Genomic DNA, 46,215 nt, shown 5'->3' on the forward strand with positions numbered 1-46,215 from the left:
TCGTCATGATGAAGCATTGGCGCATTTAGCTTAATTAAATTATAGGAAGTGTCATCAAACGAATGATGGCACTTTTAATGCATGTGATTAGAAGAAAGGGATTTATTTATGAGTGAATTACAAAAAGGCATAGAATTCATGCAAAATCACCAATTTGAAGAAGCGGCCCAAGCGTTTAACGATTATATTGAAGCTAACCCTGAGGACCCAGTCGGTTTCATTAATTTCGCTAACTTACTTGTTCATTTGCAAGAATTTGAATCAGCAGAGCGTTTTTATCGTAAAGCATTGGAGTTAGAAAAAGAGATTCCAGCAGCCCATTACGGATTAGGCAGCTTATTTTATGAACAAGAACAATATGCTGAGGCAACAGAACAATTTCAGGAAGCGATGAAGCAAGGGTTAGCGGATGAGGATGTTTATTTTATGCTTGGCATGTCCTTGTTAAATCAAGAACAACCTAAGCTTGCTCTTCCTTATTTGCAACGAGCGAGTGAATTGAATCATGAAGATGTCGACATTCAATTTCAATATGGCTTAACTTTAGCGTATGCGAATATGATTGACGATGCTGAAAAGCAAATGGATCATGTCTTGTCATTAACAAATGATCATAGTGACGCCCATTATAACAAAGCTGTTTGTCTATTATATCGCGAGAAGCCTGAAGAAGCGTTAAAACAATTTGATCAGGCGTTGGCCATTCAACCTGAGCATGTGCTAGCAAGCAATGGTAAAAAGCAAGTTGAAGAGTTATTAAAACAGGACGATTCTTAAGGGAGATACTTGATATGGCTGAACAATACTTTGTCAAAGGACAGCTGAATCAAATGATTTTCCAAAATCAACAGACGCAATTTTCAATTGCGTCTATTTCTGTTGCGGATACGGATTTAGAATTGGATGAGCAAGAATTAGTGGTTAAAGGTCATTTCCCTGCATTGACGCATGGAAATGACTATATTTTTTACGGTCAGATGCAAACACATCCTAAATTTGGTGAGCAATTAAGTGTTTTTACATACGAAAAAGAATTGCCGAAAACTGAAGACAGTTTAGTTAAGTACTTATCAAGCGATTTATTTTATGGAATTGGTCAGAAAACAGCAAAGAAAATAGTCGATACATTAGGCATGAATGCAGTCGATGACATATTACGTGATGAATCAAAACTCGACGAAGTCATTGGATTAAAAAGTGAAACTAAGAAGCAGTTTATTGCTGATCTAAGATTACATCAAGGCTTTGAACAGGTCACCGTAGAGTTAGCTAAATACGGTGTTGGTTTGCAATTAGCTCGGAAATTGTATGAAGCTTATGCAGAAAGAACAATTCAACAACTTCAAGGTAATCCTTACGACTTCGTTTTTCACGTAGATGGTTTCGGTTTTCAGCGCGCTGATGAAATTGCAAAATCCCTAGGCATTATAGATGAACACCCGACACGAGTACAAGCTGGTATTCTTCATGTTTTGGATGAAGAAGCGTCAAATGGACATGTCTATACGGAATTGGCTCCTTTAATTGATCGTCTTAACCAGTTGTTATTCCAAGGTCAGGTAATAGAAGATGCAGAATCATTATTAGATCATCTTAATCATTTAGTCGAAGAAAGCTTAGTTGTATTAGAAAATCAACGGTTGTATTTACCTCAATTGTATTTTGCTGAAGAAGGTGTTGCTTCACAGTTAACTCGATTACTGGAAACGGAAGAAGAGGCTTCTTATGATGAAAGTGAATTGTTAGCAACAATCGGTGAAATTGAAGAGCAGGAAGGCATTGCTTACGGCGAAGAACAATATGAAGCAGTCAAAAAAGCTTTAGATCATAAAGTCATGTTATTAACAGGTGGCCCTGGTACAGGTAAAACAACCGTTGTTAAAGGAATCCTCCATTGCTACGAAACTTTATTTCAGAAAAACAAACCGAAACGACAAAGTGATTTTATTCTGGCTGCACCAACGGGACGAGCTGCTAAGCGTTTAACAGAATCAACAGGACTTAAAGCGAAGACGATACACAGTTTACTTGGCTGGTCTGGTGAAGAAGAATTTGAATTCAACGGTTCAAATCAGTTGAGTGGCAAGATGATTATTGTTGATGAATTTTCGATGGTGGATATTTGGTTAGCCAATCGATTGCTTAAAGCTGTGCCGACAGACATGAAAGTGATTTTTGTTGGTGATGAAGATCAATTACCTTCAGTTGGCCCAGGACAAGTCTTAGCTGATTTGCTTACATCCAAAGCAGTTCCTGTTTGTCGATTACAAGAGATCTATCGTCAAAAAAATGACTCTTATATTGTTAAATTAGCTCATGATATTAAACATGACCAATTACCTGAACAAGCAGTAGGGAAAAAGGCAGATTTCAATTTCATTGATACATCAAGTGACCATGCAATTGATACGATTGAACAAATTGTAACAAAGGCATTGGATAAAGGTTATACGATGCGCGATATTCAAGTGTTGGCCCCTATGTACCGGACGAAAGTGGGGATTCATGAATTAAATCAGTCCTTGCAACATATTTTTAATCCTAAAATGGAGAAGAAGCGGGAAATCGAGCATTTTCAATCGATCTTTCGCACGGGTGATAAAGTCATTCAGTTAGTTAATCAGCCTGAAAAAGATGTCTTTAATGGGGATATAGGAGAAATTATTGCCGTTAAATATGCGAAAGAAGCAGAGTCCAAAAAAGACGAACTAATTATTGATTTTGAAGGATTAGAAGTATCTTATACGCGACAAGATTTTAATCAAATCATGTTGGCCTATGCCATCTCAATTCATAAATCACAAGGCAGTGAATTTCCGATTGTTATTTTACCCATCGTTCGGCCGTTTAAACGAATGCTTGTTAAAAACTTAATTTATACGGCTGTGACACGTGGTAAATCATCACTAATTATTTGTGGACACTACGATATCTTCTTAGAAGGTCTGCAAAAAGGTGATGCCTTTAAACGTCAGACGACATTAGTTGAAAGAATTCATGCTTTTCACGGTAAGACGACTGAGCCTGTTTCTACAGCTGCTACAAATTTAGATCATATGGAAGTTGATGAAAAGGAAGATTTTTCGCCTTATGATTTTATGTAATTGTTAAACACTAAAAATGTTCGTACCCTTCGGTATAGAACAGCGTCTAACTCATAAGGTTGGTGATGACAGTGGGTCGTGTCATGTCGACTGGTGTTCTCGGTGCTGCAGTCGTTTATGCTATGCGTAACAATCGATTTTTTCGTCGAAATAAATCGATGAAGCAGCTTCGAAAATCGGGTCGAAAGCTAATGAAACGCTTTCGTTAAAAAAATGTCTAGTCACCACCGCTGTGGTGGCTAGACTACATAAGTTATAAGTTGACATGAGTATTCGGTTTCACTATAATTACGACAGGTAATCATAAATTAGACGTAAATCAATGAAGGAACGAATAGGTGACAGGCCACTTACAGAGAAGTGTTTCATAAGCTGGAAGAAACGCTAAGTGAAGGGTCACTGAAGCTATTCTGGAGAGCGGTTAACCCCCGACGTTTGCACAGCGTTATTGTGTCACTAAAGTGGATAGGCACTAAGTAGCCTATAATTAGGGTGGTACCGCGGAAAAACCGTCCCTACATGTTACATGTAGGGACGGTTTTTTCTATCATTGATTAGACTGTACATAAACTGAAGGAGGAGTAAGCGTGCAACGACTACAATCACATGAAGTGAGACAAATGTTTTTAGATTTTTTCAAAGAAAAAGGTCATGGCGTTGAACCCAGTCGTTCTCTTGTTCCACAAGAAGACCCGACATTATTATGGATTAATAGTGGAGTTGCGACATTAAAAAAATATTTTGACGGTCGGATCATTCCAGAGAATCCACGAATCGTAAATGCGCAAAAATCAATTCGTACTAATGATATTGAAAACGTAGGATTCACTGCGCGTCACCACACATTTTTTGAAATGCTTGGCAATTTTTCAATTGGTGATTATTTTAAAGAAAAAGCTATTGAATGGGCATGGGAGTTTTTGACGAGTGATCAATGGATTGGTTTTGATCCTGAGCGCTTATCAGTAACTGTTCATCCAGAAGACGAAGAAGCTTACGAGATTTGGAAGACTAAAGTGGGAATCCCTGTTGAACGGATTATTCGTATTGAAGAGAATTTCTGGGATATTGGAGAAGGCCCTAGTGGACCGAATACTGAAATCTTCTATGATCGAGGCGAAGATTATGGTCATAACCCAGAAGACCCTGAGCTTTATCCAGGTGGTGAAAACGAGCGTTATTTAGAAATTTGGAACTTAGTGTTTTCGCAGTTTAATCATAATCCAGATCATACTTATACACCGCTTCCGAAGAAAAATATTGATACTGGAATGGGATTAGAACGTATTGTATCTGTGATTCAAGATACGAGAACTAACTTTGAAACAGATCTATTTAAACCGATAATTGAGAGAACGGAAAAATTATCAGGCATGACCTATGGCACGCATAATCGCCAAGATGTAGCTTTTAAAGTTATTGCCGATCATGTTCGTACCGTTGCTTTTGCGATTGGTGATGGTGCCTTACCTTCGAATGAGGGGCGCGGCTATGTACTAAGACGTTTATTAAGACGTGCGATTCGTTTTTCTAAAGATCTAAACTTGAATGAGCCTTTTATGTATCATTTAGTTAATCAGGTGGCGGACATTATGTATGACTTCTATCCTGAAGTTTATAATAAAAAGGATTTTGTCCAAGAAGTCATGAAAAAGGAAGAAGAACGTTTCCATGAAACATTGCAAGATGGACTGGCGATCTTAGAAAAAGTGATGCAAACAGAAAAAGCGAAGCAAAGCACGATTTTCCCAGGAGAAGAAGTATTCACTTTGTATGATACGTATGGCTTCCCGAAAGAATTAACAGAAGAGTATGTTCAAGCTGAAGGTTTTACAATTGATGAAGCAGGATTCGAGAAAGAAATGACGAAACAACGTGAGCGTGCGCGCCAAGCACGTCAAAAAGTTGATTCTATGCAAGTCCAAGATGAAGTCTTACAACAAATTCATGTCCCAAGTCATTTTATTGGCTATGACAATTTGTCGACGACAACGACGTTAACAGCGATGGTAAAAGATCAAGCTGAAGCAACAGAATTACAAGCTGGTGATCTAGCGACGGTCGTTCTAACTGAAACGCCGTTTTATGCAGAAAGCGGTGGACAAATCGCAGATAAAGGCCGTATTCAATCTGAAACAGGCTCTGCAAAAGTAAAAGACGTTCAGAAAGGGCCGAACGGTCAGAATTTACATCAAATTGAAGTCGTAGAAGGTTCTTTAACCCTAGATCAAGCTGTGAAGGCAGAGGTTAATGCATATGAACGCAAACAAATTGTTAAAAACCATACGGCTACACATCTCTTGCATCAAGCTTTAAAAGATGTTTTAGGTGATCATGTGAATCAGGCAGGTTCACTTGTTGCTCCTGATCGTTTACGATTTGATTTTTCCCATTTCAATGCCTTAACAGATGACGAGCTTCAACGGATCGAGCAAATCGTTAATGAAAAGGTGTGGGAATCAATTCAAGTTCAAATTTCACACCATACATTAGAAGAAGCGAAGTCAATGGGTGCGATGGCTCTGTTTGACGCAAAATATGGTGAAGAGGTTCGAGTAGTTTTTGTGGATGATTACAGCATCGAACTTTGCGGGGGTTGCCATGTTAATAATACCGCTGAAATTGGATTATTCAAGATTACTCAAGAAACAGGAATTGGTGCAGGAACTCGTCGAATCGAAGCATGTACTGCTAAAGGTGCGTATGAGTATTACGAAGAACGTGAACAATTATTAAATGACGCTGCATCAAAATTAAAGACGAAATCAGAGCAAGTTCCACAACGAATCGATGGTCTTTATCAAGAATTAAAAGATTTACAACGTGAAAATGAATCATTAACTCAGAAACTAGCTAACGTGGAGTCAGCTAATATTTTAGAGCAAATCGAATATATTGATGATGTGCCTCTACTTGCCCAAAAAGTAGATGTTAGTGACATGAATGCGCTTCGAAATATGGTGGATGATTTGAAACAGCAGCTTAATTCTGGCATCATTTTGTTAGCAATGGAAAATGAGGGCAAAGTTCAATTAGCATCAGGCGTTTCCCAAGATTTAATTGACCGTGATTTCCATGCCGGTCACTTAATTAAAGAAGCAGCAACCCAGTGTGGTGGCGGCGGTGGAGGTCGCCCAGATATGGCACAAGCTGGCGGTAAACAGCCTGAAAAAATTGAACAAGCACTCGCTGCTGCTAAAGATTATGTCAAAACGGTTTTATCTTCATAGCATTTCGGTATATAATGAAGATAAAGTCATACGAGGGGGATTGTACATGTCAAACGATCATACTATGAAGTACCAGTTTTCTGATGACTCTCAAGCTAATCAGGTGAATGAAACACTGCACCAAGTTTATGAGTCATTAGAGGAGAAAGGTTATAATCCGATCAATCAGATTGTAGGCTACTTATTATCAGGTGATCCGGCTTATATCCCTCGTCATAATGACGCACGTAATTTAATGTCTCAATTAGAACGTGATGAGATCATTGAAGAAGTGGTCAAGAATTACTTGAAAACAACGAAAGACTCTTGAGGACATGTTATGAAAATTTTAGGTTTGGATGTCGGTGAGAAAACAATCGGTATTGCTGTTTCTGATGCTTTACATTTAACAGCCCAGGGTATTAAAACATTACACTGGACAGAAACGGATTATTCATCTGTTAAGGATCAAATGTCGCAAATTATTCAGGAACACGAGATTAGCAGAATCGTTGTTGGATTACCGAAAAATATGAACGGATCAATTGGTGAACGTGGTGAAGCGAGTGAAGAATTTGCTTCATATTTAGAAGATACCTTTGATTTACCAGTTGTTTTATGGGATGAGCGGTTAACCACAATGGCTGCTGAACGAGTGCTTTTGGACGCTGATATGAGCCGACAAAAACGTAAACAAGTAATTGATAAAATGGCAGCTGTCATGATATTACAAAGTTATCTTGACGCTAACCGCTAATAAAAGGAGTGGACACAATGCAGGAAAAAGAACGTATTATCATACCTGATGAATCAGGTGAAGAACATTTATTTGATGTGTTATTCACATTTGACGTGGATCATACTGAAAAATCGTATTTAGTCGCTGTACCTGCTGAACAAGAAGAAGAAGAGGAAGTCGAAGTATTTGCTTTTCGTTATGAAGAAGCTGAAGGTGATTCAGACGATCTAACCCTATTCCAAATTGAAACAGAAGAAGAGTGGAATATGGTCGAAGAGATGCTTGCCACCTTTACTGAATCAGATGAAGAAAGCGAATAATGATGACCAAGACCATGTGACTTCACATGGTCTGTTTTTTGACTTAAGATAAAATTTTCGACAAATTTAAAACAAAGATAGAAAAATGACGCATTTTATTTTATACTTTATTTGGTATAAAGAAAGTTAGGGGGAAGTTATTTGTCATCTTCCAAAAATCCAGAAGACATTAAAGCTGAACGAATAAAGGAAGCAAGCATGGCCAGAAGGATCATTGTAATTGCGATTTTAGCACTTATTGTTATATTCCTAGTTGGCGGTTACTTTCTTTACAATTATATAGAAGAGGGGTTGAGCCCAGTTGACCCTGACAATGACGAACTGATCGAGGTCAGTGTGCCACTCGGTTCAAGTGTTGAAGACATTGCTAATATATTAGAAGAAAATAATATCATAAGCAATGCAACCATCTTTGATTACTACGTCACGTTCAAAAACGAGACAGGCTTCCAAGCTGGTGACTATCAAATGTCAAAAAGTCTTAGCATGAACGAAATAGTAGAAACATTAAAGACAGGTACGATTATGGTAGAACCACAATTTACTGTTACCATACCTGAAGGAACAACACTTGAAGAGATAGCCGAAATCTATGGTGAAGAAACGTCAATTGATGCTGAAGAGTTTATGAATAAAATGACGGATGAAGAGTTCATTCAAACGCTTATGGAAGAATATCCTGATTTATTATCAGATGATATTTTAAATGAAGACGTTCGTTACCCATTAGAAGGTTATCTGAATGCTTTAACCTATTCCTTCTATGAAGAAGATCCGACAATTGATCAAGTGGTACGAATGATGTTAGATGAAACAAGAACACAAGTGTTTAATTATATTGATCAAATTGAAAGTCGCGATCTAACAATTCATGAAGCGTTAACTATGGCTTCAATTATTGAAAATGAAGCACCTAAAGCAGATACTCGATTTATGGTATCAGGCGTCTTTTATAACCGTTTGAGACCTGAAGAAGGCAGAGAAGAAATGCCACTACAAACTGATCCAACCGTTTTATATGCAAAAGGTGAACATCAAGAGCGAGTACTTAACGAAGACTTAGAAATTGAGCACCCGTATAACACGTATCAAAACCGTGGTTTACCACCAGGGCCAATTTCTAATTATCGAGAAAATGCATTAGAAGCCGCAGTTGATCCTGAGTATCATAATTATAGGTATTTCTTACATGGCGATGATGGAGATATACATTATGCCGAAACATTAGAAGAGCATCAAGCTAATATTGATGAACACCGTCCATCGAATGATTAGTTTGAAGAAGGAGTGCGATTAAACATCGCATTCCTCTCTTTTTGTCGATTTCTTTACGTAAAAGAATATGCAATAGGTGTCTAATTATAGTGCTATGTTAAAATTTAGTGTCGATTTCCAATGATTTAGCAGTTAGTTGTTGGATTGTGTGAAGCGAAGGTGGCGACTCCTGGTCGACTAAGAGCGGTCACGTCCTGCGCCTGCGAGTACTCGGCGCAGAATAGTCGAAGAAGCTTAGGAAATCAGCTTTTGTGACCAACGTCGACATTAGGCCGTCCGGGCCGTCACGGGAAAAGCACGTGTCTCGAGCCCCCCAGAGGCCCACAGGATGTGGGTCACTTCGGCGTTTGTGATTGACGTCCGGCACTTAGCCGAAGTTCATTTAGCGGCCGAGGAGGCTCGAGCCGTGCCCCTGCATAGAAAACACTGTGAAAAACGAACGTAGTGAGATTGAACAGATGTTGCACCTGTGCCCTATGGGTAAAAGCGTCCACCGGTAGCGAAACACAATATCAACAACGGACTTTTAGGAAGCCATGTAATAAATTAGACAACATTTGAAGTACTGACGGAGGTCATTATGGGAAAAACGAAACAATATATTCAATCGTTGAATCAACACAATGACTCATTATTATTAGAGATGGAAAAGTATGCAGAAGAACATCGAGTTCCAATTATGGAGCTAGATGGAATCGCTTTTTTGAAACAACTAATACGTATTTACCAGCCTCAACAATTGTTAGAAATTGGAACAGCTATCGGGTATTCAGCCATACAAATGGCTAATGCTAGTTCTAATGTTCATATCACAACGATTGAACGCGATTCAACACGGTATCAAGATGCGGCTCACTATGTGAAACAAGCAGGTTTAACCGAACAAATATCAATCGTTTTTGATGATGCATTGGAATGGCTTGAGCAAATTCCGTATGAACAAGAATATGATTTTATCTTTGTTGATGCAGCTAAAGGACAGTATCAAGCTTTCGTAGAAAAAATAAATTCTCATCTAAAATCAGGTGGAATCCTAGTGGTTGACAATGTTCTGTTTAAGGGGTATGTTGCTAAAGAGGTAAATGATGACTCTCGTTGGCAATCCATTGGAGAAAAAATTAATCATTTTAATCAATGGCTTGTGAATCACATTGATTATGATACTACAATAGTGGAAACAGGTGATGGAGTAGCAATTGCCGTTAAAAAATAAATTTATTGAGCTTCAGAAGAAGGGAGTTTACGGGTTTTGAATGACAAACCAATCATCATAGGGGTTGCAGGGGGAACAGGATCGGGAAAAACGACTGTTACGCGTTCTATTTGTGACCAATTTGAAAATACATCTATTCTTATGCTAGAACAAGATTCATATTATAAAGATCAATCACATATACCATTTGAAGAACGATTGAATACAAATTATGACCATCCATTAGCTTTTGATAATGATTTGTTAATTGATCATTTGGATCGTCTCTCTAGGCGAGAAACTGTGCAAAAACCAGTGTACAATTATGAATTGCATACACGATCAGATGAATCGATTACAGTAGAACCTCAAGAAGTGATTATTTTAGAAGGAATTTTGATCTTAGAGGACGAACAATTACGTAATATGATGGATATTAAAGTGTTTGTTGATACAGATGCAGATATACGGATTATTCGTCGTATGATGCGCGACATTAAAGAACGTGGCCGTACCCTAGAATCAGTGATGGATCAGTACATGAACGTCGTTCGACCAATGCATTTGCAATTCGTCGAACCAGCTAAGCGCTATGCTGATATTATTATTCCAGAAGGTGGCGAAAACCACGTGGCAATCGATTTATTATCAACAAAAATTAAAAGTATTATTGACAAAAAACAAATTTAACCATTATGATTATCGCTAATGCAGATATATGAATTAAGAAGGAGTGTCCAAGCATGGCTGAAGAACAAAGCTATTATATGACAGAAGATGGTAAGCGCAAATTAGAAGAAGAATTAGAAGAGTTAAAGACCGTAAGACGACCAGAAGTCGTTGAACGCATAAAAATTGCCCGTGACTTTGGTGACTTATCAGAGAACTCAGAGTATGATTCAGCTAAAGATGAACAAGCATTTGTCGAGGCTCGTATCTCACAAATTGAAAACATGATTCGCTACGCAGTTATTATTGAAAATGATGACGATAATAACGAAATTGTACAATTAGGGAAAACGGTTGTATTTGAAGAAATCCCAGATGGCGACGTTGAAGAATATCAAATTGTTGGTAGTGCAGAAGCGGATCCGTTTGAAGGGCGCATTTCAAATGACTCACCAATGGCACAGAGTTTGCTAGGTAAGAAAATTGGCGATCAAGTCATGGTCCAAACACCAGGTGGCGAATTCGAAGTCAAAATTAAAGAAGTGAAGTAATATATAGGTCCTACACGAATCGGTGTAGGACTGTTTAAGATAATGGGTTAGGAGGAACTGTTAATGGATCATAGTCGCTCAGAACGTTTTGAAAAAAGACGAAAAAATACAAGACTAATGAATGTATTAATTTGGACGGTCATACTACTTATTATTGTGTTGATTGGTTTCTGGTTTTTTGGTGGGGATGATTCAGAAGAACAGCAAGATAATCAAACGGCTGATCAGTCTACAGAGTCAAATGAAGACGATGAATCTAACAATGAAAACACAGATGGTGCCAATGAGTCAGGTGAGAATAATGAGTCTGAGTCCAATAATGAAGAAGAACAAGGTGGGCAAGAAGGCGATGAGAATTCTGATGATTCTTCAGAAGAAAACTCAGAATCAAATAACGAAGAAGAGACAGAATCTGATTCACCTGAGGAGCCAACGGATGAAACCGTCACTGAATCTGATAAAGAAAATGTAACGCGTGTTATTGAGCAGGATTGGGAACCAATTGGTACTGAACAGGAAGAGCCTCATAACTCAGAGTTTTCTGAAGGCACACAAGACCGTGCTGAGATGGAAGATGCGATTGAGTATGCAACTGGCCTAAGTGAAGACAATATTATTTTCTGGCGATTAGAAAGTGGTGGCATGGCTAATCATGTTATTGGTACCGTAACAGATAGTAATCAAGAAGAGGTGTATCGTGTCTATCTAGATTGGATTGAGGGTGAAGGTTGGCAACCTCAAAAGATCGAAGAATTAGAAGTAAACGATGAGGCATCCTGATTATAGCGAAAACAGTGACGAAACAAATGAGGATACCGAGTAAGAATAGGAGAATAAATATGCGATATGGCTTAATCGGTGCAATGGACGAAGAAGTGTCTTGGTTAAAATCGCAGATGACAGTTGAACGAGAAGAAACAATTGCTCATTGTCATTTTATAATTGGACATCTACACGGTCATGAAGTAGTGCTGTTAAGATCAGGCATTGGGAAAGTGAATGCAGCTATTTCGACGACGATTTTACATGAAAGATTTCAACCTGATTATGTGATTAATACAGGCTCAAGTGGGGGTGTTGACCAGGCTTTGCGAGTTGGCGATCTAGTTATAGGAATAGAAACTTTGCATCATGATGCTGATGCAACAGCATTCGGTTATACGTATGGTCAAATTCCACAAATGCCTGCAAGGTTTTACTCAGATGAACAGTTAGTCAAACAAGCCCAAAGTGCGAAAAGTATTCTTCCTGAAGACATTACAGTTGTAGAAGGATTAATTGGAACAGGTGATTCGTTTATGTCTGATTACGAACGCGTGTTACAAGTGGCTGAGCGTTTTTCGGATGTGAAAGCGCTAGAAATGGAAGCTGTTTCAATTGCACAGGTCTGTCACCAATATCAAACACCTTATTTAATTATTCGGTCATTATCAGATATTGCAGGCCAATCTTCAGATATTTCATTTGAAGCATACTTGGATAAGGCAGCTAAACATAGCGCCTTACTTATAGCCGAAATCCTAAAACTGAATCAGAAATAATTATGACAGCTACCTATGTTGATTAGGTAGCTGTTTTTGGTTGAGTTAGGATGAACTTTTACTCTTTTTGTGGTCACGATAAAACGCGTGGAACATTTTCATAAGTGCTCTTTTTTCAATTCGTGATACATAACTACGTGAAATTTGTAATAAGTCAGCGATTTCTCTTTGCGTATATTCTTTTTGCTTATTTAATCCATACCTTTTTACAATAACTTCACGTTCACGGTCATCTAATAAATGTAAGTAATTGAAAATATGTTCAATATCTATTGCTGTTTGAATTGTTTCTGTTAAGTCAGGATGATCAGCTTTTAATACATCGATCAAGCTGATTTCATTACCTTCTTTGTCATGGCCAATGGGGTCCTGTAATGACACATCCTTATGTGTTTTTTTAGCTGATCTTAAAAACATTAAAATTTCATTGTCGATACATCTTGCCACATAGGTTGCTAATTTAGTCCCTTTATTAAGGGAATAACTTTCAACTCCTTTAATAAGACCAACTGTTCCAATTGAGATAAGATCTTCTTGTTCCTCTTTGTTTTGTTCGTATTTTTTAGCAATATGTGCAACGAGTCGTAAGTTATGTTCAATTAATTTGTTCCTCGCTTCTTCATCTCCTTCTTGCCATCGTTCTAAATAGTAATGTTCCTCTTTAGAGGATAAAGGTTGGGGAAAAGCATTTCCTTTAACGTAAGCAAAAAACAAATAAGGGTTGTGTAAAAAGGTGAATAGAAGCTTCATGAGGCTTAACACATGTATCAACTCCCTAAGTAAGGGTTATGAGTCTATACATGTAATATATGCCTATATAAAGCGAATGTGCCTGTACATAAAAAATCGCCCTATTAAATCATAGGACGATTGCTGATTAAGACGATTGATCCTTTTCTAATTGATCATGACGAGTTTCTTCTGTGAGTTCCACACCCGAGTTATAAGCTGCACGCGAAATCATATGGGCACTAATAGGTGCTGTTATTAAGACGAAGAAGATACCTAAGATAAGCTTGCCACTTATAATACCAATATCAAATACTAAGAAAATAAAGGCTCCTAACAAGACGCCAGCAACACCCAGCGTTGCAGCTTTAGTTGCGGCATGTAAACGATTGAATACATCTGGGAATCTCACGATGCCTAGTGAACCAGAAAAGGTAAAAAATGTACCGATCAATATAAGTAAACTAACGATGATCTCGATCAATGATAACACCCTTTTCGAGAAATTTTGCGATGGCTATGGTACCAATGAAAAGTAGAATACCACTTAATAAAATAACGTCATTTAATTTGTCTGTAGCTAAATTAATCGCTTGTAATCCGATTAAGGCCATCATATTGACACCAATAGCATCTAAAGCTACAGCACGGTCAGGATTTGTCGGACCTTTAATGGTTCGATAAACAAGTAAGGCAATGGATAAAGTGACACCAACGAAGCTAATCCATAATGCTATATCTAGAAATTGATTACCAAATTCTTTTAACATTAACGTGTCACCTCCATAATTGCCTTTTCAAACGTAACTTTAATATCATTGATTGATTCTTCGATATCAGGTAAATCCATCGCATGGACGTAAATACTACTTTGATCTTCTGCAACAGCAACACTCAATGTTCCAGGTGTCAGTGAAATCAAAGATGATAACAAAGTAATTTCCCAGCTACTTTTAAGTTCGACTGGTAGTTTGAAAATGCCTGGTTCGACATTCAATTTTGGCTTATAAGCTAAAGCAACAATATTAACACTCGACATAATCAGTTCTTTAATGAAGATAAACACAAACAATTTGAAAATCCGATATAACCGCACAATGTAGAAGATATCAGGAAGAAAACGTCTGAGTAAAAATAACAAACCAATCCCTATAATGAAACCGACAATGAATGTCGAGGCTGTGTAACCTTCTCTTAAGAACATCCACATTAGCGCGATTAACAAGTTTAAAATAATTTGTATCGACATAGGTCACTACTCCTTTAAAACAGAACTGATATAATCAGTACGTTCATATAACATATTCGAAATAGACTCGATTTGAGGATAGACAAATTCAGCACCTATTCCTAAGAAGATTGCGAGTCCGACTAGAACTACACCAGGAATGGTTAGTTGTCGAATACGTTTTCGTTCGTTAGATAATCCATCCATAAGCTCACCCCAAAAGCCATAAACGAAAATGCGCATCATCGATAGCAAGATGAGTAAGCTTGATAATAGGGCAACGATCACCAGGAGGAATTCCTCTTGTCGTAAACCACCTTCCAGTAATAAGATCTTACCGATGAAACCACTAAAAGGTGGCACTCCTGCTAGTATGAGAGAAGCAATAAAGAAGACCCAACCGAGCAACGGATATTTTTGGATGACACCACTCATTTGCCGCAAATCTTTTGTGCCTGCAGCAATAACAAGTGCTCCAATTAAAAAGAATAAAGCTCCTTTTATAACCATATCGTGCATTAGATAATACACAGAACCAGCGATTGCTTCAGGTGTATATAAACCGATTCCCATTAACATAAAACCAACGGCCGGTATAATGTTATAAGTAACGATTAACTTAACATTATGAGTTGATAAAGCTCCAATCACACCGAATATCATCGTGAACATGGCTAACCAGATAAAGATGCTGTGTGTAATAGCCGTCTCATGAACGAAGATGAGCGTGTAAACGCGAATAATGGAGTAAATCCCTACTTTAGTTAATAAAGCACCAAAAAGTGCTGAAACGACTGGATTTGGCACTACATATGAATTAGGTAACCAATAATAAAGTGGGAAAACGGCCGCTTTAACAGCAAAAACAAAGAATAAAATCATTCCTACAGCTGTTAAAACCCCTTGTTGTTCAACCGTTTCGACTCGTTCTGCTAAATGCGCTAAGTTAACCGTTCCAGTAATAGCATAAATGTACGCTACCGAAACAATAAATAACATGGATGAGAATAGATTAAATAACACATATTTAAATGATTCTCTTAGCTGGGCTTTGCCATTTCCAAGCACGATTAAACCATAGGAAGCCATCAGTAGAACTTCGAAAAAGACAAATAAGTTAAACAAGTCTCCAGTCATGAACGCACCAGAAACACCGGCGATCAGTAAGAAATATAAAGCGTAGAAGTAAAATCGCTCTTGTTTCTCTTCTAAAATCCTAGGTGCGTAGAAGATGGCAGCTGTTCCAATAATGTTTGTTGTTAGAACCAACAAGATGGCTAACGGGTCCCCAACTATGGATATTCCGTAGGGTGCTGCCCACCCACCAGCTTGGCCAACGATTGATCCATTTTGAAATATGTAGAAGGCTAAACCTCCAACAAATATTAAAAACACAACTGAAGTTATTTGTGAGAACAGACGTGTTATTTTTATTTTTTTAGTTAGTAGAGCCGCAATTACACTTGCTAATAACGGTAGGACAATGGGTAAAAAGATTAAATTAATCATAATCACTACCTCTCATTTCTTCCATATTGTCAGTCTTATTTAAGGTGTATGTTCGGTAAGCTAAGACAAGTAGGAAACTTGTCACACCAAAACTAATAACGATCGCTGTTAGTATTAATGCTTGAGGCAATGGATCAGTGTAGCTCGAAACATCATCTACTAGTAGTGGTGGTGCGCCTCGTTTAACTTGAGACATTGTTAATAAAAACAAATGAGCTCCATGTGATATTAGCACTGTGCCAACAATGATACGTAAAAGTTGCTTTTGTAATAAGTTATAGATTCCTGTGCTGAACAATATAGATGCCAGCACAGTTAAGATAATTTCCATCTTAATTCGCCCCCTTATTTCGGCGAAGTTTGATCATACCAATAATCGCCAATGCAGCCCCGAATAGTACGGCAACTTCAAATAAAGTATCAATTCCACGAAAGTCAACGAGAATGACGTTAACCATATTATCTCCGCCACCAAGTTTATACGTGTTATCAATGAAATATTGGGCAATTGTATCGAACGAGCGACTATTGTATGCACTAATACCAACCACCATCATTAATAAACCGAACGCAACCGAAATGATAACGTTGGTTGACTTCGTAAACCAAGACGATGTGTCTTTTTTAAGATTTGGTAAATGGTAAAAGCAAAGCATAAATAATGTTACAGTTACCGTTTCAACAATCAATTGAGTTAATGCTAAATCTGGAGCACGATATAGGACGAATAAAATAGCTAAACCATACCCAACAACTCCTACAATAAGTATGATTGCTATCCGATTACGTGCAAAGATCGTAGCAATTGCAGCTACAGCAATTAACAAGGTGACAATGACTTCTGTTGTTGTGATACTAGCTGTTTCAGCCATGTCGAAATTGATTCCATTCGTTTTGACTAAAACACCTGCCACAATCACGGTAATCGCTGTTAATAATAAAACCATATATTGACGTAGAGACCCAGTCATATATGTGTTCGTAATCCGTTGTGAAGCTGTTTCAGATTTTTCAACCATCCAATCGTATACACGATTCATACTCAAGCGACCAGGTAATACTTGGTAAATTCTTGACCATTTAGATTTCGTAAGATACATAATGGCACCAATGACGACAACGGCAATGGACATATAAAATGCTGGTATTAAACCGTGCCAGAAGTATATTTCTTTATTAGCCTCCCCGCCATAAACCGCATCAGCGGCATGCGTGATTAGAGACTCATTGAAGATCGTTGGGAATAAACCAATGATTAGGACGCCTAAAACTAATATAAATGGTGGAACTAGCATCATTTTAGGTGCTTCATGCGGATGTTTTGGTAACTCTTCAACTTGTGACTTTCCAGTAAAGGTGTTAAAGAATAAGTACATTGAATAAATAAATGTAAAAATACTCCCAACTACAGCTAATACTGGTATGATAGTTACTAATGTTTCAGCGAAAGCTCCAGATGCTGTGTTATCTAAAGATGCTTGGAAAAACATTTCTTTACTATAGAATCCGTTTAAAAACGGAAGTGGGACACCCGCCATAGAAAACGTCCCGAAGATCGCTAAAGTGGCTGATATAGGCATAAATGTAAATAAGCCACCTAGCTTGCGTATATCACGGCTACCTGTTTCATGATCGACAATACCAGCGATCATAAAGAGACTACCTTTAAAAGTAGCGTGGTTTAAGATGTGGAAAACAGCTGCAAAAAGCCCAACTTTAGTACCGAAACCGAGCATAGCCATAATCATACCAAGTTGACTGATTGTTGAATATGCCAGGATACCTTTTAGGTCCGTCTGACGAACAGCCATATAAGAGCCCCAAGTTAATGTCACAAGCCCGAATAGACTTAATGCAATAAATACATAAGGCTCACCAGCTAGTATGGGTGAAAACCGAGCCATTAGGTAAATACCGGCTTTTACCATAGTAGCTGAATGTAAGTAGGCACTGACTGGTGTAGGTGCTTCCATAGCATCTGGTAACCATATATGAAATGGAAATTGAGCAGATTTTGTGAATGCACCGAGTAATAAAAAGATTAAAATGAACGGGAAGTATTCGCTATTTACAATGACATCAGATTGTTCAACCATTCCTTGAATACTTGTCGTACCCGTTACAATGGATAATAAGATGATACCAGCTAGTAAGCTGAAACCACCAAACACGGTGATTAACATAGATTTTAATGCACCATAACGTGAACGTTCACGATGGTGCCAATAACCAATTAGTAAAAAGGATGAAATGGATGTGAATTCCCAGAAGGCATACAATCCAAATACGTTGTCAGAAAGAACAACCCCTAACATAGCTGTCATGAAGATATAAAGGTATGTATAAAAATGACCAAGTTGTTCTTTGTGATCCAAATAGTAAATGGAATACAAAACAACTAACGTTCCAATTCCACTAATTAATAAAGCAAAAAGCAAACTAAGTCCGTCAAGATGAAAGCTTAATGCAATATCGAGAGAAGGAATCCAATCAACCGAAACCATTTGTGGTTGAAAGTCAGCTCCGACATATTGTAAGAAATAAAGAAAGACAGCAAATGGAATAGGCAAGATTAGCCAACCTGTATGTACTTTATGTTTCCATTTACTCAATAACGGTATTATAAATGCTAATAATAGCGGAGCAAATATAGCAAAAATCATGTTCTGTTCATCCTTTCAATCAAACTAACCCAACAATAAATACAGTAACCATTATAACGATATTATAAGCTTTTTGAAAAGAAAAACTATATGTTGCAAGCCAATAAAAAAACTAGACACTCGGTAAAATGTCTAGTCTTAAATATAGGTAGAAACTCAAATTATGACGATTCTTTTAACGCCGTAAATAATTTGCGTTTTTTAAGTTCTCTCTCAAACAATTGAATAAAATCTTCATTGAGTTGAAGTGCTTTGGCTTTCTGATAGGATTCGATTAATAATTGGTTAGATAAATATTCCATAAGTTTTCAGCCGTTAATGGCTGTCACCCCCTGGGAATTACTATTGTATGAGTAATCCTATCATTGCTTTGTCATTTGGACAACTTGAATAAAATGTGTGTAACTTGTTGATAACCTGTTAGTATATTCGCTTAAACACCTTTAGAATATTGTCAAATCAAGGTGCATCTTGTGAATTATTTTATCCACAAACGTGAAAAATGATAGGAATTGTCGAACGAAAGTGTTCATATAACAAAGATGATCTCTGAATTAGGATCCAAAAACGCTATAGAATCAGAGAAGAATTATAACAAGAATATCTTTGAAAGATGTCGCTTGATTGTATATGATGTAAATTAGTGAGAAAATGTTATGAGGTGACTGTATTGTTAAAGAGGTTTCTACCAAATGATTATGTGGAATCGATCCACAATGTTACACCAGAAATGTTAAAACAGCACAATATAAAAGGTGTTATTACTGATTTAGATAATACATTAGTTGCATGGGATGAACCTGATGCGACCCAAGCAGTTATTGACTGGATTCAAAGCTTACAAAGTCATGATATTCAAGTGGTTATTATTTCAAACAATAGTGAAGATCGTGTATCAACTTTTAGTACTCCACTTAATGTGTCGTTTATTTCAAAAGCAAGAAAACCAATGCAAAAAGCATTTAATAAAGCCAGGATAGATATGGGGTTAAATCGTAATGACGTCGCTGTAGTCGGCGATCAAGTATTAACGGATGTGTTTGGTGGTAATCGCTCTAATTTTTATACGATTTTGGTTGTGCCGATTGTAAAAACTGACGGGTTTTTTACGCGATTTAATCGTATTGTCGAACGTCGTTTATTAAAATACTTTAGACGAAAAGGTTATTTACACTGGGAGGATTAATATGGAAACAATATACTGCCAAGGCTGTGGTGCTAAGATCCAAACGGAAGATGAAAATAAAGTAGGTTATGCGCCAGTTTCAGCTTTAGAACGAGAAGATGTTATTTGTAAACGATGCTTTCGCTTGAAACATTATAATGAAGTACAAGATGTTGACTTGACGGATGATGATTTCCTTAACTTATTACATGAAATCGGGGACCAAGACGGATTAGTTGTTAATATTGTTGATTTGTTTGATGTACATGGCAGCTTTGTCAATGGTCTAAATCGTTTTGTCGGCCAAAACGAGATTATATTAGTAGGGAATAAAGTGGATTTATTACCTAGCTCGATTAATTTAAATAAAGTAAAACATTGGATGAAACGCGTAGCAAAAGAATTCGGATTAAAAGTAAAAGATGTTTACCTAGTCAGTTCTAAGACAGGTACGAATATGGAAGAATGCGCTTTTGAACTAGAACGATTAAGACAAGGTAGAGATATCTTTGTTGTAGGCTGTACGAATGTCGGTAAATCGACTTTTATTAACTATTTAATTAACCGTTCGATTGAACAAGAACAAGTTATTACCACATCTTATTTCCCTGGAACTACCCTTGGGTTTATTGATATACCATTAGATGATCAGTCATCACTTATTGATACACCAGGAATCATCAATCGTCATCAGATGGCTCACTATTTATCGAAAAAAGATTTAAAAGTTATTACACCTGATAAAGAGGTTAAACCGAAAGTCTTTCAATTAGAGTCAGATCAAACACTGTTTTTTGGTGCTTTAGCACGTTTGGATATTGATAAAGTAGATGAACGTAAAGGCTTTGTTTGTTATGTCTCTAATGATATTCATATCCATCGTACGAAGACAGATAAAGCTGACTTATTATATGATCAACATGCTGGGGAGCTATTATCACCTCCATCAGATGAGACGTTAGATGAGATGCCTCCTTTAGAACCACAGACGTTGCAGTTAAATGGAAATCACAAACAAGATATTGTGTTTTCTGGACTTGGCTGGGTTACAGTGCCGAAGGGGCAAACATCTGTAACTGCCTACGCCCCTAAGGGTGTAAGAATCATTGTACGCGATGCGATTATATAAGTAATCGGCTATATTTATTTCCGTTGTTGATATTGTGATCCGCTAACGGTGGACGCTTTCCGCGGGCACGGCTCGAGCCTCCTCGGCCGAAAAGCATGGCCTGCGGGGTCTCGAGACACGTGCTATTCCCGCAGGAGTCGCCACCTTCGCTCCTCACAATTCAACAACTCAGCGCTAAATCAATATTTAATTATAAAAATAAAGAAGCTAAACAAAGGGTGTTACGTTTATGTACAAGCTTGGTTTAATTGGGAGATCTGTTGAGCATTCAAAGTCACCTGAAATCCATCACAAATTGCTAGCGGAGAATGGTTTAGAGGGAGAATATCATCTATTCTCAATAGATGAATCGATGATCGCAGAAACGCTCGAGTATTTTAAAACCAATGAGTATACAGGTTTTAACGTAACAGTCCCGTATAAAGAAACGATTATTCCGTATTTAGATGCTTTAGAAACGTCCGCAGAAGTCATGCAATCCGTAAACACCGTTAAAATAGTGGATGGACAATTGATTGGCTACAATACAGATGGATTAGGCTATATAGAGTCTCTTAAACAAAACTATCCAGATTGGTTTAATAATAGACAGGAGAAAACTGTTTTAGTGCTCGGTGCTGGTGGAGCAGCTAAAGGGATTACTCACCAATTAGTGAATCACCAGTTAGGACGTATCTTTATCGCTAATCGAACGCAATCGAAAGCTTTAGAATTAGCATCTATATTTCCTGAAGTAGAAACGATCCAATGGTCAGAGGTGACACATGCTTTAACTCAAGTTGATTTAGCTATAAATACAACGACTGTCGGTATGGCACCGAATGATCATCAATCTATCATTTCGTTAAAAGGGCTGAAGTCTAATCCGATCGTAAGTGATATTGTTTATCAGCCGACGTGGACTAAATTGTTAATAGAAGCCCACGAGGAAGGTTGTCCCTTACTTTTTGGAGAATCCATGTTATACTACCAAGCGGTCAAAGCATTTGAAATATGGACAATGAAAGAATAACTTGAGGAGGACACCACTGTGTTAACTGGAAAACAAAAACGATTTTTGCGTAAACATGCTCACCATTTAACGCCTGTTTTTCAAATTGGTAAAAATGGTTTGAACGAAAATATGATTGATCAAATCGATGAAACGTTGGAAAAACGAGAACTCATTAAAGTTTCTGTTTTACAAAATAATTTCGAAAGTAAAGAGGATTTAGCTGAACAAATAGCTAATGGTACAGATGCTTATATCGTTCAAATCATCGGAAATGTCATTATTTTATATCGTGAATCACGTGAATATAAACAAATTGATCTCCCATAAAGGTGTGACGAGGATGCGTCGTATAGGAATTTTTGGTGGTACATTTGATCCACCTCATCAAGGTCATTTGGAAATATGTCAATCGGTGTTAGAACAATTAATGCTTGATGAAATATGGTTAATGCCGACGTATCAACCCCCTCATAAAGAGCCTGCTAATGTCACATTTGAACATCGGGTCAATATGCTTCACGCATTAATTGAAGACGAAACTAATTTTTTTGTGACTGAAATTGAGAGTCAAAGAGAAGGTCGCTCCTATACATTAGAGACTGTTAAAGAATTGAAAGAACGATATCCTAATACACAATTCTATTTCATTATTGGCGGTGACATGGTTGATTACTTACCCAATTGGTACGGAATTGATGAATTAAAGACATTGATTCAGTTTATCGGTGTTTCAAGACATGGTTCTAACTTTGATGACTCATCAGTATTACGTATTGAAATGGAAGAAGTCAATGTATCGTCAAGCGATATTAGAAACCAACTACACGCGCATAATAAACCTGATGGACTAACTCAGTCTGTGTTTGATTATATAAAGGAGTATCGACTTTATGAATATTGAACAAGCTTTAGCAGAGACACAAAAGACATTATCGGTTAAGCGATATGAACATGTAGAACGCGTAACTGAGACAGCTTTAGACTTGGCGGATTATTATGGTGCTGACCGTTATCAAGTTGGATTGGCAGCTGCTTTGCATGATTATGCCAAGCATATGGACGTTTCTTTGCTAAAACATTGGATTGTCACGTCAACCAATTTACCGAAAGATTTACTTCAATATCATCATGAGTTATGGCATGGTCCAGTTGGTGCTGAAATGGCTCGTTATTGGTTTCAAATCAATGATCAAGAAGTCTTAAACGCCATTAAATCGCACACAACAGGACATATGCATATGAGTCTGATCGAAAAAATTATTTTTATAGCTGATTATATTGAGCCAGGAAGAAACTTTGAAGCTGTGCATGAGGCTAGACGATTAGCTAAGATCGATTTAAATCAAGCTTGTCACTATGCATTAAAGCAAACGATATTTTTCTTAATGAGCCAAGGACAACCGGTTTATCCTGATACGTTTCAAGCATATAATGGATTAACGAAAGTTATTAACCAAAATGGAGGTTACAATTAATATGGAAAGTAAAGAGTTATTAAATATTGCGGCTCAAGCATGTGATGATAAACGTGCTGAAAATTTAGTCGCACTAGATATGAGAGAAGTTTCCCTTATGGCTGATTATTTCCTAATCTGTCACGGTTCAAATGAACGCCAAGTAGATGCCATTAGTAAGGGGATAAAAGATGCTGTTGAAGAACAGGGTGTTGAAGTCAAAAAAATAGAAGGTAAAGATGATGCACGCTGGGTTTTAGTCGATTTAGACGATGTGGTTGTTCATGTTTTCCATGCTGAAGAGCGTCAATATTATAACTTAGAAAAGCTATGGGGCGACGCCGATGAAGTGTCGTTATCTGTTTCATAAGCTATGATTTATGAGAACATGGCCTATGTTTATGATGAATTGATGGATGATGTGCCTTATAATCAGTGGGTTCAATTTACACAAAGTCTACTGGGAGAATCGTCAAGTCACTCTTCAATGAAGTTATTAGACCTTGGTTGTGGTACAGGGACATTAACCCTTTCATTAGCTCATTTATTTGATGAAATGGTAGGCGTTGATCAATCTAAGACGATGATTGATGTTGCTAAAGAAAAGACGCAATACACTGATCAAAAAGTGTCATGGATTGAAAGCGATATTCGTGAACTGCGGTTAGAACAGTCTTATGATATCATTACGAGTTATTGTGATGTCGTTAATTATTTAACAGATTATACTAGCTTAGAGCAAATGTTTGATACTGTCTATCAACATCTTAATCCTGATGGCTTGTTTATTTTTGATAGTCACAGTTTGTCTTATATTGAAGGGCTGATTAATGCTGAAATGTTTACTGAAATACGTGAAGATTTAAGTTATGTTTGGCTTTGTGAGGCAGGAGAGCAACCAGGAGAAATCATTCATGACTTAACTTTTTTTGTTGAAGAATCAGACGGATTATACCGCCGATTTGATGAAACGCATACGCAACGTGTATTCCCAGTGAATGAGGTTAGACAATTACTTGAATCTAAAGGATTATCAATAAAAACAATCACAGGCGATTGGGGAGAGACAAATATTGAAGATGCTGATCGGATCTTTTATGTTTGTCAAAAAACTTCATGTTAAAAGCAACCGATGAGCGAACTTATCGGTTGCTTTTTTTGTTAAATGAAGTAAAATAATAGTAATCACTTTAAATTAATTGATTAATCCATTCATCAACATGGCCTTTTTCTCGATTAAATTTAGTGTGTGTTTTAATAAACACTTCATTAAAGCCTGCAGGTACACTCTGCTCTAAGCCTTTCATGCCAACTCCGGTGATTCCACCTTTAACCATCACTTTTTCTTTCAAAGATGTTAAATCAAAATGGTCTTGTTTGAGTAATTCTCCGTATCCAATCATCATGGACTCCACTAATTCCGTGGCTAATTCCTTACCAATATCAGCTTCACTTGTAGCAGCTTCTATTAATTCTTCAAGAAGATAACTGACAAATGCAGGTCCACACGATACTAAATCTGATGCAATTCTTACTTGTGACTCACTAATTTCCACTGGTGTTGAGAACAATTTACATGTTTGCCATAGAATATATTTCATTTCGTCACTTATGGAATCATTAAATGTTAACAATGTCTTTCCACGAAGCGCACTATTGGTAATACTCGGTATTAACCTTGCCGTTTGACAGCTTAGAATATGATTCAGGTGGTCTAAAGAAATGGAACTTGTGATGGAAACAACTAGTTGGTCCTCTGATAATTTTTGATCGAGTCGATTAGCAACTGAAATAATATCTTTCGGTTTAGTGCAAATAAATATAATGTCACATGAAGCAGCCATGGCATCAACAGTTTGTAAAATATGAACATCAGGGTAAGTTTCTTTTAGGCGATAAGCTTTGAGTAGTGTTCGGTTGTGAATGTAAATGTTTCTTTGGTCGACTGCACGACTATCGACTAAAGCGTTTAATAATACTGTTCCCATATTACCTGTTCCGATTATTCCCCAATTCATAATCATCCTCCTCTAAACCAACTTAACTCTATGTATATGAAAGAAGGTTCAAAACATGTTAGTTCCAAAAAAATGGATTGTTGCAACTGTGATGATTTTAATCATTATTGGTATTAGCATTTATCAGTCAAGTTCCTCAGAAAATGATGGACAACCCGTTATAGTCGAAGAAAGTTCATCTGAAATTGAAAGTGCTGAAAAAGTTAGTGAAGTAAGTGATACCCTTCTAGTTGTCGATATTAAGGGAGCAGTACATGACGCGGGTGTATATGAAATGTCAGAAGGTGACAGAGTGGTTGATGCCATCGAGAATGCTGGAGGACTAACATCTGATGCAGATGAACACCAAATTAATTTAGCTGAATTGGTTTATGATGAAATGATTATTATGATACCTGAAGTAAGTGATGGTCAACATTCTCCTGATTTATCTATAGATCACAATCAACAAGACGGGAAAATCAGAATTAATCAAGCTACAGCAGAAGAATTGACATCGTTATCAGGAATAGGTGAGAAGAAAGCACAAACAATTATTGATTACAGAGAAGAAAACGGAGCATTTAAATCTTTAGATGAATTATTAAATATAAGCGGAATAGGGGAGAAGACATTAGAACAGATCGAAGAAGACCTCATTGTTCCATAATCATGCTCTTTACGGAGTTAGAACGGTTCTATACAATGAAGATAAGGTATTTGCAGTCTTAAGGAGGCAACAATGATGGAACGTATTTCTTGGGATCAATATTATATGTCACAAAGCCATTTGCTTTCGTTACGTAGTACGTGTGAACGCTTAGCTGTTGGTGCTACGATTGTACGTGATAAACGAGTTATTGCTGGAGGGTATAACGGTAGCCCTTCAGGTAGTGTCCATTGTATCGATGAAGGGTGTAAACTCATTGATGGACATTGTGTGAGAACGATTCACGCAGAAGTTAATGCGATTTTACAATGTGCTAAGTTTGGTGTAGCAACAGAAGGAGCAGAAATATATGTCACGCATTTTCCGTGTTTAAATTGTTGTAAAACCATTATTCAGAGTGGTATCCAAAAAATATATTACGCTCATGATTACAAAAATCACCCTTATGCAATTGAATTGTTACAAGAAGCGGGTGTCGAGTTTGAGAAGGTTGAATTAGATTATTTACATATCGATACCAACACAAAAGATAAATTATATTTCATGACGTCACTTATTGAAAAGTTAGAAGAACGAGGTGCGAGTGAAGAGGAGCTAAAAGATTTACGAATGAAAGCGAATCAATTGTTTACGTATTCCGAATAAGTCCATGCGTGGAAAACTTTATATTGTTGCACTTTTTTATGTAGCAGGTTATTTATCAACAGGCCTCGGTATTCTTGTAGTCAGTATCTTAATTTATTTGTTTTTAGAACAATTGACTAAGAACCGAGGTTTGCTAATAACTTCTCTCGTTTTATTTACTCTATCTCTTCACATGACACCCACTCCTCAATCATTAACTTCAATTCAGGAAATAAAGAATTATCAGAGTACTGTTACAATCAAATCGGACCAAAATAGTCATGCTCAATCTTATTCTTATATTGGAGAATTAGAAGACGGGCAGCGAGTACAGTTGTTCTTTGACCAAGAAGCGGATTCAAGTCATGTTGTTCATGGAGCTACTTGTGATTTAGCAGCCGAACTATCCCCACCTGATCCTGCCACTAATCCAGGTCAGTTTGACTATCATTCATTTTTACAAAATCAAGGAATCATAGCCATTAGTTATAACCCCGCGCTCACCAACTGCGAAGGAAATAGTATATTTTCCCATTTATATCAATACCGAGCGATTTTGATGGATGGGATAAATGAAACCTTTCAAACTGATACAATCGCTTGGTTAAATGCCTTAATATTTGGTGACAGACAAGGATTAGATGAAGAAGTTTTAGGCGCTTATCAATTTTGGAACATTACTCATTTATTAGCTATTTCAGGCCTTCATGTCGGTTTGACCTTAGGGTTGATTTATTATGTATTATTGTATGGATTAAAATTATCCAAAGAACGTATTAACCTCATATTACTAGTCTTTATCCCACTTTATATTGTCATCGCAGGAGCGAATCCTCCAGTCATTCGAGCTGGATTAATGGCTGCGCTTTTTATACTCTTGTCCTTTTTTAAAAAACGATTAGATACAACGGATGTTCTTTCGTTTATATTTTTAATTGTATTGTGGATTGATCCTTATTTAATTTATCAGCTAGGTTTTCAATTTTCATTTGTTGTGACGTTTTCACTTGTGTTATCTAAGTCGTTATTAGCTCAATCTAATCATTGGTTGACTCAATCCTTGATTATCAGCTTGGTAAGCCAGCTCGCCATTTTACCAATCCAGTTAACCCATTTTCATTTCACGAATGTATTATCCATTTTAATCAACTTAATCATGGTTCCTATTTATTCTGTATTAATTATTCCATTAAGTTTATTATTGCTGATTAGTGTCTGGTTACCTCAATCCATTTCGTTTTTATTAGAACGTGTATTTTTAGGTATGCAAGAAATAATTCAGTCCATTTTTTCCATTATGGGACAACCTCATTTTGCAGCTTGGGTGACTGGTGAACCACCTATGATTGCAATCGTGTTATTCTACATAACTTGGTTAGTTATGATGCGTTTGTGGGAATTAAAAGAACTCGGAAAAGCAGCCTTAGCCAGTTGTGTGATGATTAGTATTTTGTTAATTGCACAATATAGTGTGTACTTTGATAAAAATCTTTATTTAACGATGTTAGATGTCGGTCAGGCTGAAGCAGTGGTGTTGGAGTTACCTCATCGTAAAGGTGTACTTTTGTTTGATGCAGGTGAAGAGGTGTCTTTCTCTGAAGTTCAGTCGCATGATAATTATGAGAATATTATTAAGCCGTTTTTATGGTCGCGGGGGATTAAGCATCTTGATGGACTATGGATTAGTCATGCTGATTATGATCATATTGGATCTGCATCACAAGTCATTCATGATTTTCACCCTGAATTGTTATTTCGATATCCTCTGGAACACTCAGAATTAGACTCCTTGATTGTACCGACATTAACAGTAGAAAAAGGAGACGTAATCGAGTGGAAAGACGCAACATTTACTGTTTTGGCCCCTAATGTTGAAAAAGTATCAGATGATGAAAACGAACGTTCTGTTGTAGTTTTAGTTGAATATGATGATTTTTCAATACTCATGACTGGAGACATCACTAATTCGGTGGAAGAAGAGCTAATCAATGCAGAAAAATTAGGGGAAGTTGATATCTTAAAAGTAGCACATCACGGGAGTGATACCTCTACATCTGAACTGTTTTTACAGCACGTAAAACCAACTGCAGCTCTTATTTCAGTAGGCCACAACAATCCATATAATCATCCAAGCCCAGAAGTTTATGACCGTTTAGTTAAGCATGGTATTGCTGTTTATCGTACAGATGAAAATGGCGCCATTACAATAAAATTCATCAATGGACAACACACGGCAGACCCATTTATCCCATAAATTAAAATATAGGCTCTATTAAAGCTTAGTGTCGATTTTTAAATTGTGTAGCAGAGAGTTGTTGAATTGTAAGTAGCGAAGTTGTCGTCTCCTGTGGAAAGCGTCCACTGACAGCGGATCACAGGACTTTAACAAAGCCAAAATAAAAAGAGGCTCTAATGGCCCCTTTTTAATCAAATCATATAACACTTAGTTAGCAAAAATTGTGAAAATGGTACCGATCGCAAAGATCACAAAGAAGAAAATGAACGAAAAGCCAAATCCTTTAATTGAATCAACCACGTCGTTATTTTTGGATTGCACATCGTGTTCGAAATCGTTCATGACCATCCCTCCTAGTCCAATAATAGTATAAGCGATTCATTCAAAAAAATCTATAGGTTTTGTTGAATGTCAAAAATTTGTGACTGTTGTTAATCCTTGATTGTTAAGAACTAACAACGATAATTCGATTATAATTACACACACTAATTATAACAACAAATAACACTAAAAACAAAGAACCCCGGGTATTTGTTTTTAGTGTTTATATAGATGCTGGGAGGAGACTTTTCTGGGTCTCCTCTCTTTACATGATTTACTCTTGTGAAAAAGCGATGTTCAGTATAGGATAGCTATAGAGAGGAGAACGAGTCATGCATGCACAACAATTTGTTGAACAGAAGAAAATCACAGTAGCCCCTATTTATTTACTCTATGGCGATGAGCCTTTTTTTATACAACAATCGACAGAAAAAATTATCAATCAGATTCGTGAAAAAGATCCTGAAGTCGACCAACAGAATTATGATATGGAAACAGTTTCGGTTCAGGAAGCGATTCATGATGCTGAAACATTTCCTTTCTTTAGTGATCATAAAATAGTTAGTTTAAATCGAGCAAGCTTCTTAACAGGACAAGCTAAAAGTGAAATAGAACATGATCTTGATGTGTTAACTGAGTATGTTAAACAACCAACAGAGTTTACAACACTCATCATTATAGCTCCATACGAGAAACTGGATCAACGCCGTAAAATTGTAAAAACTTTAAAAGAACATTGTGAACTGATTGATTGTTCACCACCTGATTTACGTCAAATGAATGATGTGATTAAACAGATGGCAGATTCATTCGAATTAAGTTTGTCTGAGCCAGTCATTGACTTATTGGTGGAACGAGTAGGAGATCATTTAGAAGCTTTACAATCAGAATTACATAAACTGTCTCTTTACTTTGGTACAAGCGATGTCAATTATAATGAGGCCGAACCATTAGTGAGCACTTACGCTGAAACGAGTACGTTTTCTTTGATCGATGCCTTAGTAGACAATCGATTAGGGGAGGCTTTAAATATTTTGAAAGCTTTGCGTAAGCAAAATGAGGAACCAATCGCATTATTAGCTCTTGTTACATCTCAAATCAGATTGATCTTACAATGCAAACTTTTAAAACGAAGGGGTTATCAACAACAACAAATAGCTAAGCAGATGCGTGTACACCCTTATGCGGTAAAAATGGCGTTAAAACGTGAGCGATCTTTTAGTGAAACGGCACTTAAATCAGCGTTAAGTGATGGTGCGGAAACTGATGAAAAATTAAAGACTGGTCAAATGGACAAGTGGTTATCAATTGAAATGTATTTACAATCGATCATGCGTCACTTATCACAGACGAGATAAAAAAACGTTCGCTAATATTAGCGAACGTTTTTTGCATTAATTAATAAGTTTGTTTACTTTTTGTGTTAATCTGCTCTTCTTACGGTCACCATTGTTTTTATGAATAATACCGCGCTGAACAGCTTTATCAATTTTGCTTGTAGCAGTTGTAAGCAAACGTTTTGCTTCATCAACATCTTTATTACGAACTGCTTTTTCAACACGCTTTGCAGCTGAACGCATATCAGAACGAGGTTCTTGATTACGCTCGCGCTTATCAGCATTAATGCGAATTCGTTTTTCACCTTGTGGGTTATTAGCCATTTCCTTCACCTCCTGATGAGTATATCCGTACCAATTCATTCGTATCTTGGACAAAGGTCATTTTATCAAAGCAAGCATTAGTTTTCAATAGATAATAGTTAAGAAGCATACTCCATCGTTTAAAATTTACGTTATTTGGAGATGATAATGGGTAGTTTATTAATTGATGGAGGTATTGTATGACTAAGATTAATGCTAATCGCCGAACGGACCTAGCTTTAGAGGCGAGAGATATGTTTGTTGAACAAAATCCGGACCGGAAAGAAGAATTAGACGGCATTACGATTAAGACGTTTGAAGAAGATAATATTAAATTAACGCGAGTAAAAATTGACTCAAAAGGTGCTGAACGAGTAGGCAAAGCACCTGGACATTATACAACCATTGAATCTCAGTTGATGCGCCGACTAGATGATGAGTTCGAGAAGCAATTAGGGACTCTATTAGCTGGTGAATTAGAAAGATTGTTGGAGTTCCATGATATTCACCCAGATGCGATGGGGCTTATTGTCGGTTTGGGAAATGATTATGTAACACCTGATGCATTAGGACCTCAAGTGACGAAGAAAGTCTATGTGACCAACCATTTATTTAAATTACAACCAGAACGTGTAGAAAAAGGCTTTCGACCTTTGACTGCTTTTACGCCAAGTGTAATGGGACTTACTGGAGTGGAAACAACGGACCTTATTTTTGGTGTGGTCGAAAAAGTGAAACCTGATTTTATTATTGCGATTGATGCTTTAGCAGCAAGGTCAATCGATCGAGTGAATACGACAATACAATTGTCTGATACAGGCGTTCACCCAGGCTCAGGAGTTGGTAATGATCGTAAGGAAGTAAGTGAATCAACGTTAAATGTACCTGTTTTTTCAATTGGCATACCGACAGTGGTCGATGCTGTTACTATCACGAGTGATACGATTGACTATCTATTAAAACATTTCGGACGCGAGGTTGATGAACAAGACAAAGCCAGTAAAGCTTTAACGCCGAGTGGGATGACTTTTGGGGAAAGAAAAGAACTTACAAATGAAGATTTACCTGAAGAAGAAGAGAGAAAACGTTACTTAGGCTTAGTCGGACAGTTGGGCGAAGATGAAAAAAGACAATTAATAGAAGAAGTATTGAGCCCGATTGGACACAATTTAATAGTCACACCCAAAGAGGTAGATGACGTTATTGTTCATATGGCTAAATTAGTCGCATCAGGCATTAATCAAGGTCTTCATCAACGAATAGAACAAAATAATACGAAAGATTTTCTCGGTTAGAGGTTCTACCTTTTCAACTTAACACATACGGTTTAATAGAGTGTTAATAGAAAGGTTGAAAAGGTATGAACAGACCATTGTATATTCTAAGATCTATCGTTAAAGCCGTTAAACATAATCCAATGTTAATCTTTGTTGTACTATTTATATGTTTATGGCTAGTGATTCCATTGTTTTCAAAAGGGTCACCAGAATCATCAACCAATTTAATGCACGAATGGATTCAAGAGATTGACGGATCCACATTAACGACGTTGATGTCCTTTGATCAACCAGTATTAGCGGACTTACAATCTGATCACGATCAAACACTATCTTTTTCAAATATCATAATACCCCTCATAACTAATTCACCGTATCAAGACTTAAGGTTGTTATTTGGACATGAGTTGCCTAATTTCCCTGGAAACCAAGGACGTATTGCGATAGCTGGGAGTGGGACAAACCAATTCACGACATCAGTTGAATCAGCACCACCTGATTATATATTTGAACAAGAAGAAGAGATTGATGAATCTGAACAAAGAAGTACAGATGTTTATGAAGATGAAACGGTTTATATTTATAACACTCATAACCGTGAAGCGTTTTTACCATATTTAGACGAAGATGCCACGAGCAATGAAGCATTCAATCACGTCGATAATGTTGTGGATTTGAGTGTATCTTTAAAAGAAAGGTTACAAGAACGAGGGATAGACTCTTATGTAGAGAAAACAGACTTTTATAAAATATTACAGCAAAAAGGGCTTGAATACCATGAATCATACGATGTGGCGCGTGAAGTTGTGGCAGATTACCACGAAGAAGAACCAACAGAGTATTTCATAGACATCCACCGTGATGCTCAACCTCACCGAATCACCACAACAACAATCAATGACAAACCAGCCGCTAAGCTTATGTTTGTTGTTGGGGGAGAACACGAGGATTATAAAGCGAATTTAGAGTTTGCGGCAGAATTACATGAAATGCTAGAGAAACGTTACCCATCCTTGAGTCGTGGCGTTCAAATTAGTGAAGGTGAAGGGACAAATGGTGTATTTAATCAAGATTTATCTGAACAGAAGTTGTTGCTAGAAGTAGGTGGCGTCGATAATGACTTTGAAGAGATGAATTATAGCTTAGATCTGTTTGCTGATGTGCTAGCGGATTATATTGCTGAAGATAATCAATCAGAGGGTGAATAGAATGCGGTTAATTGGTTTATTATTTGTATTATTACTCATCTTTCAATTCGGATTTCAGATGGGTGATCAAGATAACTCAGACGTTGTCCAAAACGAACAGCAAATAAGTGAGCAAGACTCATCTTTTCAGGAACAACATCAACAACTAACTCAGGATGAAGCGGAAGATGAAGAAGGTTTGTTTTATTTAGCTTCAAGAGCTGAGCATTATATTAAAGAACTATTTACTCTATTATTTCACTTTGTTTATCGTTTAGCTGTGAGCTTCGGATAAAGGGAATAACAGATTTGAATTGAATATCACGCTTGGTATTGCTATAATCGAGCTAGCGAATGGACGTATACAGGAGTGGTAATTTTGACTAATGATAGACAACAACGCATTCGAAACTTTTCGATTATAGCTCACATCGATCATGGTAAATCGACATTAGCTGATCGAATTCTAGAGAAAACAAAGGCTTTAACTGATCGTGAAATGAAGGAACAATTTCTTGATGGGATGGATTTAGAACGTGAACGTGGCATTACCATCAAATTAAATTCAGTTCAGTTAGAATATGGAGCCAATGATGGTGAAAACTATATATTTCATTTAATTGATACACCAGGGCACGTCGACTTTACATATGAAGTGTCACGAAGTTTAGCAGCTTGTGAAGGAGCAATCCTAGTCGTTGATGCTGCACAAGGAATTGAAGCTCAAACATTAGCCAATGTTTATTTAGCGTTGGATAATGATTTAGAAATCATTCCCGTTATTAATAAGGTCGATCTCCCAAGTGCGGATGTCGATCGAGTTAAACAAGAAATTGAAGATGTGATTGGCATTGACAGTGATGAAGCAATATTGGCATCTGCTAAAGATGGTAAAGGGATCGAAGAAATTATGGAACGGATTGTGACGGATGTACCAGCACCATCTGGTGGTCTCGAAGATCCAACACGAGGATTAATTTTCGATTCATTATATGACCCTTACCGTGGTGTTATTGCGTATACATGTGTTAAAGAAGGTTCAATTAAAATTGGCGATAAGATCCAAATGATGCAGACAGGAAAAGAGTTCGAAGTGAATGATATGGGTGTTTTCACCCCTAATGCTGTGCGTAAAAAAGAATTATCAGTAGGTGACGTTGGCTTTTTAACTGCATCGATCAAAAATGTTAAAGACACGCGTGTGGGTGATACAATCACACTCGCCAATCGACCGGCTGAAGAACCATTACCAGGTTATCGACGTTTGAATCCTATGGTATTCTGCGGTCTTTTCCCAGTTAGTGCTGATGATTATAATGACTTAAGAGAAGCTTTAGAACGCCTTGAACTAAATGATTCATCATTACAATATGAACCAGAATCATCTCAAGCTTTAGGGTTCGGTTTCCGTTGTGGATTCTTAGGATTATTACACATGGAAATTATTCAAGAACGAATTGAACGTGAATTTAATATTCAATTAATTACAACCGCACCAAGCGTTATTTATGAGGTTGAATTAACAGGCGGTGAAACTACTGAAATTGAGAATCCAGCTCACATGCCTGATTCACAACAAATTAATGAAGTAAGAGAACCGTTTGTGACAGCTTCAATTATGGTGCCGAATGAATATGTTGGTCCAGTAATGGAAATTTGTCAGAAGAAGCGTGGCGAATATTCCGATATGAGATATATGGACGAAAACCGCGTAAACATTGTCTATGATATTCCATTATCTGAGATTGTTTATGATTTCTTTGACCGATTGAAATCACAGACAAAAGGGTATGCTTCATTTGATTATGAGCTTAAAGGCTATAAGCCATCTAATCTCGTGAAAATGGATATATTATTGAACGGCGAGACGATCGATGCTTTATCTTTTATTGTTCACCGCGACTTTGCTTATCACCGAGGTAAACAAATCGCAGAAAAATTAAAAGACTTAATTCCAAGACAACAGTTTGAAGTGCCGGTGCAAGCGGCTATTGGTAATAGTGTCATCGCAAGGTCTACCATTAAGGCAATGCGTAAAAACGTGCTATCAAAATGTTATGGCGGTGACGTTACCCGAAAACGTAAGTTGTTAGAAAAGCAAAAAGAAGGTAAACAGCGCATGAAAATGGTTGGTAAAGTGGAAATTCCACAAGAAGCCTTCATGTCTGTATTAGAAATGAATGATGATGATTAGAAAGATGATTGAAGGCCAGCCTTTAGGACTGGCCTTTTCATTGTTTTGGTATAATATGATTAAGAAAGAAGGATAACTATGGAAGCTAGAGCAGTCTATATCCATATACCATTTTGCCATGAAATATGTCATTACTGTGATTTTGCTAAGATGTATTATGATGAGGAAACAGCTGAACAATACTTATCTTCACTTCATAAAGAAATTGGAATGTATGTAGAAAATGGTCCCTTAGAAGTCGATACTATTTATATAGGTGGCGGAACACCAACAAGTCTAACGCCTCCGCAATTAGAACGCTTATTCGAAACAATTTCGTATTATTTTAATACAGATCTCGTAAAAGAATGGACAATTGAAGCTAATCCTGGGGAATTTGAAGAAGAACATGTTCAATTAATGGCTAGGTATGGTGTTAATCGTGTCTCACTAGGCGTGCAAGTTTTGGATGATGAATATTTGCAAGAACTCAATCGCATTCATTCAGTAGATGATGTTAGTCGTTCAGTTGATCTGCTTAAGCAATACGGTTTAACGAATATCAGTATGGATTTCATATATGCACTTCCTAATCAATCGATTGACCATTTCCGACGAACTTTAGAACAAGCTTTATCCTATGATTTACCGCATTATTCTTCCTATGCTTTGCAGATTGAACCGAAAACCGTTTTTTATATGCGTTATCAAAAAGGGCAATTAACCAAGCCTCCTGAAGAGGATGAAGCGGCTATGTTTCATACATTAGTTGACCTTATGGAAGAGCATGGTTTAAATCATTATGAGATTAGTAACTTTTCGAAACCAGGTTATGAAAGCCAGCATAATTTGACGTACTGGGCAAATGTTCCTTATTATGCATTTGGAGCAGGGGCACACGGTTATTTGAATGACGAGCGTTATGTGAATTTACGGCCAGTTAATCATTATAATGATTATATTCAACAAGATACGAAGCCAGTTGTGCACCGTGAACCAACGTCGCTTAAAGAACAGATTGAAGAGGAAATGTTTTTAGGTCTCCGCCGTCAATCAGGAGTCTCTGATGATGAATTTCAAAAACGCTATGGCTTTTCATTTTTTGATTTATATAAAGAAGAGATTGATCGTTTGAAGCAAAAAGGATGGTTAATCCATAAAAACGATCGAATAGCTTTGACCCGAGACGGCATGTTGTTCGGCAATGATGCCTTTGCATCGTTTTTAATTGACGACTCGACATGGAATAAAAAGTTTTCAATTGACAGCCCTAAATGATTTTGATAACTTATACTTAGCATTAGCACTCGGAACCACCAAGTGCTAACAGGAGTGATGCAGATGCTAACAGATCGACAAGCACTCATTTTGCAAGTGATCATCGATGAGTTCATCGAAACAGCTCAACCGATCGGGTCACGTAATATTGCTAAAAAAGATCATATTTCATACAGTCCAGCTACCATTCGTAATGACATGGCTGACTTAGAAGATGCGGGTTATTTAGTTAAAACCCACAGTTCATCTGGTCGAGTTCCATCCGAAAAAGGATATCGATTTTATGTCGATCATATGTTATCACCATTCAGTTTATCGACTGAAGAGATGCAGGTGATTAAGTCTCAATTTAATGATCGCATGATTGAAATGGAAAAGGTCATGCAAAATTCTGCGCACATCTTATCTGAATTAACTCAATATACGACGCTTGTGTTGGGTCCAGAAGTGTATGAAACCAAATTGAAACAACTACAGATTGTTCCAATTAATAAACAATCTGCCATTGCTATTTTGGTGACGGATACTGGACATGTTGAACACCGTTCATTTGCTGTCCCGCATACAATTGATCATAGTGATCTAGAAAAAGTCGTCAATATTTTAAACCAAAAACTTGTTGGCGTCCCGATTATTTATCTCGACCGTATGATTGAAAGTGAAGTTTTAGACTTACTTAATCAATATACGTCCAATTATCAAAAGTCCTATGATCTGATTCATAATGCTTTATTTGGTCATCAAACAACAAGTTTATATGTGAGTGGAAAATCGAATATTTTAATGCAACCAGAATTTAATGACATTGAGAAAGCGCGTTCGTTATTTAATGTGCTAGAAAATGAAGAAAAGATGGCACCTATGCTTAAAGCTGACGAAGAAGGAATTCATATTTCTATTGGACATGAGAATGCCATGGAAGCTATGAACCATTCTACTTTAATTACAGCAACTTATACGGTCGGCAATGAGCAGTTCGGAACCATTGCATTATTAGGTCCAACACGGATGGAATACGCTAAAGCCGTTTCACTACTTGATGTGTGGTCAAGGCATATGAGTCAGTCATTGCACAAGTGGTTTAAAGATTAAGATAGCGGGTAAAATGGTCTGTGGCTAAGATATCCAACATGATTCTTGGTGATAAAATATTACCAAGTTTCTTCATGTGAGTCTTTTGTTACAAGAACAAAAGTGATATATTAAACAATTGGTGAAAATGATCAAGTAGGAGGTGACTGTAATGAGCGAAGAAACAAATCGACAGTCTACAGTCGAAGAAGAAGAATTTGAACAAACTGAAACACCTAATGAAGGTGAAGACAACAATCAAGAAGAAACAGCGACTGAAGAGTTATCTGAGGTTGAGCAGTTAAAAGAAGAAAACGCTGCTGTACAAGACCGTTTAGCACGTCTACAAGCTGATTTTGATAACTTCCGTCGTCGCTCGCAAAAAGAGCGTGAAGCGGATTTGAAATATAAGGCTCAAGACATTGTGAATGACCTCATTCCAGTTGTAGATAACTTTGAACGAGCATTACAAGTAGATGTTCAAGATGAAGCAACCGAATCTTATGCAGAAGGTATGCGAATGGTTTATAACCAGTTAAAACAAGCATTAATTGACCATGGTGTTGAAGAGATTGAAGCTGAAGGAGCTGAATTCGATCCTCAAAAACACCAAGCTGTTATGCAAGTTAGTGAAGAAGGTTATGAATCCAATCAAATCATTGAAGTGATGCAAAAAGGTTATCTACTAAAAGACCGCGTTATTCGACCAGCTATGGTTAAAGTTAACGAATAAATAATATTTATAGAACGCAAAAGGAGGAACATTACGATGAGTAAGATCATTGGTATTGACTTAGGAACAACGAATTCATGTGTAGCAGTAATGGAAGGTGGCGAATCAAAAGTTATCCCAAACCCTGAGGGTAACCGCACAACGCCTTCTGTTGTAGCGTTTAAAAATGGCGAACGCCAAGTAGGTGAAGTAGCTAAGCGCCAAGCAATCACAAATGAAAACACTATTCAGTCCATCAAACGTCATATGGGCACAGAATATAAAGTAGAAATTGAAGGTAAAGAGTACACGCCTCAAGAAATTTCAGCGATTATTTTACAGCATATTAAACAATATGCAGAAGATTATTTAGGTGAAGAAGTATCTAAAGCAGTTATTACAGTACCTGCTTATTTCAACGATGCTGAACGCCAAGCTACTAAAGATGCTGGAACAATTGCTGGTTTAGAAGTTGAACGTATTATTAATGAGCCAACAGCAGCAGCACTAGCTTATGGTATTGATCAAGATCAAGATCAAACAGTTCTAGTATACGACTTAGGTGGCGGTACATTTGACGTATCCATCCTAGATATTGGCGAAGGCACATTCGAAGTTGTTGCAACAGCAGGTGACAACAAACTTGGCGGTGACGATTTCGACCAAGTCCTAATCGATCACATGGTTGCAGAGTTCAAGAAAGAAAATGGCATTGACTTATCACAAGATAAAATGGCTCTTCAGCGCCTGAAAGAAGCTGCTGAAAAAGCGAAGAAAGACTTATCAGGTGTGGCTCAAACACAAATTTCACTACCATTCATCTCAGCAGGTGAAGCAGGCCCGTTACACCTAGAAATGAATGTAACGCGTGCGAAATTTGAAGAGCTTGCATCAGAACTTGTTGAACGTACAATGGGACCTACACGTCGTGCGCTTAAAGACGCTGACATGTCACCATCGAATATTGATCAAGCAATCCTTGTTGGTGGTTCAACACGTATCCCAGCTGTACAAGATGCGATTCAAAAAGAAATTGGCAAAGATCCATCTAAAGGCGTTAACCCAGACGAAGTTGTAGCACTTGGTGCTGCTATTCAAGGTGGTGTGCTACAAGGTGATGTGAAAGACGTAGTACTACTAGACGTTACACCACTATCATTAGGTATTGAAACAATGGGTGGCGTTATGACGAAGCTAATTGAACGTAATACGACGATTCCTACAAGTGAATCACAAGTATTCTCAACAGCTGCTGACAATCAACAATCAGTTGATATTCACGTCCTACAAGGTGAGCGTGATATGGCTGCAGACAACAAGACACTAGGTCGTTTCCAATTAACAGATATTCCACCAGCACCACGTGGCGTACCCCAAATCGAAGTTAAATTCGACATCGACGCAAACGGAATCGTGAGTGTCAGTGCGAAAGACTTAGGTACAAATAAAGAACAATCCATTACCATTCAATCGTCATCAGGTCTTTCTGAAGAAGAAGTTGAGCAAATGGTGAAAGACGCAGAAGAAAACGCAGAAGAAGATAAGAAGCGTCGTGAGGAAGTCGAACTTCGTAACGAAGCTGATCAACTAATCTTCACAACAGATAAAACAATCAATGATCTTGGCGAAAATGTCACTGAAGAAGAAAAACAAAAAGCTGAAACAGCTAAAGAAGAACTTCAAACGGCATTAGAAGGTGAAGACTTTGAAGCGATTAAAGAGAAGAAAGAAACGCTTGAACAAGAAGTTCAAAACTTATCAGTGAAAATGTATGAACAAGCACAACAGCAAGCGCAGCAAGAAGGCGAAGGTCAAGAAGATGACAACGTTGTGGATGCTGATTATGAAGAAGTAAATGACGACGAAAAAAAATAACGCGTCATTTTAACCTAAAAAGTCAAAGCCAAGCGTAGCTATTCTTGGCTTTGACTTTATTTATGAATGATATGGAACAAAAGCCGAATTGCAGAAACAAAGATAATAATGTTAAGATAAACTTTATGCGAGAAGATACGGGAGTGTGATCTTCAATTGAGTAAACGAGACTATTATGACGTGTTGGGTGTATCCCAAGACGCTTCAAAAGATGAAATTAAAAAAGCATATCGCAAACTAGCTAGACAATATCACCCAGACGTCAGTGAAGAAGAAAATGCTGATGAGAAGTTTAAGGAAGCTAAAGAAGCCTATGAAACCTTAAGTGATGAACAAAAACGTCAACAATATGATCGTTTTGGCCATGCTGGTGCCCAACAAGGCCAAGGTGGTTTCGGTGCTGAAGGCTTCGGTGACTTTAGTGATATATTTGATATGTTCTTCGGTGGTGGCGGACGCCGTGATCCAAATGCGCCTCGCCAAGGTCAAGACTTACAATATACGATGGAAATCGATTTTGAAGAAGCGATTTTCGGAAAAGAAACGACGATCCAAATTCCGAAAGACGAAGACTGCGAAACATGTGATGGCTCAGGTGCTAAGCCTGGTTCAAATGTTTCGACTTGTTCCCATTGTGGCGGTTCAGGTCAAATGAACGTCGAACAAAATACTCCATTTGGACGTGTTGTAAACCGTCGCGTTTGTCAACATTGTTCAGGTACTGGTCAATTTGTTGAAGAGAAATGTTCAACATGTGGTGGCGACGGCAAAGTTCGTAAGCACCAAAAAATCGATATTAATATTCCTGGCGGGATTGAAGACGGTCAACAAATCCGTGTGACTTCTCAAGGTCGTGCTGGTGTTAATGGTGGACCTCCAGGAGACTTATTTGTTTTAGTTCGAGTCAAACGTCATGAATTCTTTGAACGTGATGGAGATGATATTTTATGTGAAATTCCAATCACGTTTACACAAGCTACACTTGGTGATGAACTTGAAGTCCCAACTGTTCATGGTCGTGTGAAATTAAAAGTACCTGCAGGCACACAAACTGGAACGCATTTCCGTTTGAAAGGCAAAGGCGCTCCAAATGTTCATGGTTACGGTCAAGGTGACCAACACATCTTAGTTAAAGTGATGGTACCGAAAAACTTAAGCGACCGACAAAAAGAACTACTACGCGAATTCCATGAATTAAGCGGTGAAGATTCATTAGATGAGCAGCATGATAATTTATTTACTCGTTTCAAACGTGCATTTAAAGGTGACTAATGAAATTAAAGTGAGCTGATATGAGTGAAATGGTCTGAAATTAAAATTCATACGACAAATGAGGCGATTGAACCTGTTTCAAACATTCTACATGAATCAGGTGCAAGTGGTGTCGTTATTGAAGATCGTAATGACTTAAATAAAGATTGGTCGACGATGTACGGTACGATTTATGAGTTGGATCCTGACAACTATCCAGAAGAAGGGGTATATATTAAAGCGTACCTACCAGTCAATAGTTTCTTGGGTGAAACTGTAGATGAGATTAAACAAGCTGTTAGTAACCTCGTAACCTTTGATATAGATATTGGTCATAACCATGTAACTATTTCTGAAATTAATGAAGAAGAATGGGCTACAGCTTGGAAAAAGTACTATAAGCCTGTAAAAATTTCAGATCGTATTACAATAACGCCGACTTGGGAAGAATATGAACCTGTTAGCAGTGATGAAATTATCATCGAACTCGATCCTGGTATGGCATTCGGAACAGGGACTCACCCGACAACTGTTCTTAGCTTGCAAGCTTTAGAACGTTATATTCAAACAGGCGATCATGTGGTTGATGTAGGTTCTGGCTCAGGCGTTTTATCAATTGGTGCTATTCTTTTAGGTGCCAGTAACGTTCAAGCATATGATCTTGATGAAGTCGCCGTAAAAAGCACGACGATTAACGTTAAGTTAAATCAAGTTCAAGATCGCGTGACATCTTTGCAAAACGATTTATTAAAAGGCATCGAAACTCAGGCTGATGTCATTGTTTCGAATATATTAGCTGAAATAATTGTTCAAACCACTGAGGAAGCTTACCAATTGCTTAAACCAGGTGGCTATTTCATCACTTCAGGTATTATTAACGCCAAAAAAGACCTTGTTAGATCAGATCTTGAAGACAAAGGGTTTGAAGTGATTGAAGTTAATAAGATGGAAGAATGGATTTCAATGATTGCGAAGAAACCTGAATCATGAGGGATGACGATGCAAAGATACTTTATTTCAAATGATCAATGGGATTATAATAAGGGTCAAGTAACGATTAGTGGTGAGGATTACCATCACATTAACAAGGTCATGCGTATGACATCAGGTGATATCGTTATTGGTTGTAATGAGAACGAAGAAAGTTTTGAATTAGAATTGATTCAGTTTGATGACGCAACGCAATCAGTGGTTGCGACAATCAAACAAACATTAAGTGAACAAGTAGAGTTACCAGCACATATTACATTGGCTCAAGGTTTACCCAAAGGCGATAAGCTGGAAACCATTGTTCAAAAAGGTACGGAATTAGGAATGCGTTCGTTCATCCCATTACAAATGGATCGATCTATAGTTAAATGGGATCGTAAGAAACAGGATAAAAAAGTAAATCGTTTGCAAAAAATAGCAAAAGAAGCGAGTGAACAATCCCATCGCCTCATGATTCCGACCATTCAACCATTACAATCATTATCTCAGGTGTTGGATTCTGGTGAGTTTGATTTATTGATTGTGGCAAGTGAATACGAAGCAAAAGGTGATGATGAACCTGAGTGGACATTGTCAGATATTATGAATCAAATCGGTTCAGACCAGCGAGTCCTATTAATTATAGGTCCAGAAGGTGGTATTTCACCTCATGAATTAACCCTTTGTGAACAAGCTGGTGTTTTGCCGGCTAGATTAGGCCGTCGTATATTAAGAACGGAAACAGCTTCACTTTATGCATTATCTGTATTATCCTATTGTTTAGAGGAAAGTCATAAGGATTGATATTCCAAATCAGCGTTATAAATTGTATATTTAATAAGGAGAGATCACAATGAGTCAATCATTAGCAAGTAAAATTGATCACACACAACTTAAACCAGATACACAAACAGAGAAAATTAACGAGATTTGCCAAGAAGCAAAAGACAATGCATTTGCATCTGTTTGTGTAACACCGACATGGGTAGTACATTGCTATGAACTGTTAAAAGATACTGATGTTAAGGTTTGTACTGTTATTGGTTTTCCGTTAGGTGCAACTACACCTGAAACAAAAGTATTTGAAACGAACCAAGCAATTGAAAACGGAGCAACGGAAGTCGATATGGTGATTAATATTGGCTCATTAAAAGATGGTCAATATGAAGAGGTAGAGCGTGATATTCAAGCTGTTGTAGATGAAGCAAAAGATCGCGCACTAGTTAAAGTCATTATTGAAACATCTTTATTAACTCAAGATGAGAAAGTGAAAGCATGTGAACTAGCAAAACGTGCTGGAGCTGATTATGTGAAAACGTCAACTGGTTTTTCAGGCGGAGGAGCGACTGTTGAAGATATCAAACTTATGCGTTCAACAGTTGGGCCTGAAATGGGAGTGAAAGCATCAGGTGGCGTGAAAAGCCTTGAAGATGCTAATGCCATGATTAATTCTGGCGCTACACGAATTGGCGCATCATCTGGAGTTGAAATTGTTAAAGGTGAACAATCTAACGCTGATTATTAATAAAAAACCGCTGGTAACCCAGCGGTTTTTTAAGTTGGTCTATAGAATAATTTCATAAATGAAGCAAATGGTTTTAAGAAAATCAGGATGACTAAACCAATGATTATATTGTAAAATAATGCGATGAAAACGATTTGTTGTTCGATCGATGTAATCATATTCGTAATAGCATCAATCATATAGGTCTCAAACAAAACCGGAAAAGCGAGAACCAATAATAATCCAACTGAATTTATGCCAATATGACTATAAGCCACTAATTTAGCTAAATGGTTTTGTCCAATTGAAAAAAACAACACTGTAATACAAGTTCCTAGGTTAGCTCCAACAATCAAGTATAAAATATGATGTAATAAAATCGGCCCTTCTTCTATAAAGCCAATTAATAGTGCTGTGAAAGTCGTTGAAGATTGTAATATAGCTGTTATAGCAAAACCTGAAAACAAAAGTTGAAATGGTGACGTATCTGGTGACTCTAGCCAAGAATCAATCTGAGACATAGATAAGGCATGAGTTAAGTTTCCAAAACCATTTAATGTGGCAAAAATAACACCGATACCTAGTAAAACAGAACCGATACTAAACCAACTATAATGTTTAAAAGGAAGAAGCACAAAGATAAAGCCAACAATTAGACATCCAATCATTATGACATCATTGTTCCATACAAAAAGTTGCGTAGTTAACGTGGTGCTAATATTCGCACCGATCAAATAACACAAAATAAACGGAATTGACCTTTTCATTGAACCGATAAAGGTCATTAGCATGGCAATGGATACTGAACTACTTTGAAAAAGTAATGTCATAACAAAACCAAACAGAAAACCATTTCTTTTGGAAAGTTTTGATTCTAATTGGCCAATGTACTGTTCTGTTAAGGTTTGAAAACCTATTTTCATCAACGTTAAGCCAAAAATTAATAAACCAATTAAGACAAAGATGAGCAACAACAGTGAATACATACGAACACCTCAATTCATCATATGTCAATTTGGACAAGTGATGTCTAAAACATTGACCAATGCGAAAATATTTAATATAATGACTTAAGATGTGCTAAGGCACATATTGATTTATGCGTTTTATTTGGAGGGAGGGTAGAGCATGTCAAATCAAACGAACGTTAGAAAGAATGAGTCTATTGAAGATGCTCTTCGACGCTTTAGAAAATCGGTTTCTAAGAATGGCACGCTTTCAGAATATCGTAAGCGCGAATTCTACGAAAAACCGAGCGAACGTCGTAAGAAGCAAAAAGCAGAAGCTGCTAAAAAGAATAAAAAGTAAGAAGAGGGTGTAACTCTAATGGCTTTGCTTGATCGTTTAAACGAAGACATGAAACAAGCTATGCGTAACAAAGAGAAAGATAAGCTTACAGTCATTCGTGGCATTAAATCTTCATTACAAAATGAAGCAATTAATAAAAAGGGTGGAGAGCTCACAGATGAAGAGGAGCTCCAAGTTCTAATGCGGGAAGTAAAGCAAAGAAAAGACTCCCTCCAAGAGTTCAAGGATGCTAATCGTGAAGATTTAGTCGAAAAAACGGAGCAGGAATTAGCTCTTGTTGAATCATATTTACCACAACAATTATCTGATGATGAATTGGTGGAGGTTATCGATGAAACCATTCAAGAAGTCGGAGCAACGTCTAAACAAGATATGGGCACAGTCATGAGTGCTGTCATGCCTAAAGTTAAAGGTAAAACTGACGGTTCAAAAGTCAATAAACTTGTTATAGAACGATTGCAGTAGGTAAAAGAAAGATAGGTGCTTTGCATGTCAATGAGATCATCATGAAAGATTTTAGAAATGATGCATTGATTTGCTTAGCACTTATTTTTTAGGCTCTAAAATATTTGTTGGGGTAGATACACAATTTAGCGTGAAGGTTTGATGGTGGCCGTTGGCATCATGTGATCCGCTTACGGTGGATGCTTG

At 37.3% G+C, this 46,215-nt stretch carries 52 protein-coding genes (1 of these 52 running past the window's edge); 40 read left to right on the forward strand and 12 right to left on the reverse strand.

Annotated features, from left to right (window positions below; all coding sequences use genetic code 11):
• From mnmA to mtnN, 14 genes are all read left to right on the forward strand, one after another.
• Nucleotides 1-34, forward strand: the 3' portion of a protein-coding gene (gene mnmA, locus FHR85_RS03170) for a tRNA 2-thiouridine(34) synthase MnmA (protein ID WP_167260999.1). Its footprint begins 1,079 nt before the window's first position; 34 of the gene's 1,113 nt are visible here — the last part of the coding sequence; its start codon lies off the left edge, out of view; its stop codon occupies nt 32-34.
• Nucleotides 35-108: 74 nt separating this feature from the next.
• Nucleotides 109-777, forward strand: coding sequence for a tetratricopeptide repeat protein (locus FHR85_RS03175; protein ID WP_167261001.1), 669 nt, complete (start codon nt 109-111; stop codon nt 775-777).
• Between the two features lie 14 nt (nt 778-791).
• Nucleotides 792-3,104 (forward strand): SF1B family DNA helicase RecD2, encoded by a 2,313-nt coding sequence (recD2, locus tag FHR85_RS03180; protein ID WP_167261003.1) that lies wholly within the window; start codon nt 792-794, stop codon nt 3,102-3,104.
• Between the two features lie 65 nt (nt 3,105-3,169).
• Nucleotides 3,170-3,313 carry a hypothetical protein gene (locus FHR85_RS03185; RefSeq protein ID WP_167261005.1) on the forward strand — a complete coding sequence of 48 codons (144 nt, stop codon included), beginning with the start codon at nt 3,170-3,172 and terminating at the stop codon, nt 3,311-3,313.
• 378 nt (nt 3,314-3,691) lie between these two features.
• On the forward strand, nt 3,692-6,334 hold the full coding sequence (alaS, locus tag FHR85_RS03190) for an alanine--tRNA ligase (protein ID WP_167261007.1): 2,643 nt from the start codon (nt 3,692-3,694) through the stop codon (nt 6,332-6,334).
• A gap of 46 nt (nt 6,335-6,380) precedes the next feature.
• On the forward strand, nt 6,381-6,644 hold the full coding sequence (locus FHR85_RS03195; protein ID WP_167261009.1) for an IreB family regulatory phosphoprotein: 264 nt from the start codon (nt 6,381-6,383) through the stop codon (nt 6,642-6,644).
• A gap of 9 nt (nt 6,645-6,653) precedes the next feature.
• Nucleotides 6,654-7,070 carry a Holliday junction resolvase RuvX gene (gene ruvX, locus FHR85_RS03200; RefSeq protein WP_167261011.1) on the forward strand — a complete coding sequence of 139 codons (417 nt, stop codon included), beginning with the start codon at nt 6,654-6,656 and terminating at the stop codon, nt 7,068-7,070.
• A 17-nt stretch (nt 7,071-7,087) separates the two neighbouring features.
• Nucleotides 7,088-7,372, forward strand: coding sequence for a DUF1292 domain-containing protein (locus tag FHR85_RS03205; RefSeq protein ID WP_167261013.1), 285 nt, complete (start codon nt 7,088-7,090; stop codon nt 7,370-7,372).
• A gap of 141 nt (nt 7,373-7,513) precedes the next feature.
• Complete coding sequence (mltG, locus tag FHR85_RS03210) at nt 7,514-8,647, forward strand: endolytic transglycosylase MltG (RefSeq protein ID WP_243864133.1); 1,134 nt, start codon at nt 7,514-7,516, stop codon at nt 8,645-8,647.
• A gap of 580 nt (nt 8,648-9,227) precedes the next feature.
• A complete protein-coding gene (locus FHR85_RS03215) occupies nt 9,228-9,860 on the forward strand; it encodes an O-methyltransferase (protein ID WP_167261015.1) in 633 nt (210 codons plus the stop codon).
• A 36-nt stretch (nt 9,861-9,896) separates the two neighbouring features.
• Nucleotides 9,897-10,529 carry a uridine kinase gene (gene udk, locus FHR85_RS03220; protein ID WP_167261017.1) on the forward strand — a complete coding sequence of 211 codons (633 nt, stop codon included), beginning with the start codon at nt 9,897-9,899 and terminating at the stop codon, nt 10,527-10,529.
• A gap of 53 nt (nt 10,530-10,582) precedes the next feature.
• Complete coding sequence (gene greA / locus FHR85_RS03225) at nt 10,583-11,059, forward strand: transcription elongation factor GreA (RefSeq protein WP_167261019.1); 477 nt, start codon at nt 10,583-10,585, stop codon at nt 11,057-11,059.
• Nucleotides 11,060-11,122: 63 nt separating this feature from the next.
• Nucleotides 11,123-11,839, forward strand: coding sequence for a DUF1510 family protein (locus FHR85_RS03230; protein WP_167261021.1), 717 nt, complete (start codon nt 11,123-11,125; stop codon nt 11,837-11,839).
• Nucleotides 11,840-11,898: 59 nt separating this feature from the next.
• A complete protein-coding gene (gene mtnN, locus FHR85_RS03235; protein WP_167261023.1) occupies nt 11,899-12,600 on the forward strand; it encodes a 5'-methylthioadenosine/S-adenosylhomocysteine nucleosidase in 702 nt (233 codons plus the stop codon).
• A gap of 45 nt (nt 12,601-12,645) precedes the next feature.
• Here mtnN and sigK read toward each other — a convergent pair whose 3' ends face one another.
• The 8 genes from sigK to sda form a co-directional block, all read right to left on the reverse strand.
• Nucleotides 12,646-13,350: an RNA polymerase sporulation sigma factor SigK gene (gene sigK, locus FHR85_RS03240; RefSeq protein WP_167261025.1), complete on the reverse strand. Its 705-nt coding sequence runs from the start codon at nt 13,348-13,350 to the stop codon at nt 12,646-12,648.
• Between the two features lie 127 nt (nt 13,351-13,477).
• A complete protein-coding gene (gene mnhG / locus FHR85_RS03245; RefSeq protein WP_167261027.1) occupies nt 13,478-13,813 on the reverse strand; it encodes a monovalent cation/H(+) antiporter subunit G in 336 nt (111 codons plus the stop codon).
• Nucleotides 13,794-14,099 carry a Na(+)/H(+) antiporter subunit F1 gene (locus FHR85_RS03250; RefSeq protein WP_167261029.1) on the reverse strand — a complete coding sequence of 102 codons (306 nt, stop codon included), beginning with the start codon at nt 14,097-14,099 and terminating at the stop codon, nt 13,794-13,796. Before FHR85_RS03250 ends, mnhG begins: the two co-directional genes overlap by 20 nt.
• Nucleotides 14,099-14,578 carry a Na+/H+ antiporter subunit E gene (locus tag FHR85_RS03255; RefSeq protein WP_167261031.1) on the reverse strand — a complete coding sequence of 160 codons (480 nt, stop codon included), beginning with the start codon at nt 14,576-14,578 and terminating at the stop codon, nt 14,099-14,101. Before FHR85_RS03255 ends, FHR85_RS03250 begins: the two co-directional genes overlap by 1 nt.
• 6 nt (nt 14,579-14,584) lie before the next feature.
• Entirely contained in the window at nt 14,585-16,066 is a 1,482-nt protein-coding gene (locus FHR85_RS03260; protein WP_167261033.1) for a Na+/H+ antiporter subunit D, read from the reverse strand.
• Nucleotides 16,059-16,397 (reverse strand): Na(+)/H(+) antiporter subunit C, encoded by a 339-nt coding sequence (locus tag FHR85_RS03265; RefSeq protein WP_167261035.1) that lies wholly within the window; start codon nt 16,395-16,397, stop codon nt 16,059-16,061. Before FHR85_RS03265 ends, FHR85_RS03260 begins: the two co-directional genes overlap by 8 nt.
• Before the next feature lies 1 nt (nt 16,398).
• Complete coding sequence (locus FHR85_RS03270; RefSeq protein ID WP_167261037.1) at nt 16,399-18,729, reverse strand: Na+/H+ antiporter subunit A; 2,331 nt, start codon at nt 18,727-18,729, stop codon at nt 16,399-16,401.
• Between the two features lie 161 nt (nt 18,730-18,890).
• A complete protein-coding gene (sda, locus tag FHR85_RS03275) occupies nt 18,891-19,031 on the reverse strand; it encodes a sporulation histidine kinase inhibitor Sda (RefSeq protein ID WP_167261039.1) in 141 nt (46 codons plus the stop codon).
• Between the two features lie 368 nt (nt 19,032-19,399).
• Here sda and FHR85_RS03280 point away from each other — a divergent pair, with 368 nt between their 5' ends.
• The 8 genes from FHR85_RS03280 to FHR85_RS03315 all read left to right on the forward strand — a co-directional run bounded on the left by FHR85_RS03280 (nt 19,400) and on the right by FHR85_RS03315 (nt 24,594).
• Nucleotides 19,400-19,915: a YqeG family HAD IIIA-type phosphatase gene (locus FHR85_RS03280; protein WP_167261041.1), complete on the forward strand. Its 516-nt coding sequence runs from the start codon at nt 19,400-19,402 to the stop codon at nt 19,913-19,915.
• Between the two features lies 1 nt (nt 19,916).
• Complete coding sequence (gene yqeH / locus FHR85_RS03285) at nt 19,917-21,023, forward strand: ribosome biogenesis GTPase YqeH (protein WP_208379585.1); 1,107 nt, start codon at nt 19,917-19,919, stop codon at nt 21,021-21,023.
• A gap of 229 nt (nt 21,024-21,252) precedes the next feature.
• Nucleotides 21,253-22,035: a shikimate dehydrogenase gene (gene aroE / locus FHR85_RS03290; protein ID WP_167261043.1), complete on the forward strand. Its 783-nt coding sequence runs from the start codon at nt 21,253-21,255 to the stop codon at nt 22,033-22,035.
• 18 nt (nt 22,036-22,053) lie between these two features.
• The gene (gene yhbY / locus FHR85_RS03295) at nt 22,054-22,344 is read left to right on the forward strand and encodes a ribosome assembly RNA-binding protein YhbY (RefSeq protein WP_167261045.1); all 291 of its coding nucleotides are present in this window, start codon (nt 22,054-22,056) and stop codon (nt 22,342-22,344) included.
• A 13-nt stretch (nt 22,345-22,357) separates the two neighbouring features.
• Entirely contained in the window at nt 22,358-22,918 is a 561-nt protein-coding gene (locus tag FHR85_RS03300) for a nicotinate-nucleotide adenylyltransferase (RefSeq protein WP_167261046.1), read from the forward strand.
• On the forward strand, nt 22,908-23,492 hold the full coding sequence (gene yqeK / locus FHR85_RS03305; protein WP_167261048.1) for a bis(5'-nucleosyl)-tetraphosphatase (symmetrical) YqeK: 585 nt from the start codon (nt 22,908-22,910) through the stop codon (nt 23,490-23,492). The genes FHR85_RS03300 and yqeK overlap by 11 nt, the downstream gene beginning before the upstream one ends.
• A gap of 1 nt (nt 23,493) precedes the next feature.
• Entirely contained in the window at nt 23,494-23,841 is a 348-nt protein-coding gene (gene rsfS / locus FHR85_RS03310) for a ribosome silencing factor (protein WP_167261050.1), read from the forward strand.
• A gap of 18 nt (nt 23,842-23,859) precedes the next feature.
• On the forward strand, nt 23,860-24,594 hold the full coding sequence (locus tag FHR85_RS03315) for a class I SAM-dependent DNA methyltransferase (protein ID WP_167261052.1): 735 nt from the start codon (nt 23,860-23,862) through the stop codon (nt 24,592-24,594).
• Nucleotides 24,595-24,661: 67 nt separating this feature from the next.
• Here the strand turns inward: FHR85_RS03315 and comER are convergent, their stop codons facing one another.
• Nucleotides 24,662-25,489: a late competence protein ComER gene (gene comER / locus FHR85_RS03320; protein WP_167261054.1), complete on the reverse strand. Its 828-nt coding sequence runs from the start codon at nt 25,487-25,489 to the stop codon at nt 24,662-24,664.
• Nucleotides 25,490-25,544: 55 nt separating this feature from the next.
• On the opposite strand from comER, the gene FHR85_RS03325 reads away from it, so the two are divergent.
• From FHR85_RS03325 to FHR85_RS03335, 3 genes are all read left to right on the forward strand, one after another.
• Nucleotides 25,545-26,138, forward strand: coding sequence for a helix-hairpin-helix domain-containing protein (locus FHR85_RS03325; protein WP_167261056.1), 594 nt, complete (start codon nt 25,545-25,547; stop codon nt 26,136-26,138).
• Nucleotides 26,139-26,213: 75 nt separating this feature from the next.
• Complete coding sequence (locus FHR85_RS03330; RefSeq protein ID WP_167261058.1) at nt 26,214-26,783, forward strand: ComE operon protein 2; 570 nt, start codon at nt 26,214-26,216, stop codon at nt 26,781-26,783.
• A gap of 4 nt (nt 26,784-26,787) precedes the next feature.
• Nucleotides 26,788-29,016: a DNA internalization-related competence protein ComEC/Rec2 gene (locus tag FHR85_RS03335; RefSeq protein WP_167261060.1), complete on the forward strand. Its 2,229-nt coding sequence runs from the start codon at nt 26,788-26,790 to the stop codon at nt 29,014-29,016.
• Nucleotides 29,017-29,205: 189 nt separating this feature from the next.
• Here FHR85_RS03335 and FHR85_RS03340 read toward each other — a convergent pair whose 3' ends face one another.
• Nucleotides 29,206-29,340: a YqzM family protein gene (locus FHR85_RS03340; RefSeq protein ID WP_167261062.1), complete on the reverse strand. Its 135-nt coding sequence runs from the start codon at nt 29,338-29,340 to the stop codon at nt 29,206-29,208.
• Nucleotides 29,341-29,651: 311 nt separating this feature from the next.
• Between FHR85_RS03340 and holA the strand changes: the two genes are divergently transcribed.
• Nucleotides 29,652-30,677, forward strand: a complete 1,026-nt coding sequence (holA, locus tag FHR85_RS03345; RefSeq protein WP_167261064.1) for a DNA polymerase III subunit delta — start codon at nt 29,652-29,654, stop codon at nt 30,675-30,677.
• Nucleotides 30,678-30,713: 36 nt separating this feature from the next.
• Here holA and rpsT read toward each other — a convergent pair whose 3' ends face one another.
• Nucleotides 30,714-30,980: a 30S ribosomal protein S20 gene (gene rpsT, locus FHR85_RS03350; RefSeq protein ID WP_167261066.1), complete on the reverse strand. Its 267-nt coding sequence runs from the start codon at nt 30,978-30,980 to the stop codon at nt 30,714-30,716.
• A gap of 179 nt (nt 30,981-31,159) precedes the next feature.
• Here rpsT and gpr point away from each other — a divergent pair, with 179 nt between their 5' ends.
• The 12 genes from gpr to deoC all read left to right on the forward strand — a co-directional run bounded on the left by gpr (nt 31,160) and on the right by deoC (nt 44,277).
• On the forward strand, nt 31,160-32,254 hold the full coding sequence (gene gpr / locus FHR85_RS03355) for a GPR endopeptidase (RefSeq protein ID WP_167261069.1): 1,095 nt from the start codon (nt 31,160-31,162) through the stop codon (nt 32,252-32,254).
• Nucleotides 32,255-32,319: 65 nt separating this feature from the next.
• On the forward strand, nt 32,320-33,444 hold the full coding sequence (spoIIP, locus tag FHR85_RS03360) for a stage II sporulation protein P (protein WP_167261071.1): 1,125 nt from the start codon (nt 32,320-32,322) through the stop codon (nt 33,442-33,444).
• Nucleotide 33,445: 1 nt separating this feature from the next.
• Nucleotides 33,446-33,718 carry a hypothetical protein gene (locus FHR85_RS03365; protein WP_167261073.1) on the forward strand — a complete coding sequence of 91 codons (273 nt, stop codon included), beginning with the start codon at nt 33,446-33,448 and terminating at the stop codon, nt 33,716-33,718.
• A gap of 84 nt (nt 33,719-33,802) precedes the next feature.
• Nucleotides 33,803-35,617, forward strand: a complete 1,815-nt coding sequence (gene lepA / locus FHR85_RS03370; protein ID WP_167261075.1) for a translation elongation factor 4 — start codon at nt 33,803-33,805, stop codon at nt 35,615-35,617.
• 78 nt (nt 35,618-35,695) lie between these two features.
• On the forward strand, nt 35,696-36,874 hold the full coding sequence (hemW, locus tag FHR85_RS03375) for a radical SAM family heme chaperone HemW (protein ID WP_167261077.1): 1,179 nt from the start codon (nt 35,696-35,698) through the stop codon (nt 36,872-36,874).
• A 63-nt stretch (nt 36,875-36,937) separates the two neighbouring features.
• The gene (hrcA, locus tag FHR85_RS03380) at nt 36,938-37,966 is read left to right on the forward strand and encodes a heat-inducible transcriptional repressor HrcA (RefSeq protein ID WP_167261079.1); all 1,029 of its coding nucleotides are present in this window, start codon (nt 36,938-36,940) and stop codon (nt 37,964-37,966) included.
• A gap of 151 nt (nt 37,967-38,117) precedes the next feature.
• Nucleotides 38,118-38,678, forward strand: a complete 561-nt coding sequence (gene grpE, locus FHR85_RS03385) for a nucleotide exchange factor GrpE (RefSeq protein ID WP_167261081.1) — start codon at nt 38,118-38,120, stop codon at nt 38,676-38,678.
• Nucleotides 38,679-38,714: 36 nt separating this feature from the next.
• On the forward strand, nt 38,715-40,532 hold the full coding sequence (gene dnaK / locus FHR85_RS03390) for a molecular chaperone DnaK (RefSeq protein WP_167261083.1): 1,818 nt from the start codon (nt 38,715-38,717) through the stop codon (nt 40,530-40,532).
• Between the two features lie 156 nt (nt 40,533-40,688).
• Nucleotides 40,689-41,804 carry a molecular chaperone DnaJ gene (gene dnaJ, locus FHR85_RS03395; RefSeq protein WP_167261085.1) on the forward strand — a complete coding sequence of 372 codons (1,116 nt, stop codon included), beginning with the start codon at nt 40,689-40,691 and terminating at the stop codon, nt 41,802-41,804.
• Nucleotides 41,805-41,828: 24 nt separating this feature from the next.
• A complete protein-coding gene (prmA, locus tag FHR85_RS03400) occupies nt 41,829-42,773 on the forward strand; it encodes a 50S ribosomal protein L11 methyltransferase (RefSeq protein WP_167261087.1) in 945 nt (314 codons plus the stop codon).
• A gap of 9 nt (nt 42,774-42,782) precedes the next feature.
• Nucleotides 42,783-43,556 carry a 16S rRNA (uracil(1498)-N(3))-methyltransferase gene (locus tag FHR85_RS03405; RefSeq protein ID WP_167261089.1) on the forward strand — a complete coding sequence of 258 codons (774 nt, stop codon included), beginning with the start codon at nt 42,783-42,785 and terminating at the stop codon, nt 43,554-43,556.
• Nucleotides 43,557-43,605: 49 nt separating this feature from the next.
• On the forward strand, nt 43,606-44,277 hold the full coding sequence (deoC, locus tag FHR85_RS03410) for a deoxyribose-phosphate aldolase (protein WP_167261091.1): 672 nt from the start codon (nt 43,606-43,608) through the stop codon (nt 44,275-44,277).
• Nucleotides 44,278-44,306: 29 nt separating this feature from the next.
• Here deoC and FHR85_RS03415 read toward each other — a convergent pair whose 3' ends face one another.
• A complete protein-coding gene (locus FHR85_RS03415) occupies nt 44,307-45,242 on the reverse strand; it encodes a Na/Pi symporter (RefSeq protein ID WP_167261093.1) in 936 nt (311 codons plus the stop codon).
• Between the two features lie 142 nt (nt 45,243-45,384).
• On the opposite strand from FHR85_RS03415, the gene rpsU reads away from it, so the two are divergent.
• Both rpsU and FHR85_RS03425 read left to right on the forward strand, forming a co-directional pair.
• Complete coding sequence (rpsU, locus tag FHR85_RS03420; RefSeq protein WP_167261095.1) at nt 45,385-45,564, forward strand: 30S ribosomal protein S21; 180 nt, start codon at nt 45,385-45,387, stop codon at nt 45,562-45,564.
• Between the two features lie 18 nt (nt 45,565-45,582).
• Complete coding sequence (locus tag FHR85_RS03425; RefSeq protein WP_167261097.1) at nt 45,583-46,029, forward strand: GatB/YqeY domain-containing protein; 447 nt, start codon at nt 45,583-45,585, stop codon at nt 46,027-46,029.
• Nucleotides 46,030-46,215 lie beyond the last annotated feature (186 nt).

This window comes from Alkalibacillus almallahensis (assembly GCF_011761495.1).
GTDB lineage: Bacteria > Bacillota > Bacilli > Bacillales > Alkalibacillaceae > Alkalibacillus > Alkalibacillus almallahensis.

Bases quoted from the DNA above. Each gene is read 5' to 3' on its own strand.
- FHR85_RS03175 (WP_167261001.1), top strand. From the start codon at position 109: ATGAGTGAATTACAAAAAGGCATAGAATTCATGCAAAATCACCAATTT.
- recD2 (WP_167261003.1), top strand. From the start codon at position 792: ATGGCTGAACAATACTTTGTCAAAGGACAGCTGAATCAAATGATTTTC.
- FHR85_RS03185 (WP_167261005.1), top strand. From the start codon at position 3,170: ATGACAGTGGGTCGTGTCATGTCGACTGGTGTTCTCGGTGCTGCAGTC.
- FHR85_RS03195 (WP_167261009.1), top strand. From the start codon at position 6,381: ATGTCAAACGATCATACTATGAAGTACCAGTTTTCTGATGACTCTCAA.
- ruvX (WP_167261011.1), top strand. From the start codon at position 6,654: ATGAAAATTTTAGGTTTGGATGTCGGTGAGAAAACAATCGGTATTGCT.
- FHR85_RS03205 (WP_167261013.1), top strand. From the start codon at position 7,088: ATGCAGGAAAAAGAACGTATTATCATACCTGATGAATCAGGTGAAGAA.
- FHR85_RS03215 (WP_167261015.1), top strand. From the start codon at position 9,228: ATGGGAAAAACGAAACAATATATTCAATCGTTGAATCAACACAATGAC.
- greA (WP_167261019.1), top strand. From the start codon at position 10,583: ATGGCTGAAGAACAAAGCTATTATATGACAGAAGATGGTAAGCGCAAA.
- FHR85_RS03230 (WP_167261021.1), top strand. From the start codon at position 11,123: ATGGATCATAGTCGCTCAGAACGTTTTGAAAAAAGACGAAAAAATACA.
- mtnN (WP_167261023.1), top strand. From the start codon at position 11,899: ATGCGATATGGCTTAATCGGTGCAATGGACGAAGAAGTGTCTTGGTTA.
- sigK (WP_167261025.1), bottom strand. From the start codon at position 13,350: ATGAAGCTTCTATTCACCTTTTTACACAACCCTTATTTGTTTTTTGCT.
- FHR85_RS03250 (WP_167261029.1), bottom strand. From the start codon at position 14,099: ATGTTAAAAGAATTTGGTAATCAATTTCTAGATATAGCATTATGGATT.
- FHR85_RS03255 (WP_167261031.1), bottom strand. From the start codon at position 14,578: ATGTCGATACAAATTATTTTAAACTTGTTAATCGCGCTAATGTGGATG.
- FHR85_RS03260 (WP_167261033.1), bottom strand. From the start codon at position 16,066: ATGATTAATTTAATCTTTTTACCCATTGTCCTACCGTTATTAGCAAGT.
- FHR85_RS03265 (WP_167261035.1), bottom strand. From the start codon at position 16,397: ATGGAAATTATCTTAACTGTGCTGGCATCTATATTGTTCAGCACAGGA.
- FHR85_RS03270 (WP_167261037.1), bottom strand. From the start codon at position 18,729: ATGATTTTTGCTATATTTGCTCCGCTATTATTAGCATTTATAATACCG.
- sda (WP_167261039.1), bottom strand. From the start codon at position 19,031: ATGGAATATTTATCTAACCAATTATTAATCGAATCCTATCAGAAAGCC.
- yqeH (WP_208379585.1), top strand. From the start codon at position 19,917: ATGGAAACAATATACTGCCAAGGCTGTGGTGCTAAGATCCAAACGGAA.
- aroE (WP_167261043.1), top strand. From the start codon at position 21,253: ATGTACAAGCTTGGTTTAATTGGGAGATCTGTTGAGCATTCAAAGTCA.
- FHR85_RS03300 (WP_167261046.1), top strand. From the start codon at position 22,358: ATGCGTCGTATAGGAATTTTTGGTGGTACATTTGATCCACCTCATCAA.
- yqeK (WP_167261048.1), top strand. From the start codon at position 22,908: ATGAATATTGAACAAGCTTTAGCAGAGACACAAAAGACATTATCGGTT.
- rsfS (WP_167261050.1), top strand. From the start codon at position 23,494: ATGGAAAGTAAAGAGTTATTAAATATTGCGGCTCAAGCATGTGATGAT.
- FHR85_RS03315 (WP_167261052.1), top strand. From the start codon at position 23,860: ATGGCCTATGTTTATGATGAATTGATGGATGATGTGCCTTATAATCAG.
- comER (WP_167261054.1), bottom strand. From the start codon at position 25,489: ATGAATTGGGGAATAATCGGAACAGGTAATATGGGAACAGTATTATTA.
- FHR85_RS03325 (WP_167261056.1), top strand. From the start codon at position 25,545: ATGTTAGTTCCAAAAAAATGGATTGTTGCAACTGTGATGATTTTAATC.
- FHR85_RS03330 (WP_167261058.1), top strand. From the start codon at position 26,214: ATGGAACGTATTTCTTGGGATCAATATTATATGTCACAAAGCCATTTG.
- FHR85_RS03335 (WP_167261060.1), top strand. From the start codon at position 26,788: ATGCGTGGAAAACTTTATATTGTTGCACTTTTTTATGTAGCAGGTTAT.
- FHR85_RS03340 (WP_167261062.1), bottom strand. From the start codon at position 29,340: ATGAACGATTTCGAACACGATGTGCAATCCAAAAATAACGACGTGGTT.
- holA (WP_167261064.1), top strand. From the start codon at position 29,652: ATGCATGCACAACAATTTGTTGAACAGAAGAAAATCACAGTAGCCCCT.
- rpsT (WP_167261066.1), bottom strand. From the start codon at position 30,980: ATGGCTAATAACCCACAAGGTGAAAAACGAATTCGCATTAATGCTGAT.
- gpr (WP_167261069.1), top strand. From the start codon at position 31,160: ATGACTAAGATTAATGCTAATCGCCGAACGGACCTAGCTTTAGAGGCG.
- spoIIP (WP_167261071.1), top strand. From the start codon at position 32,320: ATGAACAGACCATTGTATATTCTAAGATCTATCGTTAAAGCCGTTAAA.
- FHR85_RS03365 (WP_167261073.1), top strand. From the start codon at position 33,446: ATGCGGTTAATTGGTTTATTATTTGTATTATTACTCATCTTTCAATTC.
- hemW (WP_167261077.1), top strand. From the start codon at position 35,696: ATGGAAGCTAGAGCAGTCTATATCCATATACCATTTTGCCATGAAATA.
- hrcA (WP_167261079.1), top strand. From the start codon at position 36,938: ATGCTAACAGATCGACAAGCACTCATTTTGCAAGTGATCATCGATGAG.
- grpE (WP_167261081.1), top strand. From the start codon at position 38,118: ATGAGCGAAGAAACAAATCGACAGTCTACAGTCGAAGAAGAAGAATTT.
- dnaK (WP_167261083.1), top strand. From the start codon at position 38,715: ATGAGTAAGATCATTGGTATTGACTTAGGAACAACGAATTCATGTGTA.
- FHR85_RS03405 (WP_167261089.1), top strand. From the start codon at position 42,783: ATGCAAAGATACTTTATTTCAAATGATCAATGGGATTATAATAAGGGT.
- deoC (WP_167261091.1), top strand. From the start codon at position 43,606: ATGAGTCAATCATTAGCAAGTAAAATTGATCACACACAACTTAAACCA.
- FHR85_RS03415 (WP_167261093.1), bottom strand. From the start codon at position 45,242: ATGTATTCACTGTTGTTGCTCATCTTTGTCTTAATTGGTTTATTAATT.
- rpsU (WP_167261095.1), top strand. From the start codon at position 45,385: ATGTCAAATCAAACGAACGTTAGAAAGAATGAGTCTATTGAAGATGCT.
- FHR85_RS03425 (WP_167261097.1), top strand. From the start codon at position 45,583: ATGGCTTTGCTTGATCGTTTAAACGAAGACATGAAACAAGCTATGCGT.